Here is a 56,460-nt window from a genome sequence, read left to right on the forward strand (position 1 = left end):
CCCCCCCCCCCCCCCCCCCCCCCCCCCCCCCCCCCCCCCCCCCCCCCCCCCCCCCCCCCCCCCCCCCCCCCCCCCCCCCCCCCCCCCCCACCCCCTAGAGCCGCGCCACGAAGTCGGCGGCGGCCCGCCTCACGTCGGACTCCGTCCAGGACAGGCCCGGCTCGGTGATCTCCAGTTCCGTCACCGCCAGACCCGGCGGGCCGTCGGGGGACCACCGGCGGAAGAGGACCGTACCCGTCTCCTCCGCCAGCCGCAGGCCCGCCTCCGTCAGGCGGTCCGCCTCGTACGGCAGCCACACCTGGAACTGGTGCGTGTGCGGCTCCTCCGGGTGGATCCGGGCCCACGGGACCTCCGCCTCGTCGAACGCCGAGCGCAGCGCCCCCGCCACCATCCGCGCCTGGGCCACGTACGACGGCAGCCGGGGCAGTTCCCGTTCCAGTCCGGCCAGCGCGGACAGGGCCTGCGGGAACTGCCGGAAGATCTGGCCGCCGTACCGGTGGCGCCAGACGCGGGCCTCCTCCACGAACTCCCGCGACCCGGCCAGGCAGGCCCCGCTGAGGCCGCCCAGCGACTTGTAGAAGGAGACGTACACCGAATCCGCGAGCCCGGCGATCTCCGGCAGCGGGCGCCCGAAGCGGACGGTGGACTCCCACAGGCGGGCCCCGTCGAAGTGGACCACCGCCTCCCGCTCGCGGGCCGCCTCGACCAGCGCCCGCAGCTCCTCCCAGGTGGGCAGGAGGAAACCGGCGTCCCGCAGCGGCAGCTCCAGCATCAGCGTGCCGAAGGGCTCCCGGACCGCCGCGACCTCCGCGGGCGTCGGCTGGCGGGCCTCCGTCGTCGGGTGCACCACCCGCAGCCCGGAGACGGTCGACAGCGCGTCGCCCTCCCACCGCTCCGGATGGCTCATCGGGTGCAGGGCCACCACCGGGTTCCCGGTGCGGCCCGCCCAGCAGCGCAGCGCGATCTGCTGGGCCATCGTCCCGCTGGGGAAGAACGCCGCGTCCTGCGTGCCGAGCAGCTCCGCGACCCGGCGTTCCAGCGTCTCGACGACCCCGTCGCCGTACACGTCGGCCGGTCCGTCCATGGCGTACGGGGCTTCGGCGAGCGAGGCGAGCAGCTCCCCCACCGTGGGTTCGAGCAGGCTGCGCGACAGCCTGCGCTCCGCTCCGCGCCAGGCCGCCACCTGCCGCTTCGTACGTTCCGTGTCGTCACTGTCGTCGCTCATGGAGCCCGATCCTCACCCACGTCGTCGCCGTCCGGCCAATTGCCCCAGGAGCTAGCATGGCGGCGTATCGTCCGGTACCCCCCGCGGACTGGAACGGAAGGCCCTCCCCGCGTGAATCCCTCACAGCAGCCACGCCCTGCCCGGCTCGCCGTCGGCGTCGTCGGAGCCGGTCGGGTCGGTCCGGCGCTGGCGCGCGCGCTCCAGCAGGCCGGCCACCGGCCCGTCGCCGTCTCCGGAGTGTCCGACGCGTCCGTGCGCCGGGCCGCGCGGATGCTGCCCGACGTGCCGCTCGTGCCGCCCGCGCAGGTGCTGGAGCGGGCCGAGCTGGTGCTCCTCACCGTCCCCGACGACGTGCTGCCCTCCCTGGTGGAGGGCCTGGCCGAGACCGGCGCGATCCGGCCCGGCCAGCTCGTCGTGCACACCTCGGGCCGGTACGGGACCGCCGTGCTCGACCCGGCGCGCCGCGCGGGCGCCCTGCCGCTGGCCCTGCACCCCGCGATGACCTTCACCGGCACCGAGGTCGACGTGCAGCGCCTGGCCGGCTGCTCCTTCGGCGTCACCGCCCCCGAGGAGCTGCGGCTGGCCGCCGAGGCCCTGGTCATCGAGATGGGCGGGGAGCCCGAGTGGATCGCGGAGGAGAACCGTCCGCTCTACCACGCGGCCCTCGCCCTCGGCGCGAACCACCTGGTCACGCTGGTCGCCCAGTCGATGGAGCTGCTGGGCAAGGCCGGGGTCGAGCACCCCGACCGGATGCTCGGCCCGCTGCTCGGCGCGGCCCTCGACAACGCCCTGCGCTCCGGCGACGGCGCCCTGACCGGCCCGGTGGCCCGCGGAGACGCCGGTACGGTCGCCGCGCACGTCTCGGAGCTGCGCAGGCACGCGCCGGCCGCGGTCGCCGGGTACCTGGCGATGGCCCGCACCACCGCCGACCGGGCCCTCGCGCACGGTCTGCTCAAGCCCGAACTCGCCGAGGACCTGCTCGGCGTGCTCGCCGACACGGACGCCGACGGGGGCCACCAGTGACCCAGCTGCTGCACACCGCCGAGGAGCTGCACGGACTGGCGCGCGCCGGCCGGCGGGCCGTGGTGATGACCATGGGCGCCCTGCACGAGGGCCACGCCACCCTGATCCGTACCGCCCGCGAACAGGCCGGGCCGGGCGGCCAGGTCGTGGTCACCGTCTTCGTCAACCCGCTGCAGTTCGGGGCGAACGAGGACCTCGACCGCTATCCGCGCACCCTCGACGCCGATCTGCTGATCGCCGAAGGGGCGGGCGCCGACGCGGTGTTCGCCCCGGCCGTCGACGAGGTCTACCCCGGCGGCGACCCGCAGGTGCGGATCACCGCCGGGCCGATGGGCGAGCGCCTCGAAGGGGCCACCCGCCCCGGCCACTTCGACGGAATGCTGACCGTCGTCGCCAAGCTGCTCCACCTCACCCGCCCCGACCTGGCCCTCTTCGGCCAGAAGGACGCCCAGCAACTGGCGCTGATCCGGCGGATGGTGACCGACCTGAACTTCCCCGTCGAGGTGGCCGGCGTACCGACCGTCCGCGAGGAGGACGGGCTCGCCCTGTCGTCCCGCAACCGCTTCCTCTCCCCCGCCGAGCGGCACACCGCCCTGGCCCTGTCCCGCGCCCTGTTCGCCGGGCAGGACCGGCTCGCCGCGCAGGCGGCGCTGCGCGCCCGCGCCGAGGCCTCCCCGGCCAGCGACGAGCGGGCCACCGCCCTGGCCCGGCTGGGCGAGATCCGTGCCTCCGCCGACGCGCACGCCGTCTCGGCCGCGGGCGGCGGCCTGCCGGACGCCGTACGGGCCGCCGCGCTGCACGTCCTGGAGGAGGCGGGCCGCCACGAGCCGCCGCTCGACCTGGACTACCTGGCGCTGGTGGACCCGCAGGACTTCACCGAGGCCGGTCCCGGCTTCACCGGACAGGCCGTGCTGGCCGTCGCCGCGAAGGTGGGCGCGACCCGGCTGATCGACAACATCCCATTGGAATTCGGAGCACACTCGTGAGCACCCCAGGCAGAGGCCCCGCAGGCAGCGACGGCGCAGACACCGCCGCGGGCACCGGCATACGCCTGCACGCGCCCGCCCCCGGCTGGTCCCTCGACGCCGATGTCGTGGTCGTCGGTTCCGGTGTGGCGGGCCTGACCGCCGCGCTGCGCTGCGCCGCCGCGGGCCGCCGGACCGTCGTGGTCACCAAGGCCCGGCTCGACGACGGCTCCACCCGCTGGGCCCAGGGCGGCATCGCCGCGGCCCTCGGCGACGGCGACACCCCCGAGCAGCACCTCGACGACACCCTGGTCGCGGGCGCGGGCCTGTGCGACGAGGAGGCCGTACGGCTGCTCGTCACCGAAGGCCCGGACGCGGTACGGCGGTTGATGGCCACCGGCGCGGTCTTCGACACCTCCGCGGAGACCGGGGAGATAGAACTGACCCGCGAGGGCGGCCACCACCGGCGGCGCATCGCGCACGCGGGCGGCGACGCCACCGGCGCCGAGATCTCCCGGGCCCTCGTCGAGGCGGTCCAGGCCGCGGGCATCGAGACCGTCGAGAACGCCCTCGTACTGGACCTGCTGCACGACGGGCGGGGCCGTACGGCCGGAGTCACGCTGCACGTGATGGGCGAGGGCCAGCACGACGGCGTCGGCGCCGTCCACGCACCCGCCGTGATCCTCGCGACCGGCGGCATGGGCCAGGTCTTCTCGGCCACCACCAACCCGTCGGTGTCCACCGGTGACGGCGTGGCGCTCGCCCTGCGCGCCGGCGCCGAGGTCTCCGACCTGGAGTTCGTGCAGTTCCACCCGACGGTGCTGTTCCTCGGCCCGGACGCCGAGGGGCAGCAGCCACTGGTCTCGGAGGCGGTCCGCGGGGAGGGCGCGTACCTCGTCGACGCGGACGGCGTCCGCTTCATGGTCGGCCAGCACGAGCTCGCCGAACTGGCCCCGCGCGACATCGTCGCCAAGGGCATCATGCGCCGCATGCAGGAGCAGGGCGCGCAGCACATGTACCTGGACGCCCGGCACTTCGGCGCCGAGATGTGGGAGCAGCGCTTCCCGACGATCCTCGCCGCCTGCCGCTCGCACGGCATCGACCCGGTGACCGAGCCGATCCCGGTCGCGCCCGCCGCGCACTACGCGTCCGGCGGCGTACGGACCGACCTGCACGGCCGGACCACCGTCCGCGGCCTGTACGCCTGCGGTGAGGTCGCCTGCACCGGCGTGCACGGCGCGAACCGGCTCGCCTCCAACTCGCTGCTGGAGGGCCTGGTCTTCGCCGAGCGGATCGCCGACGACATCGCCGCGCGGCGCTTCGGCGGCAACGGCCCGGTCGTCCCGGTCCCGGCGACCGGCCCGCTGCAGCCCGCCGCGGCCCGCCACGAGATCCAGCGGATCATGACGGAGGGCGCGGGCGTGCTCCGCTCCGCCGCCTCGCTGGCCACGGCGGCCGAGGCCCTCGAAGCCCTGGACGCGACCGCCCTGAACGACCTCGAGGCCCACGGCAAGACCGCCGAGCCGGGCGTGGACACCTGGGAGGCCACGAACCTGCTGTGCGTGGCACGGGTCCTCGTCGCCGCCGCGCAGCGGCGCGAGGAGACCCGCGGCTGCCACTGGCGCGAGGACCACCCGGACCGCGACGATGCCGACTGGCGGCGTCATCTCGTCGTCCGGCTCTCGGCGACCGAGAAACGGGCCCTGGTCGTCGTACCCACCGACTCCGCGGACTTCCCGTCCGTGCACCCCCTGAGCACCCCGAGCCTGGAGCAGTGACCGTGAGCACCCCCGAACTTCCCCTGATCGACCAGAACGACGGCGGCTGCGGCGACGACTGCGCCTGCGGTGACGGCGAGGAGAGCGGCCTGGACCCGGCGCTGGCCCAGCTGCTGGCCGACGCGGGCCTGGACCCCATCGAGGTCGAGGACATCGCGCACATGGCGCTCTCCGAGGACCTGGACGGCGGCGTGGACGTCACCACCGTCGCCACGGTGCCCGAGGAGGCCGAGGCGATCGCCGACTTCGTCGCCCGCGAGAACGGCGTCGTGGCCGGTCTGCGGATCGCCGAGGCCGTGTTCTCCGTGGTGTGCACGGAGGCCTTCGAGGTGGAGCGCCACGCGGAGGACGGCGACACGGTCAAGGCCGGGGAGGTCCTGCTCTCCGTACGCTCGCGCACCCGCGACCTGCTCACGGCGGAGCGCAGCGCGCTGAACATCCTGTGCCGGCTGTCCGGCATCGCGACGGCCACCCGCCGCTGGGCGGACGTACTGGAGGGCACCGGGGCGAAGGTCCGCGACACCCGCAAGACCACCCCGGGCCTGCGCGCGCTGGAGAAGTACGCGGTGCGCTGCGGCGGCGGCGTCAACCACCGGATGTCGCTGTCGGACGCCGCGCTGGTCAAGGACAACCACGTGGTGGCGGCGGGCGGGGTCGCGGAGGCCTTCAAGGCCGTGCGGGATGCCTTCCCGGAGCTCCCGATCGAGGTCGAGGTCGACACCCTGGAGCAGATCGGCGAGGTCCTGGAGGCCGGCGCCGACCTGATCCTGCTGGACAACTTCACGGTCGCGCAGACCGCCGAGGCCGTGGCCCTGGTGGCCGGGCGCGCGGTGCTGGAGTCCTCGGGCCGCCTCTCCCTGGACACCGCCCGGGCGTACGCGGAGACCGGCGTGGACTACCTGGCCGTCGGCGGGCTGACCCACTCCTCGCCGATCCTGGACATCGGCCTCGATCTGCGCGAGGCGGTGTAACCCGTGCTCCTCACCATCGACGTAGGCAACACCCACACGGTCCTGGGCCTGTTCGACGGTGACGAGATCGTCGAGCACTGGCGCATCTCGACCGACCCGAGGCGCACGGCCGACGAGATGGCCGTGCTGATGCAGGGCCTGATGGGCATGCACCCGATGCTCGGCAACGAGCTGGGCGACGGCATCCACGGCATCGCGATCTGCTCGACGGTGCCGTCGGTCCTGCACGAGCTGCGCGAGGTCACCCGCCGCTACTACGGCGACGTCCCGGCGGTCCTCGTCGAACCCGGCATCAAGACGGGCGTCCCCATCCTCATGGACAACCCGAAGGAGGTCGGCGCGGACCGCATCATCAACGCGGTCGCGGCGGTCGAGCTCTACGGGGGCCCGGCGATCGTGGTCGACTTCGGTACGGCGACCACCTTCGACGCGGTGTCCGCGAAGGGCGAGTACGTGGGCGGGGTGATCTCCCCGGGCATCGAGATCTCGATGGAGGCGCTCGGCGTACGGGGCGCCCAGCTCCGCAAGATCGAGCTGGCCCGCCCGCGGAACGTGATCGGCAAGTCCACGGTCGAGGCGATGCAGTCGGGCGTGGTCTACGGGTTCGCGGGCCAGGTCGACGGGGTCGTGGCCCGGATGGCGAAGGAACTGGCCGGCCCGAACGGCGACCCGGACGACGTCCGCGTCATCGCGACGGGCGGCCTGGCGCCGATGGTGCTGGGCGAGTCCTCGGTGATCGACGACCACGAACCGTGGCTGACGCTGATCGGACTGCGACTGGTCTACGAACGCAACGCCCCGAACTTCGACTGACCCGGTTACCCGCTGGGGCTCCGCCCCAGACCCCGCTCCTCAAACGCCGGAGGGGCTGGCTTGTGCGGCGAGGCTGCGGCAAGGTCGCAGGGCTCGGGTAGCAACTGGGCCGGTTGGGCTGGGGTCGGGTGTGTGCCGGGGTGATCCCCGCAGGGCGCCGAACACAACAAGGCTCCGCTCTCCGACCCCCCGCCACGTTCGGCGCCCGAGGAGACACCCCGGCGCGCGCCCGACCCCGGCACAACCGGCCCCCACCCCGCCCGAGCGGCGCAGCCAACTGGCGCCCGGCCCGGGCCCGGCGCGGTCGCGGGGTCCACCAGCCGGTGGCGGTTCAGCACGCGCGCGGCCGGCTCAACATCCGCCGCAGGGCAGCGCGCCAGGGGTGGCCGGCCGGGCGGCCCTCCACCACGGCCTTGACCTGCTCGTACGACCGGATCTCGCGCAGGACGGCGACGTCGTCGCGGCCGGGCGGCGGGGGCATCGGCTCCCCGTGCTGGGAGGCCCGCCAGGTGTCTATGAGGTACTGCTCGATCGCGCTCATAGCTCTACCCTCACCCCGTCGGCGGCACCGCGCACGACAGTTGACGTTCCCCGTCAATCGACGGCTCCCCGCGGCCGCCCCACCGGCAAACGATCACTCGTCCGGCCGCCGCGCCGGACCGCCCGCGGCCACTCGTACGGCGGCGCCGGACGGTCCACCCGGCGCCACCCTCGGTGAGCGGGACGACAGAATGGCCTGATGAGCGTCACCATCGACATCGCCGGACTCCCCGCAGAGCGGATCACCTTCGCGCCCTCCCCGCTCGCGGAGCTCTGCATGGCGCTGCACGCGCTCTCCCAGCCCGCCCATCACCCCGCGCTCACCTCCTGGACCACGGCCACCGCCGCCTCGCTCGATCCGTGCCTCGCGGACCGGCTGCTGGAGGGCGAGTTCATGTGGCGGAGCTCCTTCTCCGACATCTTCATGGCCTTCGCCGGGATCACCGGCGGGACCGGGGTGCCCGCCGGGACCCTGGCCGAGGAGCTCGACGTACTCGACCGGCTGGACGACGAGCAGTTCGTGATGGCCGCCCTGGAGCACTGCTGGCTGGCGCTCTACAACGAGGGCGGCGGCCCGTCCCCGCTCACGAACCCGGCGGCCCGGGCCAAGGCGCTGGAGGTGGCCGCCGCCCGCGGCCCCCACCAGCTGGAGTTCTCCGTACGCCTGCTGGACGACACCGCCGGCGTACGGGTGTGGATGCGCCGGCTCCTGGAGGACTGCGACGAGGCCTTCTTCGCGGAGACCTGGAAGCGCGTGGAGCCGGGGCAGAGCGCCGACACCCGGCACAAGGCCGAACTGCTGCGCCGCAAGGGGCTGCCGGCCGCGCTAAGGGAGGTCTCGGCGGCGCTCAGCGTCGACGAGGGCCTCACCACCATCACCGTCGACAAGATGGTCCACGGGGCGACGACCGCGACCGACCCCCGAATAGGCGGCGGCCTCGTCTTCGTGCCGACCAACTTCGGCTGGCCGCACCTGCTCGTGGGGCACGCTCCGGGCTGGCGGCCGGTGGTCCACTATCCGCTCGGCACCCCCGAACCGGTCTCCGCGCCGGGCTCGGTGGAGCTGCTCCAGCGGCGGATGGAGGCACTGGCCCACCCCATGCGGATGCTGCTGTGCCGGAGTCTGGCGCGGGCCCCGTACACGACGAGCGAGCTGGCGACCGTGTACGGGATCACCGCGCCGGAGGTGTCACGGCATCTGGCCGTCCTGAAGAAGGCCGGCCTGATGCACACGCGACGGCAAGGCCGCTACGCCCAGCACCAGTTGGACCTGAGGGCGGTCGCCCGCATCGGATCCGACTTCATCGAGGGCGTCCTGCGCTAGGCGGAACCGGCGGACGGTTGGCCGGATTCGATCGGCGCAGAGTCACCGATATACGGAATTCATGAACCGAAAACAGCGAAAACTCTGGCCTTGATGGCCACTTGCTGTCTAACGTGCGCTCACTGTTTCCCCTCCTGACGCACACCGCTTCTGCGTTTCAGTCGCACCACGCACCACCACGCCGTGCCTTGCTGTGCCCTGCTGTGCCCAGTTTCGCCCGCCCTGCTCGCCTTTTGTCGTGGAAGGACCTTCATGCCCTCACGCCGTATAGCCGCAGCAACCGCCGCCCTCGCCGCAGCGGCCCTCGTCTCACCGCTGCTGCTCGCCGGACCGGCCGGAGCCACCGGGAGCCCGCAGAGCGACGCCGCCCGCGGTGACGCGCTCGCCAGGAAGCTGGTCAAGGACGCGACCGGAAAGGGCGCCTACAACCACCTCAAGGTGCTGCAGTCCCTGGCCGACTACAACAACGGCAACCGTGCGGCCGGCTCCAAGGGCCACGAGCAGTCGGCCAAGTACATCGAGGCCGTGATGAAGGCGGCCGGATACACGGTCACCCGCAACGAGTTCGACTTCGTCTACGTCGAGACCATCGAGGAGAAGCTGACGGTGGGCGGCGCGAACGAGCGCGACGTACCGATCCACCTGATGACCTACACGGCGAACTCCCCGGAGGGTGGTGTGACGGCCCCGGTCGCCGTCGCCCCGGTCGACGCGGACGGGACGAACGGCTGCGAGCCCGGCGACTTCGCCTCCGGCACCTTCACCGGCAAGATCGCCCTGGTCAAGCGCGGCGGCTGCACCTTCGCGGTGAAGCAGCAGAACGCGGCGGCCGCCGGCGCGGTCGGCGCGATCATCTACAACAACACCGCGGGCGCCCTGAACGGCACCCTCGGCGACCCGACGCTGGGCAAGGTCCCGACGGGCGGCATCACCCGGGAGGACGGCGAGAAGCTCGCCGCCGAGGCCGCCGCCGGCCCGGTCGAGGTCACCCTCGACATCCGCGAGCTGCGCGAGAACCGCAAGACGTTCAACGTGATCGCCGAGACCAAGGGCGGCGACGAGAACAACACCGTCTTCCTCGGCGCGCACCTCGACTCGGTCGCGGCCGGCCCGGGCATCAACGACAACGGCTCCGGCTCGGCGGGCATCCTCCAGGTCGCCCAGCGGCTCGCGAGCGAGCAGAAGAAGGTCAAGAACAAGGTCAAGTTCGCCTGGTGGTCGGCGGAGGAGTTCGGCCTGCTCGGCTCGGAGGCGTACGTCGCCGGGCTGACGGACGAGCAGAAGAAGCAGATCAAGCTCTACCTGAACTTCGACATGATCGCCTCGCCGAACTCCGCGTACTTCGTCTACGACGGCGACGACTCGGACGCCACCGGCGCGGGCCCCGGCCCGGCCGGCTCCGCCCAGCTGGAGAAGGGGATCACCGACTTCCTCGACTCCAAGAAGATCCCGCACGAGGGCACGGACTTCTCCGGCCGCTCGGACTACGGCCCGTTCATCGAGGTCGGCATCCCCTCCGGCGGCACCTTCACCGGCGCCGAGGGCATCAAGACCGCGGAGCAGGCCGCGAAGTTCGGCGGCCAGGCGGGCGTCGCCTACGACGTGAACTACCACGGCAAGGGTGACGACATCACGAACATCGACCAGAAGGCGCTCGACATCAACGTCGACGTCATCGCGGACGCGGTCGGCCACTACGCGCACGACCTGGCCCCGCTGTCGAAGCCGGTCGTCTCGACGCCGACCAACGGCTCGGGCAGCGGCGGCGGCCTCCACGAGGGCCACGACGAGGTCAACCAGTAACCGTCCCAACCCCGAACCGTCAGGCGCGGCTGATCACCGGCCGCGCCTGACGTCCGGCGCCGCCACTTCCGGCCCCGCCGGCGTTTGAGGTGGGAGGGTCCCCCGGACGGAGTCCGGGGGAGGGTCCGGGGCAGCGCCCCGGCAACGGCGCCGCAGGTCCGCCTCAGCCGCCCGCCCCACCCCACGCCCGGATCCCGACCGGCTGGCAGAGCCACAGGAAGTCGCCGAGCCCGCCGCGTGCGGTCAGCTCGGCGGCTTCCCCGGCAGCCGCCAGCCCCCGCACGTACGCCACCGGATCGGTCGAGGCCAGCCCCAGCGCGGGGCGGGCCCCCGAGACCCCGAGTCCCGTCAGCGCCTCGCGCTGGGTCAGCAGGACCGCACCCGGCGCCGCGCAGGAGTCCAGCGCCACGTGCGCGGTGACGTCGCAGCTGCCGTCCGGGACGGGCGGCACCTCCCGGCCCGCCCGGAAGCCGGTCAACGTGCCGTACGGCGGCCTCGCGTCCCGGGTGTGGCCGTAGTCCACCGCCACCGCCAGCCCCCGCTCCAGGCTCGCCACGGCCGCCGCCCAGGCCTCGTCGCGCGCCCGCCCGATCTCGGCCCGGCCGCCCTCCGCCCCGCCGGCGCCCGGCCACCACCGCTCCAGCCAGGCCCGGTCCGCGTCGTCGAGCGGGCCGCCGCGGCTCTCCGTACCGTCGGGGGCGACCAGGACGTAGCGCCCTTCCTCCGCGATCTCCAGCGGCACGTTGTCCAGCCACTCGTTGGCGAACAGCAGCCCCGTCGTCCCCTCGGGCGGTGCCGCGACCCAGCGGATCCGCGGGTCGAGCCCCGCGGGCCGCTCCGCCCGCTCCACGGCGTACGGACGCACCCGCGCGGCCGTCTCCGGCTCCAGCACGGCCAGCACCCCGGCCAGCAGCTCCCCGCGCCCGGCCCCCACGTCGACCAGGTCCAGCCCCTGCGGATGCCCGAGCTCCGCGTCCACCCACCGCAGCAGCCGGGCCACGGCTCCCGCGTACAGCGCGGAGGCGTGCACCGAGGTACGGAAGTGCCCGGCGGGCCCGGGCCCGCCGGGCCGCACGTAGAAGCCGCCGGGCCCGTACAGGGCGGCGTCCATCGCGTCCCGCCACCGGACCGGAGTCGGATGTCCACCCTGGGTGCTCACCCCACAAAGGCTAAGCTCAACTCCACCTTCGGGAGTACGCCCCCGAGGCCAGGTTCGAACCTCTGGTTGACTCCAGCACCTATCACCGTTCCCTACTCTGGGTTACGTGCAGCGCCTCTACGACTTCCTCCGCAGACACCCGACGGGCGTCGACAGCTTCTGGGCTGTCCTCCTCTTCGGGGTCTCGATGCTGAACGTCGTGGGCGAGCCCGACATCAGCCGGCCCCTGAAGTTCGCCGCCGTCCCGGTGGTGATCGCGCTGAGCACGGCCGTGGCCCTGCGCCGCAAGTGGACGCAGGCGATGTTCTGGCTCACCCTCGGGGCGGGCGTCTTCCAGCTCTCCGTGGGGATCATCGCGGGGATGTGGGACCTCGCCATGTTCGTGATCCTCTACACGGTCGCCGCGAGCGAGGTCCCGCGCTGGGTCTCCCGCACCGCGCTGGGCTGGGGGCTGGCAGCCGCGCCGCTCTACTTCGTCCGCTTCGGCGTGGACAAGGGCAGCAACGACGTCGACAACGTCCTCTTCGCCATCTTCATGATCATTCCGTTCGTGCTGGCCTGGGTGCTGGGCGACTCCCTGCGCACCCGCCGGGCCTACTACGCCCAGCTGATCGAGCGAAACTCGCGGCTGGAGAAGGAGCGCGAGGCCCAGGCCAAGGTGGCCGTGGCCGGCGAGCGCGCCCGGATCGCCCGCGAGCTGCACGACGTCGTCGCGCACAACGTCTCGGTGATGGTGGTCCAGGCGGACGGGGCGGCGTACGTCATGGACGTGGCCCCCGAGCAGGCCAAGGAGGCCCTCCAGACCATCTCCGGCACCGGCCGCCAGGCCCTCGCCGAGATGCGCCGGCTGCTGGGCGTCCTGCGCACCGGCGAGCCCCAGGAGTCCGAGGACTACGTGCCGCAGCCCGACGTCGAGCAGATCGAGGTCCTGGTCGAGCAGGTACGGGCGGCCGGGCTCGTGGTGGACTTCGAGGTCGAGGGCGCGCCGCGCCGGCTGCCCAGCGGGGTCGAGCTGACGGCGTACCGGATCGTGCAGGAGGCGCTGACCAACACCCGCAAGCACGGCGGCCCGGAGGCGAAGGCCAGCGTCCGGCTGGTCTACTTCGACGACGGGCTCGGCCTGCTGGTCGAGGACGACGGGCGGGGCGCGGCCCACGAAATGTACGAGGACGGCGGCGCGGACGGCGCCGGGCACGGACTGATCGGCATGCGCGAGCGGATCGGTATGGTCGGCGGGACCCTGGACGCGGGCCCGCGTCCGGGCGGCGGCTTCCGGATCAGCGCACTGCTTCCCCTGAAGAAGAGATGACGAGGACGAGGTAACTGATGTCCATCCGAGTGATGCTGGTCGACGACCAGGTGCTGCTGCGCACCGGCTTCCGGATGGTGCTCGCCGCCCAGCCGGACATGGAGGTCGTCGCCGAAGCGGGCGACGGCCTGGAGGCGCTGGAGGTGCTGCGGGCCACGAAGGTGGACGTGGTGCTGATGGACGTCCGCATGCCGAGGCTGGACGGTGTCGAGGCGACGCGGCGGATCTGCGAGCCGGAGGAGCACCCGAAGGTCATCATCCTGACCACCTTCGACCTGGACGAGTACGCCTTCTCGGGCCTGAAGGCCGGGGCGAGCGGCTTCATGCTGAAGGACGTCCCGCCGGCGGAACTGCTGGCGGCCATCCGCTCGGTGCACAGCGGGGACGCGGTGGTCGCCCCGTCCACGACGCGGCGGCTGCTGGACCGCTTCGCGCCGATGCTGCCGACGACCACGCAGGAGCCGCGCAACAAGGAGATCGAGCGGCTGACGGAGCGCGAGCGCGAGGTCATGCTGCTGGTGGCCCAGGGGCTGTCGAACGGGGAGATCGCGGCCCGGCTGGTCCTGTCGGAGGCGACCGTGAAGACCCACGTGGGCCGCATCCTGACGAAGCTGGGGCTGCGCGACCGCGTCCAGGTGGTGGTCCTGGCGTACGAGACGGGCCTGGTCCGCGCGGGCGGCGGCGCCGGCTAGCACCGCCTCCGGACGTCCCCCTCGGGTGGCCCGGCCCGAGGGGAACGCGTGTCCGCGATGTGCGGGCGGCTAGCGGATGACGAACTCGCAGCCCGAGCCGGCGGGGACGGTGTCGAGGGCCGCCTGGTCGGCCACGAGGATGTCGAAGCCCGCCCCGCAGGTGATGCGGTCGAAGCCGCCGTTCTTGCTGACGAGGGTGTCGTTGCCGCCGCCGCCCTCGAAGGTGGTGGTGCTGCCGGTGTTGGCGTTCCAGCCGTCGGAGTCGGTGAGGCGGTCGGCGGCGGTGCCTCCGATCAGCCGGTCCTCGCCCGATCCGCCGTCCATGTCGGACGGCACCGGGGTGTTGTTGGTGGCGACGTCGTTCCCGTTGCTCAGGGCGGCCTGGATGCGGGTCAGCCCGGTGAGCACACCGCAGCGGACGGCGTTGGGTCCCTGCTGGACGCAGCCGGGGCCGGCCGTGATCGTGGCCGTCGAGTCGGTGACGTTGACGACGCCGCCGCTTCCGATGCTGAAGGTCACGGTGTTCTGCTCGCCGGGCAGGGCCGCGAAGCGGACCTCGCCGCCCGACCGCATCACGAACGAGGGATCGGCGGCCGCGGGGCCCGCGAAGGCCATCGTCATCGCGAGCGCCGCCGCGGCGGGGGCGGCCAGGCGCGCCAGGCGCACGAGCCGTGAGGTGTTCGGGTTCATCAGTGCTGCCCCTTTGGGTTGCTGACGACGGATCAGGTCGAGGATCCGTCGCCCCCTTCGCTACCCGGAGTCACCGATAAGCTCTTCTTGTAATCACACAGTTACCTCGTGTGCCGCAGCCGACCCCTCGTCCGGCTCACGCGCCCGGCTCACGCGCCCGGCTGCGTCATCCAGCGGTCCGGGCGGGCCGAGGCGCGGGAGGTGCGGGCGCGGACGGCCTGGGCGGCCAGCAGGGCGGCGGCCTCGTCCGCGGCCCGCAGCCGGGCCGTCACCGTCCCGTTCGCGCCGGTGTCCACGTGGACGTCGGCGAGGCCGCGGGCGCGGGCCCACGGGCCCTGGCTGAGCCGGACGCTCTGCACCTTGGCGTGCGGGACGATCTCCGTACGGAGGCACAGGCGGCCGTGCCGGGCGGCGAAGACCTCCGGGGAGACGGCCAGCGCGTAGCCCTTCCACCACACCGGGACCACCCAGCGCGACCCGGCCCGCGGGGAGCCGGAGAAGGCCAGGGCCGCCAGATCCACCCCGGGCAGCACCCGGGCGATCACGGCGTACGCGGCGGCCCGCGAGGCCACCGGGACCAGGACCTCGTTCTTCGAGCCCGCCACGGCCAGCTCCACGCGGACCCGGTCGCGCCGCCGCCACAGCAGCGGCTCCACGATCCGTACGGTCTGCACGCGCCCCGGCGGCACGGTCTCGTGGGCCCGGTCCAGCATTCCGTGGTCCAGGCGCAGCCCGTCCGGGGACTCCGCGACCCGCCAGTCGTACTCCGCGAGGAAGCGGCCCGCGGTGCCCGCCCAGACCGCGCCGAGCAGCGGGAGCAGGGTGACGACGGCCGCCCACGGGCTGGAGCTGAACCACCACACGGCCACCGGCCCGACGATCCCGGCCGCGAGCGCGCCCAGGACGCCGAGGCTGAGCAGCAGCGACACGGCGAGCTCGCGCGGGCTCACGCGCAGCAGCTCCCGGTCGGGGGCCTCGCCCAGGCGCACCGCCTCCTCGGGGGCGAAGCCCGCCGCGCGGGCGAGGAGTTCGGCGCGCAGGGCGACGGCCTCCTTCTCGCCGAGGAAGGAGAGCTGGTCCTTGTCGTCGGTGCCGATGACGTCGAGGCGCAGGCTGGCGACGCCGGTCAGCCGGGCCAGCAGCGGGCGGGTGACGTCCACGGCCTGGAGGCGGTCGAGGCGGATGTGCGCGGTGCGGCGGAAGAGCAGCCCCGTACGGATGCGCAGTTCGGTGTCGGTCACGGCGTAGTGGGTGAACCACCAGCTCAGGAAGCCGTACCCGGCGAACACGAGGATGATGCCGGCCAGCGCGAGCAGCCGGAGCAGGACGGACAGGTCCGCCACCCATTTCTGGGCCTGGTCGCCCTGCTGGGCGACCACGCCGACGGTCGCGGCGATCGGCACCCAGGCGCGGCGCAGCGGCGTGAAGGGGTGCAGCCGCCGTCCGCCTGCGGCGGGCTCGGCGCCGGGGGCGGAGGCGGAGGCGGAGGCGGAGGCGGAAGCGGGGGTCAGCGGGTCGCCGCCCGCCGGACCGGCGGTCACAGGCCCGCCGACCTTGCCTCGCCGAGGGCGGTGAGGCGGTCGCGCAGCCGCTCCGCCTCGGCCGGCGCCAGGCCCGGGATCTTGGCGTCGGTGGCCGCCGCGGCCGTGTGCAGCTGGAGGGAGGCCAGCCCGAAGCGCCGCTCCAGCGGGCCCGAGGTGACCTCGACCAGCTGCATCCGCCCGTACGGGACCACGGTCTCCTCCCGCCACAGCACCCCGCGGCTGATCAGCAGGTCGTCCGCCCGCTCGGCGTACCGCCAGGACCGCCAGTTCCGGCCGAGCAGCACCCAGCCCCAGCCCAGGACCGCGAGCCACACCACCCCGAGGACCGCCCACCACGGGCCGGCCGTCAGTCCCAGTACGACGGCGGACACGACGGCGAACCCCGTCATCCAGATCACCAGAAGCAGCCGCCGCAGAGTGAGCAGCCCGCCCGGCAGCCCCACCCACACGGGCCCGCCCGTCTCACCCTCTGTCCCCGTATCCATCCACCAAGCGTAGGGCTGAGACAATGCCCGCATGACGGAGACCACGGTCGGCATCGGCGGAGCGGCGGAGAGCACCGACATGGTGCTCAACATCGGCCCCCAGCACCCTTCCACGCACGGCGTGCTGCGCCTGCGCCTCGTCCTGGACGGCGAGCGGATCGTCAGCGCCGAGCCCGTGGTCGGCTACATGCACCGCGGCGCCGAGAAACTCTTCGAGGCCCGCGACTACCGGCAGATCGTGATGCTCGCGAACCGCCACGACTGGCTGTCCGCGTTCTCCAACGAGCTCGGTGTGGTCATGGCCGTCGAGCGGATGCTCGGCATGGAGGTCCCCGAGCGGGCCGTGTGGATGCGGACCCTGCTCGCCGAGCTGAACCGGGTGCTGAACCACCTGATGTTCCTCGGCTCGTACCCCCTCGAACTGGGCGGAATCACCCCGATCTTCCACGCGTTCCGCGAGCGCGAGGAGCTCCAGGCCGTCATGGAGGAGATCTCCGGCGGCCGCATGCACTACATGTTCAACCGCGTCGGGGGCCTCAAGGAGGACCTCCCGGCCGGCTGGCTCGGCCGGGCCCGCGCCGCCATCGCCGACGTCAACACCCGCATGCATGTCTACGACGACCTGGTGCGCGGCAACGAGATCTTCCGCGCCCGCACGCGCGGCGTCGGCGTCCTGTCCGCCGAGGCGGTGCACGCGTACGGGGTCTCCGGCCCGATCGCCCGCGCCTCCGGCGTCGACTTCGACCTGCGCCGCGACGAGCCGTACCTGGCCTACGGCGAGCTGCAGGACGTCCTCAAGGTCGTCACCCGCACCGAGGGCGACTGCCTGGCCCGCTTCGAGTGCCTGCTGGACCAGACCCACAACGCGCTCGACCTGGCCGTGGCCTGCCTGGACCGGATGGCGGAGCTGCCGCCGGGGCCGGTCAACCAGCGGCTGCCCAAGGTGCTGAAGGCGCCCGAGGGGCACACGTACGCCTGGACCGAGAACCCGCTCGGCATCAACGGCTACTACCTCGTCTCGAAGGGCGAGAAGACCCCGTACCGGCTGAAGCTGCGCAGCGCCTCGTACAACAACATCCAGGCCCTGGCCGTACTGCTGCCGGGGCAGCTCGTCGCGGACATGGTGGCGATCCTCGGCTCGCTCTTCTTCGTGGTCGGGGACATCGACAAGTAGAGACCGCCCGAGCGGCCCTCCGACGGCAGACTGGAGGGGTCCCGTCCGACGAGGAGGCCGCCCGTGCCCGTCCCGATCATCATCGACTGCGATCCCGGGCACGACGACGCGCTGGCGATCATGCTGGCGGCGGCGAACCCGGCGGTCGACCTGCTCGCCATCACCACGGTCGCCGGCAACCAGACGCTGGAGAAGACCTCCCTCAACGCCCGCCGGGTGTGCACGGTCGCCGGGATCACGGACGTGCCCATCGCCGCCGGGTGCGACCGGCCGCTGCTCCAGCCGCTGGCCGTGGCGGACGACGTGCACGGCGAGTCCGGGCTGGACGGACCGCGGTTCCCCGAACCCACGGTCGACCTGGTCCCCGAGCACGCGGTCGACCTCATCCACCGGATCCTCCTGGACCACCCGGAGCCGGTCACCCTGGTCCCCACCGCCCCGCTGACCAACATCGCCCTGCTGCTGACCCGCTACCCCGACAGCGCCGCCCGCATCCGCGAGATCGTGCTGATGGGAGGCTCCACGGAGCGGGGCAACCGCACCCCGGCGTCCGAGTTCAACATCCACACCGACCCGGAGGCCGCGGACATCGTCTTCCGCAGCGGGGTCCCCGTGACCATGTGCGGGCTCAACGTCACCCACCAGGCGCTGGCCACGCCCGAGATCCTGGCGCGCTTCGAGGCCCTCGGAACCGAACTCGGCGACATCTGCGCCGGATTGCTGGCCTACTTCGCGTCGACGTACAGCCGGCTGTGGAACATGCCCCACCCCCCGCTGCACGACCCCGTCGCCGTGGCCCGCGTGATCGACCCGGCCGTCGTCGAGTGCGTGGCGGCGAACGTCACCGTGGAACTGCACGGCCGGTACACGCGCGGGGCCACCGTCGTGGACCTCCACCGGTACCTGGACCGGCCGGTCAACGCGCAGGTCGCCGTATCCCTCGACACCGAGCGTTTCTGGGACCAGATGGTCGACGCCGTCGCGGCCCTCGGCAGGACCGGCCCGTGAGCGTCCGGGGCGCCGCGGGCAATTCCCGGGGGCCGCGTCCGGCCGGCGCCTACGCTGACCGGATGATCTCTGACATATTCGACGGCTACCTGCGCCGGCTCGGCGTCATCGATCCCGGAGCCCCCAGTGCCGAAGGACTGTTCGCGCTCCAGCGCGCGCACCTGGAGCGCATCGCCTACGACAACATCGACATCCAGCTCGGCCGGCCGCCCGGCATCGACCCCGAGCTGTCGGCCCGCCGCTTCGCCGCCGGACGCGGCGGCTACTGCTACCACCTCAACGGCGGCCTCGCGCTCCTCCTGGAGACCCTCGGCTACGAGGTGACCCGGCACTCCGGCGGCGTGTGCGGCGACGCCGCCTCCCGCGAGGTCAGCGGCGGGCACCTCACCCTGACCGTCCGCGTCGACGGGACCGCGTACTGGGTGGACGCCGGGATCGGGGACGGCCCGTACGAGCCGCTGCCGCTGCGCGAGGACGCGTACGAGCAGGGCGGCCTGCGGTACCGGATGGAGCGGCTGGAGCCGCTCGCGGGCGAGGGCGCGGGCTGGAGCCTCCTCAGCCCCGACATGCACATGCCCCGGATGAACTTCCGGGACGCGCCGGCGGCGACGGCCGATTTCGAGGCCATGCACACCTGGCTGTCGACCGCCGAGGACTCGCCCTTCGTACGGACCTTCGCGCTGTTCCGCCGTGACGCGGAGGGCGCGGACGTGCTGCGCGGCCGGGTCCTGACCCGGCTGGACTCCGCGAAGGGGACCAGCGAGCGGGAACTGGCCGACGCGGACGAGCTCTTCGAGGTCATCGGGAGCGTCTTCGGGCGCGACCTGGACGACCTGACGGCCGCGGACCGGGCGGCGCTGTGGGCGCGGGTGCAGCGGGCCCACGAGGTCTGGCTCGCCGCCCGGCAGGGCTGATGTCGGCGGGGCAGGGCAGACTGGGCGCCATGTCCCACTCCCCCCGCCGGGCCTGCCCCTCCTGCGGCCGCGACTGCGCCGTCACCGCCGGCCGGATCGCCCGCCACGACCCCCCTGCCGGGCGCGGACGCGGCGACCTGGTGTCCTGCCCCGGATCCCGGGCCCGGGTGGTGCTCGGCGCCTCCGCGCCGGCGCTGGACGGCTTCGTGCTGCCCGAACACCCCGGACAGCTCCCGCTGTTCTGAGGCCCTGCCCCGGCCGGGAACCAGAATCCGGGAGCCGGGGACGACGGCGGGTGCTACGAGATCGCCGTGCGCAGCCGGACCACGTCGATCGGCTCGGTCTCGTCGTGGGCCGTCAGGTCGATGACCTGGCCCACCGCACGGGTCTCGGCGGTCGCCGGCTTGAACTCCGGACCCGGGGCGGCCTCGGCGGACTCCGCCTTGTGGACCGCGAGGGCCTCGGCGCCGACCACGTCGGCCAGGTCCTCGTTCTGGACCGCCTCGATCACCGCGCGGGCCTGCGCCGCGTTCTTGGTGCCGAAGAAGTCGAAGCCGCCCTCGACGCGCGAGGCCGTACGCCGCTGGGCCGCGTACGGGGCCACCGCCGCGGCCGGACGCCGCGCGGGGAGCGAGGAAGCGGGCACCGACGACGCGGGCACCGCGGGTGCGGGAAGCGAGCGCCCGGGAGCCGGGGCCGCCGCGGGCAGGGCCGCCTGCGTCTGCTTCCTGCGGGCCAGCGCCCCCAGGGCCGCGTGGGCCCGGGCGTAGCCGACCGTGGTGGGCGCGCCCGCCGAGGTGCGCTCCTCGGAGACGGCCGGAAGTTCCTTCGGCGCGGCGGCCGGAGCGGCGGAGGCCTCGATGGCCAGCAGCCGGCGGCCCTCCAGGGCGCTGGCGCGCTCGGTCTCGGCGGTCGCGTAACGCCGCAGCAGCGCCGCGTGCTCACCGCGCAGCCCGGCCAGTTCGACCCGCTTGGCGCGCAGCTTGGCGTCGAGCCGGCCGCGCAGCACGCGGGCCTCTTCGAGATCGGATTCGAGCTCGGCTATCCGCTCGTCCGTCCGCCACTCGTCCTTGACCCGCTCGCGCGCGAGCTCCGCGACGCGGCGGCCCGCCGAACGGTCCCAGGCGCGCATCACGACGGCGCCGCCCACCCCGGCGGCCGCGGTGACGGCCACGAGCAGCCTCAGCGTCAGGGGTTCCGCGAGCAGCCAGGCCGCTCCGGCACTGATGACGGACACACCTGCGACGGTCGTCGGCGTGAGCAGCCGGTGCAGGGGTTCGGGATTGCGGTGGCGTCCACGGGGCATGGCCCGAAATTTACAGGGCGTGGGGGTCCAGCGGGATACCCGCCCGGCAATCTCTTGCCGCTCTTCCCGGGCAGGTACTCCACATTCCTCCATCAACCCCCGTGACTTCTACTTCTTGAGAAGGCCCTTGGTGTCCAGGTAGGCCTTCGCGACGTCCGCCGGCTTGGCGCGCTCCGCGTCCACCTTCCGGTTCAGGTCGACCAGATCGGCCGTCGTGAGGACCTTGGTCAGCTTGTCGAGGGCGGCCGCGACCTCGGGGGCGCCGGCGTCCTTGGCGTTGACCACCGGGAGCACGTTGTCGGCGTTCTGGAGCTTCTTGTCGTCCTCCAGCAGGACCAGGCCGAAGCTGTCGAGCGTGGCGTCCGTGGTCGTGGTCAGCACGAGCTGGTCGGCGCCGTCCTTGACGGCCTGCTTGGCCTGCGGGGTGCCGACGCCCTTCGGGTCAATACCGGAAACCTGAATTCCGTATGTCTTCGTCAACCCCGGGGCGCAGAAGGGCCGTACGGAGCATTCGTCGCCCGCCGCGATCTTCACCTTCAGTCCGGACTTGCCAAGATCGGAAAGCGTCTTCAGGTTGTTCTTCTGGGCGAATTCCTTGGTCACCGCGAATGCGTTCTGGTCGACGGCCTCGCCCGCGGGCAGCGCCTTCAGCCCCAGCGGGGCCGCGAGCTTCTCCAGGGCCGCCACGGTCGCCGCGACGTCGCTCGACGCCACCGGCTTCTCCTCGGGCGCCTTCGGACCGTTCACCTTGGCGTTGAGGAACTCCGCGAGCGTGGCCGCGTACTCCGGGACGACGTCGATCTCGCCCTTCTCCAGCGAGGGCTCGTACAGCTCGCGGTTGTTGACCGTCTTGACGGACGTGCCGTAGCCCGCGTCCTTGAGGACCTGCGCGTACAGCTCGGCCAGCACGTTCGACTCGGTGAACCCGGCGGCGCCGATCACCAGGCTGCCCTTGCCCTCCGCGGCCGGGGCGGACGAACCGCCGTCCTTGCTCTTCTCCAGGCTGTCGCCGCCGCACGCGGCCAGCGACACCGTCAGGGCCAGGGCGCCCAGGGACCCGCCGAGGACGCGCGTGGTCTTGGTCATGGAGTTACTCCGTTTCGAGGCGATGGACAGGAATCAGCGGTGGCCCGCGGCCCGCGGCAACAGCCGGTCCGCCGCCACCAGCGCGCCCTCGACCAGCAGGGCGAGCGCCGCCACCAGCAGGGCGCCCGCGACGACCTGGGGGGTGTTGTACGTGTTGAAGCCGGCGGTGATGATCCGGCCGAGGCCGCCCTGGCCGACCATGGCGGCGATCGTGGCCGTGGCGATGACCTGCACCGCTCCCGAGCGCAGCCCGGTCATCACCAGTCCGCGCGCGAGCGGGAGTTCGACGCGCAGGAAGAGCTGGCCGCCGGACATGCCCATGCCCCGGGCGGCCTCCACCACCGAGCGGTCCACCTCGCGCACGCCGACGTAGGCGTTCGTCAGCAGCGGCGGGAGGGCGAACAGCACCAGGGCGGCGATCGTCGGCACATAGCCGGCGTTGCGCAGCGGGGAGACCATGAACAGCGCCAGCACCGCGAAGACCGGAACGGCCCGGCCGACGTTGGAGACGTTGATCGCGAGGGCGCCGCCCTTGCCGAGGTGGCCGAGGTACAGGCCGACCGGCAGCGCCAGCGCGCAGGCGATCGCCAGCGCGACCCCGCTCACGTAGACGTGCTCGCCGAGCCGGTGCCAGACGCCGTTTTCCCCCGACCAGTTGGCGCCGTTCACCAGCCAGTCCCAGGTCTCTCCCAGTACTCCCACGGCTCAGGCCCCCTTCCCCGAAGCCGCCGGCCGGGCTCCGGCCCGGGTCCACGGCGTGAGCAGCCGCTGTACGCCCAGCAGCAGCAGGTCCGCCACGAGCGCGAGCAGTACGCACAGCACCGAGGCGGTCAGCACCTGGGCCTTGAAGGAGCTGTTCACCGCCGGGGCGATGAGGTTGCCCAGGCCCCCCTTGCCGACGATGGAGCCGACGGTGGTCAGCGCGACCGTCGAGACCGTGGCGATCCGTACGCCGGCGAGCAGCGCGGGCAGCGCCAGCGGAAGTTCGACCTGCCACAGCAGCCGGCCCGGGCCGTACCCCATGCCGCGCGCGGCTTCCCGTACCTCCTCGGGCACGGCCTCCAGGCCGGCCAGCACGTTGCGCACCAGGATCGTCAGCGAATACAGCACCAGCCCGGTGACCACCAGCGCCGCCGAAAGCCCGAAGACCGGCAGCAGCAGGGAGAACATGGCCAGCGAGGGGATCGTGTAGAGCAGCGTGGTGAGGGCCAGCACGGGCGCCGCCCAGCGGCGGCTGCGGCGGGCCAGCAGGGCGAGCGGCACGGACACGGCTATGCCGATCAGGACGGACACGCCCGTGATCCAGAGGTGTTCGAGGGTGGCGTCCCTGAGCTCCTGGGAGCGGGAGGTGACGTAGTCCCAGCAGATCCAGTCATTGGCCACCAGGCAGTTCCGCCCCGCCATGCACCCCACCCCCCGTCATCGAACACACGCTTCCCGATCACATCCACGAGCGACCATAACCCGCACCACCCTCAATGGCCGGAATCCTTCGCACCGGAGCAACACGCCCTTCACATATCCGTACTGCCGGTGCGGAAGGATGGGGCCTGTGATCCGATTCGAGCATGTGACCAAGCGCTACCCCGACGGGACGACAGCCGTCGAGGACCTGTCCTTCGAGGTGGCGGAGGGGGAGCTGGTCACGCTCGTGGGACCGTCCGGCTGCGGCAAGACGACCACGATGAAGATGGTCAACCGGCTGATCGACCCGACCTCCGGCCGGATCCTGCTCGGCGGCGAGGACATCGCGGCCGCCGACCCGGTCGAGCTGCGCCGCCGCATCGGGTACGTCATCCAGCAGGTCGGGCTGTTCCCGCACAAGACGGTGCTGGAGAACACGGCGACCGTGCCGCAGCTGATCGGCACCCCGAAGGCCAGGGCCCGCGCCCGGGCGGCCGAGCTGCTCGAACTGGTGGGGCTGGATCCGGCCGTGTACGGGGGCCGGTACCCGGAGCAGCTGTCCGGCGGGCAGCGCCAGCGCGTCGGCGTGGCGCGCGCGCTCGCCGCCGATCCGCCGGTGCTGCTGATGGACGAGCCCTTCGGCGCGGTGGACCCCGTGGTGCGCGAACGGCTGCAGAACGAGTTCCTGACCCTGCAGAAGACGGTGCGCAAGACGATCCTGCTGGTCACGCACGACCTGGAGGAGGCCATCCGGCTCGGCGACCGCATAGCCGTCTACGGGACGGGCACCATCGAGCAGTTCGCCCGCCCCGCGGCGGTCCTCGGCTCGCCGGCCACCCCGTACGTGGCCTCCTTCGTCGGCTCCGACCGCGGCCTGAAGCGGCTCGCGGTCACCGCGGTCGAGGCGGCCGACCTGGCGGCCGCCGAGGGCAAGGCCCCGGCGGCGGCCGTGGAGCTGGGCGCGACGCTGCGCGAGGCGCTCGCGGCCCTGCTGCAGGAGGACTCGGGCCGGATCGGTGTCACGGACCCGGACTCCGGCGCCCTGGTCGGCGTACTGACCCCGGAGGGCGTGCACCGGGCGCTGCGCCGGGCCCAGTTGCAGGAGGCGTAGCGCGGAACGCGGAAGGGCCCGGCTCTTCCGAGCCGGGCCCTTCCGTCGTGCACGCGTCCACGGCCTCAGGCCTGGATGCGCCCGCTCATCCACACCAGCATCGGCGGGATCTCGCGGCGCCACGTGTTGAAGTTGTGGCCACCGCTGTCGAGGATGATCGAGGAGACCCGGTCCGGGCCCTGCACCTTCTTGATGAACTTCTTGGTGTCGCCGAGGTTCGGCTCGCCCTTCTCACTGCTCGTCACGAGGAAGGACGTACCGCTCGGCTTCTTGTTCCCGATGCTGTGCAGCACGTCCGCGCGCTTCTTCAGCTTCTCGTCCCCGTGGAACAGGTCGCCGGTCGTCGGGTCGTCCGGGGCGTCGTAGTACGCGGACAGACCGGCGGCGGCGCCGAACGTCTGCGGGTAGTGCGCGGCGATCTTCAGGGCGCAGTAGCCGCCCGTGGAGTTGCCGATGAAGCCCATGTTCTGGGGCTTCTTGCCGACCCGGAAGGTGTTCGTGATGGCCTGCGGGAGGTCCTCGCCGAAGAAGGTCTCGGTCTGCGGGCCGCCGGGTATGTCGACGCACTCGGTGTCACGCGGCGGCGCGATGGTCGGGCGCAGCATGACCAGGATCATCGGCTTCATCTTGCCCGACTTGGACAGGCTGAAGGCCTTCATCGGGTAGTCGAGCCCTTTGATCAGGTTCTCGGCGGTGCCCGGGTAGCCCGTCAGGACGATGGAGGCGGGGAAGTTCTGGTCCTTGTGCTGCGGCTGGAAGTATTCCGGCGGGAGCCAGACGTAGCCGGGACTCGTTATCTTCGACTTCTGCCCGGTTATGGCAACCTTCAGGATCTGACCGCCGACCTGGGGCTTGGCGCCACCGGGGACGTCCAGCTTCTGCTTGTCGACGACCTTGATGTCGTCGCTGCTCATCGAGTGGTCGACGACCTTGCCCATGGACGTCTCCTGGCCGAACAGGTCGGCCCAGGAACCGTAGAAGAGGAACGACTTGTTGGCCGCGAGACCCACTGCCGAGAACAGCGCCAGCTGCGTCGCCAGCAGGAGCCCGATCCGGCCGGCGACGGCGCGCCAGGTGCGGCCCGACAGCTTCGGCCACAGCCAGACCGTGGCCGCGAACAGCAGCACACCGGCCAGGATGGCCAACGCCAGAACCGTAGTACTCGTGAGACCCATGAGCAGTCAGTCGACTTTCTGGTGGCAGGACAGATTTTTCCGACGAAAGAGTGAACCCGCTCCTCGTCGATGTCGTCCTAAGGGACGCACCACAACACCGGAGGCTGTCGCGGCCTTCGGCCACATGATCTCTCGCGGAGCAACGGGAAGCGATGTCTAGCAGGATAGATGGCGATAAGTCGGGACAGGTTCCGAGCAGGGTCCGCCGAATCCTCCGAGGCCCACAGCCGGAGTCGGTGCCCGGCCTGGTAGGTACGGCCGTCATGATCGTCGGCCTTCTGGACATCGCGGCAGGAGTCTTCCCGCGCTTCCGGCACAGCAGGATCCACGCCGTGGCGGAGGTGCTGCCGGTCTTCGGCCCGTTCGCGGCCGCCCTCGCCATCAGCGCGGGCGTCCTGCTCCTGCTGCTCGCGCACGGCCTCAAGCGCCGCAAGCGCCGGGCCTGGCGGGCGGCGGTCGTCCTGCTGCCGGCCGGCGCGGCGGCGCAGTTCCTGTACCGGCACTCGATCCCCGGCGTGGTCATCGCGGCGGTGCTCTTCGCGTTGCTGCTGCGCCACCAGGGTGAATTCAAGGCACTGCCCGACCCGCGCAGCCGCTGGAAGGCACTCGCGAACTTCGTGCTGATGAGCGCCGGCTCCATCGGGCTCGGCCTGCTCATCGTCAACGTCCACCCGAACAAGGTCGTAGGCAACCCGGGCCTGTACGAGCAGGTCAAGCACGTGGTCGTCGGGCTCTTCGGCTTCGAGGGCCCCGTCGACTACGCCGGCCAGGTCTCCTGGACCGTCGGCTACTCCCTCGGCGCGCTCGGCATGCTGACCGCGCTCACCACCATGTACCTGGCCTTCCGCCCCGAGCACCCGGCCGCCCGGCTCACCGCCGACGACGAGGGCAAGCTGCGCGAGCTGCTCGCCAAGCACGGCGGCCGCGACTCGCTCGGCCACTTCGCGCTCCGCCGCGACAAGGCCGTCGTCTTCTCCCCCAGCGGCAAGGCCGCCGTCACCTACCGCGTCGTCTCCGGCGTGATGCTCGCCTCCGGCGACCCCATCGGCGACGTCGAGGCCTGGCCCGGCGCCATCGAGCGGTTCATGGACGAGGCCAAGGCCCACTCCTGGACCCCGGCCGTGATGGGCTGCAGCGAGACCGGCGGCGAGGTCTGGACCCGCGAGACCGGCCTGGACGCCCTGGAGCTGGGTGACGAGGCGATTGTCGATGTCAAAGACTTCTCCCTCTCGGGCCGCGCCATGCGCAATGTCCGCCAGATGGTGAAGCGCATCGAGCGCAACGGCTACACCACCAAGGTCCGCCGGGTCAGCGAGCTCACCGAAGCGGAGCTGGAGCAGGTGCGCGGCGCCGCCGAGGCCTGGCGCGGCACCGACACCGAGCGCGGCTTCTCGATGGCACTGGGCCGGGTCGGCGACCCGGGCGACGGCGACTGCTTCATCGCCACCGCGCACCGCGTCGAGGAGGACGACACCAGCCCCTTCGGCGACCTCAAGGCCGTCCTGCACTTCGTCCCGTGGGGCAAGGACGGCATGTCGCTGGAGCTGATGCGCCGCGACCGCGCCGCCGACCCCGGCATGAACGAGCTGCTGATCGTCGCCTCCCTGGAGGCCGCCCCCGGTCTGAAGATCGAGAAGGTCTCGCTGAACTTCGCGATGTTCCGCTCGGCCCTCGCCCGCGGCGAGAAGATCGGCGCCGGCCCGGTCCTGCGGATGTGGCGGGGCCTGCTGGTCTTCCTGTCCCGCTGGTTCCAGATCGAGTCGCTGTACAAGTTCAACGCGAAGTTCCGCCCCCGCTGGGAGCCCCGCTTCGTCGTCTTCCGCACCACCCGTGACCTGCCCCGCATCGGCTTCGCCGCGATGCAGGCCGAGGGCTTCGTGACGCTGGCCCTGCCGCGCCTCTTCGCGAGCCGCCGCCGCCCCAAGCCGGTCCGCACCTGCACGCACAACCACATGACGGCCGTCCCGAAGCAGACGGAACGCGAGGTTCAGGCGGCGTAGCGGCCCCGTACGCCCCCAGGGGCCCCGGCGGCCGCCAGACCGCCGGGGCCCCTGCCGTATCCAGGTCAGCCCTACCCTTGGACCTATGAACACGAAGCGCGGAGCCATCGGCAGGGGCCGGGTCACAGGTCTGCCGGAGTGGGACCGCTGCGCGGTCATGGGCGTCGTCAACGTCACGCCCGACTCCTTCTCCGACGGCGGCCGCTGGTTCGACACCACCGCGGCCGTCAAGCGCGGACTCGACCTCGTCAAGCAGGGCGCCGACCTCGTCGACGTCGGCGGCGAGTCCACCCGGCCCGGCGCCTCCCGCGTCGACGAGGACGAGGAGCTGCGCCGGGTCGTCCCCGTGGTGCGCGGCCTCGCCTCCGAGGGCGTCACCGTCTCCGTCGACACCATGCGCGCGGCCGTCGCCGCCCAGGCCGTCGCCGCGGGCGCCGTACTCGTCAACGACGTCAGCGGCGGACTCGCCGACCCCGGCATGATCCCGGCCGTCGCCGCCGCCGAGGTGCCCTTCGTGGTGATGCACTGGCGCGGCTTCAGCGCCGGCATGAACAGCCTCGCCGTCTACGAGGACGTGCTCGCCGAGGTCACCGCCGAGCTCCGGGACCGGATCGACGCCGTCGTGGCCGGCGGGATCGCCCCCGAGCGGCTCGTCGTCGACCCGGGCCTCGGCTTCGCCAAGAACGCCGAGCACGACCTGGCCCTGGTCGCCCACCTGCCCGAACTGCGCGCACTGGGCTTCCCGCTGCTGGTCGCCGCGTCGAGGAAGCGTTTCCTCGGCCGGGTCCTGGCCGGCGCGCGGGACGCGGCCCCGCCGCCCGCCCGCGAGCGCGACGCGGCGACGGCCGCCGTCTCGGCCATCGCCGCCCACCAGGGCGCCTGGGCCGTACGGGTCCACGAGGTGAGGGCGACCGCGGACGCGGTTCGGGTGGCCCGCGCCGTGGAAGGGGCACTCTGATCCTCAACGACCGACAAGGAGCACTGTGAGCAGAACCGACATCGAAGCGGTCGAAGAGGTCAATACGGCCTTCTACGAGGCAATGGAGCGGGGGGACTTCGACGCTCTGTCGGCGCTCTGGCTGGAGGACGAGATCTCCTGCGTGCACCCGGGCTGGCCCGTGCTCTCCGGCCGCGGCGAGGTGCTCCGCTCCTACGCCCTGATCATGTCCCACACGGACTACATCCAGTTCTTCCTCACCGACACCAAGGTGGCCGTGATAGGCGACACCGCCCTGGTGACGTGCACGGAGAACATCCTCAGCGGCGGACCCGCCGAGGACGGCGGGGAGCTCGGCCCGCTCGTCGGCCAGCTCGTCGTCGCCACGAATGTGTTCCGACGCACATCCGAGGGCTGGCGCCTCTGGTCCCACCACGGTTCTCCCGTCCTCACGGAGTCCGAGGACGAGGACGAGGACGACGCCTCCTGACCCCTACGGCGGGACCCGGAGTATTTCGCAGGTAAATTCGAAGACGGACGACGCCGACCGCACTCGGCGTAGGCCCATGGCCCCGGGGAGCCCCGGGACCGGAAGCACTACGAAAGCAGGAGTGATTCGCGTGGATCGTGTCGCGCTGCGCGGCCTCAAGGCTCGCGGGCACCACGGCGTCTTCCCCCGGGAGCGCGAGGAAGGCCAGACCTTCATCGTCGACCTGGTGCTGCATCTCGACACCCGCCCCGCGGCGGCCGGAGACGACCTGGCGAAGACCGTGCATTACGGGGTAGTCGCGGAGGAAGTCGTCGACGTGGTCCAGGGCGAGCCCGTGGACCTGATCGAGACCCTCGCCGAGCGGATCGCCCAGCAGTGCCTCAAGCACGAAGCGGTGGCGCAGGTGGAGGTCGTCGTCCACAAGCCGGACGCGCCCATCACCGTCCCCTTCGACGACGTGACCATCACGATCACCCGGAGCCGCGCATGAACAACGGACTGAACGCACAGAGCGACCCCACCGTCCAGCCGGTACCGGCCTCCGTCGTGGAGACGGTCGACGCCGCGGACGTCACCCTGTCCAACCCGAAATGGGCCGTCATCGCGCTCGGCGCGAACCTCGGCAACCGGCTGGAGACCCTCCAGGGCGCCATCGACGCCCTCGGCGACACCCCGGGCCTTCGGGTCAAGGCCGTCTCCCCCGTCTACGAGACCGAGCCGTGGGGCGTCGAGCCCGGCTCGCAGCCCTCGTACCTCAACGCGGTCGTCGCCGTGAAGACCACGCTGCCCCCGTCCTCGCTCCTGGAGCGCGGCCACGCCATCGAGGAGGCCTTCGACCGCGTCCGCGAGGAGCGCTGGGGGCCCCGCACGATCGACGTGGACATCGTCGCGTACGCCGACCGGGTCTCCGACGACCCCGTCCTCACCCTGCCGCACCCGCGCGCCCACCAGCGCGCCTTCGTGCTGGCCCCCTGGCACGACATCGACCCGGAGGCCCAGATCCCGGGCCGCGGCCCGGTCGCCGCGCTCCTGGCCGAAACCGGCCTGAGCGGCGTCACGCCGCGCCCGGACCTGGAACTCCACCTCCCGGAGTAGTCGTTACCCTGTGGACTGCCTGACGGATCAGCGCGGAAAGCGGGGAACGGGCAAGTGAAGCAACTGAGGCCGGCGGTCCTGGCGGGCATCTTCGTGGTCGCCGGGATCCTGTCCTGGGCGGGTGCCCGGCTGTGGAACGCCTACGGCACCCTGCCGGGCGTTCCGCTGGCCGCACCGATCGTTCTGGGCGTCATCGCGGCCGTGCTGCTGGCCACGGCCCTGTCCCTGCGCGCCCGGCTCAAGGCCCAGCGCGAGCGCCGGCCGGGAGCCAAGGGCGTGGAACCGCTGATGGCGGCCCGCGCGGTGGTCTTCGGCCAGGCCAGCGCGCTCGTGGCGGCGCTGGTGGCCGGCATGTACGGCGGGGTGGGCGTCTTCCTGCTGACCGACTCCCTGGACATCCCCGCCCGCCGCGACCAGGCCTGGTACGCCGGCGCCTCGGTCCTGGCGGGGGTGGCCGTCATCGCCGCCGCCCTCTTCCTGGAGCACGTACTCAAGCTCCCGGAGGACGACGACACCACCCCGGAGGCCCCGGCCCGCGCCTAGATCCCGGCCCGTGCCCAGGTCCCGGCCCGTGCCCAGGTCCCGGCCCGTGCCCAGGCGCCGTCCGGGCGATCCTCGCGGGCCAGGGGCATCGGCTCGCTCAGCGGGCCATGATCAGGCTCATGGCCTCGTTGCGGGTGGCGGGGTCGCGGAGCTGGCCGCGGACCGCCGAGGTGATGGTCTTCGCGCCGGGCTTGCGGACGCCGCGCATGGTCATGCACATGTGCTCGCACTCGATGACCACGATGACGCCGCGCGGCTCCAGGATCTCCATCAGGGAGTCCGCGATCTGTGTGGTCAGGCGCTCCTGCACCTGGGGGCGGCGGGCGAACACGTCCACCAGGCGGGCCAGCTTCGACAGGCCGGTGATCTTGCCGTCGGTGGACGGGATGTAGCCGACGTGCGCGACACCGTGGAAGGGCACCAGGTGGTGTTCACAGCTCGACATGACCTCGATGTCCTTCACGAGGACCATCTCGTCGTGGCCCAGGTCGAACGTCGTGGTCAGGACCTCTTCGGGCCGCTGGTACAGGCCGGCGAATATCTCCCGGTACGACCGCGCCACGCGCGCCGGGGTCTCCAGGAGACCCTCCCGGTCCGGGTCCTCGCCGACCGCGATCAGGAGCTCGCGAATCGCCGCCTCGGCACGCTTCTCGTCGAACTCGCCGATCGTGCCCTCGTCGCCGGTCAGGGTCACTGGGTCGGTCATCTCTTCCTCGTTCCTGTGTGCACAGCGCTCGCGGCCACCCAAGTATGACCAGATGAAAGTGCCGCGCCCCCCAGGCGAGAACCTGGGGGGCGCGGCTTCCATTCCGGGTGGATCAGGCCTCAGGGCGGTCCTCGGGGGCCACCTCGATGCCCTTCTCCGTCGAGACCGGCGAAACGGCGGTCGTCGCCGAGGTGCCGTTCGCCGAGTTCGTCAGCTGGAGCTCCTTGGGAGAGAGCACCGGCGGACGGGTGGAGGGGGTGCGGCGGGAGGAGCCGGTCCACGCGGGGCGGGCCGGACGCTTCACGATCGTCGAGAAGATCTCGGCGATCTGCTCCTTGTTCAGCGTCTCCTTCTCCAGCAGCGCGAGGACCAGGTTGTCGAGGACGTCACGGTTCTCGACGAGGATCTCCCAGGCCTCGTTGTGCGCGGTCTCGATGAGCTTCTTGACCTCTTCGTCGACCAGCGCCGCGACCTCTTCCGAGTAGTCCCGCGGGTGCGACATCTCGCGGCCCAGGAACGGCTCGGTGTTGTCGCCGCCGAACTTGATCGCACCGAGACGCTCGGTCATGCCGTACTGCGTGACCATGGCCCGCGCCGTGGCGGTGGCCTTCTCGATGTCGTTCGCCGCGCCCGTGGTCGGGTCGTGGAAGACCAGCTCCTCGGCCGCGCGCCCGCCCAGCATGTACGCCAGCTGGTCGAGCATCTCGTTGCGCGTGGTCGAGTACTTGTCCTCGTCGGGCAGGACCATGGTGTAGCCCAGGGCCCGGCCGCGGGACAGGATCGTGATCTTGTGGACCGGGTCGGAGTTCGGGGAGGCCGCCGCGACCAGGGCGTGTCCGCCCTCGTGGTACGCGGTGATCTTCTTTTCCCGGTCCGACATGATCCGGGTCCGCTTCTGCGGGCCCGCCACGACGCGGTCGATCGCCTCGTCCAGCGAGTGGTTGTCGATCAGCTTCTTGTCCGAGCGGGCCGTGAGCAGCGCGGCCTCGTTCAGGACGTTGGAGAGATCGGCACCGGTGAAGCCGGGCGTACGGCGGGCGACGGCGCCCAGGTCGACGTCCGGGGCGACCGGCTTGCCCTTCTGGTGGACCTTGAGGATCTCCAGACGGCCCTGCATGTCCGGACGGTCGACCGCGATCTGCCGGTCGAAACGGCCGGGGCGCAGCAGTGCCGGGTCGAGGATGTCGGGACGGTTCGTGGCGGCGATCAGGATGACGCCGCCCTTCACGTCGAAGCCGTCCATCTCGACCAGCAGCTGGTTGAGGGTCTGCTCGCGCTCGTCGTGACCGCCGCCGAGACCCGCACCGCGGTGCCGGCCGACGGCGTCGATCTCGTCGACGAAGACGATCGCCGGGGCGTTGGCCTTGGCCTGCTCGAACAGGTCACGGACACGCGAGGCACCGACACCGACGAACATCTCGACGAAGTCGGATCCGGAGATCGAGTAGAAGGGGACACCGGCCTCGCCCGCGACGGCGCGCGCGAGCAGGGTCTTTCCGGTGCCGGGCGGGCCGTACAGCAGCACGCCCTTGGGGATCTTGGCGCCGACGGCCTGGAACTTCGCCGGCTCCTGGAGGAACTCCTTGATCTCGTGGAGTTCCTCGACGGCCTCGTCCGAGCCCGCGACATCGGCGAACGTCGTCTTCGGGGTGTCCTTGGTGATGAGCTTGGCCTTGGACTTCCCGAAGTTCATGACCCGGGAGCCGCCGCCCTGCATCTGGTTCATCAGGAACAGGAAGACAACGACGATGAGGACGAAGGGCAGGAGCGAGAGGAGAACGCTCAGGAACGGGCTGGTCTTGTCCGGAGTGACGGAGTACCCGTCCGGGATCTGACCGGCGTCGTACTTGGTCTGGAGGCTCTGGGCGAGCTGGACGCCCTGATCCCCGATGTAGTTGGCCTGGAACTTGGTGCCGTCATGCTTGCCGAGCTTCTGGCCGTCGCGCAGCTCGATCTTGATCATCTGGCTGTCGCCGGTGGTCAGCTTCGCTGTCTCCACCTGGCCAGTGTTGATCGCCTTGATGACCTCGCTGGTGTCCACCGACTTGTAGCCGCCGCCGGAGCCGACGACATTCATCAACACGACCACGGCGAGGACGGCCAGCACGATCCACATGACCGGCCCACGGAAGTATCGCTTCACGTCCATCCATACGGGGTGCCAGGCACCCCGTCCCTCCTGCCCGTAGGTAAATGCTGCTGTGAGTAAAGACTGTTCTTCGGAATGTACCCCTGTATTGTCACCCGCGGCCCCGTGGGACGGCTGACAGACCCGCCTTCCCCTGCTCCAACGGCGGGAATCGCCCACAGGTTCCCCGGAGCCCGCGGTGCTTTCCCGCGAGGCCCCGGAGACCGGGAGCGGCCGGGAGCGGGATCAGCCGCCGTAGACGTGCGGGGCGAGCGTGCCGACGAACGGCAGGTTGCGGTACTTCTCCGCGTAGTCGAGGCCGTAGCCCACCACGAACTCGTTGGGGATGTCGAAGCCGACCCACTTCACGTCGATCGCGACCTTCGCGGCCTCGGGCTTGCGCAGCAGCGTGACGACCTCCAGGGAGGCCGGCTGGCGGGAGCCCAGGTTCGACAGCAGCCAGGAGAGCGTCAGACCGGAGTCGATGATGTCCTCGACGATCAGGACGTGCTTGTCCTTGATGTCGGTGTCCAGGTCCTTGAGGATCCGGACCACACCCGAGGACTGGGTCCCGGCGCCGTACGAGGACACCGCCATCCAGTCCATGGTGAGCGGGGTGGACAAGGCGCGCGCCAGGTCCGCCATCACCATCACGGCACCCTTGAGCACACCGACGATGAGCAGGTCCTTGCCCGCGTACTCCGCGTCGATCTTCGCGGCCAGCTCGGCCAGCTTCGCGTCGATCTCTTCCTTGGTGATGAGCACCGACTGGAGGTCGTTGCCCATGTCCTTCTCGTCCACCCGCATCACTTTCGTTGTCGGCCGGGGCTCCGGGGGTGTCCCCGGAGGACTCAGCCGTGTTTCAGCACCAATCAGCCCTGCCGGATGACAAGTCTGCCACCCTGCCGCTGGGCCTCGACCCGGCCGGGCAGGTTGATGGCACCCTGGCCGCGCCATCCGGTGATGAGCCGGTCGACTTCCTCGATGTGGCGGGCGAAGAGGGAACCCGCGGGAGAGCCGGCGGCGACCACGGCCCTGCGCAGCACCCGGCGGCGGACGGCCGGGGGCAGGGCGTACAGCTTGGCGCACTCCAGGCGGCCGTCCGCGTCCCGGACGCCGGTCTCGGCCTCGGCGGCCCAGGCGTCGAGCGCGTCGGCGTCGTCGCGGGAGAGCTGGGCGGTGCGGGCCAGTGCCTCGACGACCCCCTTGCCCAGCGCCTTCTCCAGGGCGGGCAGTCCCTCGTGGCGCAGCCGGGAGCGGGTGTAGGCGGGGTCGATGTTGTGCGGGTCGTCCCAGACGGCGAGGGACTGGACCATGCAGGCCTTGCGGGCGGTCTGCCGGTCGACCTGGAGGAAGGGGCGGCGGTAGCGGTGGCTGCGGCCCGAGACACCGGGACCGCCCGAGACCTCGGGCATGCCGGACAGCGAGCGGATCCCGGAGCCGCGGGCGAGGCCCAGCAGGACGGTTTCGGCTTGATCGTCCCGAGTGTGGCCCAGGAGCACGGCGGCGGCCCCGAGGCGGTCTGCGGCCTCGTCCAGGGCCCCGTAGCGGGCGTCGCGGGCGGCGGCCTCGGGTCCGCCGTCCCGGCCGACGCGCACGGCGACGGACTCCACCGGGTCGAGGCGGAGTGCGGTCATGCGGGTGACGACCTCGGCGGCGCGCAGGTCGGAGCCGGCCTGGAGCCCGTGGTCGACGGTGATGCCGCCGGCCCGGATTCCGAGTTTGGGGGCCTCGAAGGCGAGGGCCGAGGCGAGCGCCATGGAGTCGGCGCCGCCGGAGCACGCGACGAGGACGAGTGGCCGGGTGCCCGCTGCGGTGCGAGGGTCGGCGGGGGTGTCGGTGAGATCGGGGAGATCGGTGAGGACGTCGTGGAGTACGCGGCGGACCGCCAGGCGTATCGCCGCGACCGCAGGATGGGGACCCATGTCCGGTGCCCTTCGATGGAGTTCGGATGCCTCGGAGGCGTTGGGGGTGTGGTGCGCTGGGGGTGGTGCCCGGTACCCCCGCCGGGCGGGGGCTGTCACTCAGGGATGTCACTCAGAGTGCGTCGATGGTGACAGAACCGAGCCGTTCCCCGAGCATCGCACGCCCTTCCACGGCCCACGGTCCCTCGGACGGGTGACGCTGCTTCCCCCAGTGAGACAGGTTTAGGCCTGCCCGGCACGTGTGGGGCGAGTGAAGCCGCCCCTACACGTGCCGGACAGGCCTGAGCCCCTTCAGTCACCTCATTCGCTTCCTTCGCTCCCCTTGCGGTGGACTCGGGCCACCCACTCGGCGGGCTTGGCGATCTCGGCCTTCGTCGGCAAGGTGTTCGGGGAGGTCCAGACCCGATTGAAGCCGTCCATGCCGACCTGGCCGACGACGGCGCGCACGAAGCGCTCGCCGTCGCGGTACTGGCGCAGCTTGGCGTCGAGGCCGAGGAGCTTGCGCAGGGCGGAGTCGAGGCGGCCGGCCCCGCTGGCCCTGCGCTGCTGGAACTTCTCGCGGATCTCGGCGACCGAGGGCACCACCTGCGGGCCGACGCCGTCCATGACGAAGTCGGCGTGGCCCTCCAGGAGGGACATGACGGCGGTGAGCCGGGCCAGGATCTCGCGCTGCTCGGGGGTCTGCACGAGCTCGACGAGGGAGCGGCCCTCGTCGCCGTGCTCGGCGTCGGGGCGGGCTCCCGCGAAGGACTGGGCGGCCTCCCGGATGCGCTCCAGCACGGTCGCCGGGTCCACCTCGGTGGCGCCCAGGAACGTCTGGATTTCGCCTTCGAGGTGCTCCCGCAGCCACGGGACGGCCGTGAACTGTGTACGGTGCGTCTCCTCGTGCAGGCAGACCCACAGCCGGAAGTCGTGCGGGTTCACCTCCAGCTCGCGCTCGACGTGCACGATGTTGGGGGCGACGAGCAGCAGCCGGCCGCCACCGGCCGAGGCCGGCAGGTCGCGCGAGGCCGGGGCGAAGGTCTCGTACTGGCCGAGGACCCTGGAGGCCAGGAAGCTCAGCAGCATGCCCAGCTCGACGCCGGTGACCTTGCCGCCGACCGCGCCGAGCACGGCTCCGCCGGGGGCGCCCGCGCGGCGCTCCTGCATCTTGCCGAGGAGCGGCTGGAGCAGCTCGCGGAACCCGGCGACGTTGGCCTTGACCCAGCCGGCCCGGTCGACGACCAGGACGGGGGTGTCGGGGACGGCGGACCCTTCCGGGATCATCCTGGTGAACTCGCGCACGTGCCGTTCCGAGATCCTGGCGTGCCCGCGCAGCTCCGCGACGACCGCCCGTGCCTCGTCCCGGGTGACCTCCGGCCCGGGACGCACCAAGCGGGTCGCGGTCGCGACCGCGAGGTTCCAGTCGACCATCTCCGCACCACTGATGCTCGTCATGCGTCAACCGTACGTGGGCGGGGCGCCCTGCGGACCCCCTCAGGCCCGGCCCGGACGGACCTACGACGTGGCCGCGACGGCTGCGGCCAGCTTGTCGAGGGCCTTCTCCGCGCCCTCGGGGCCGGGGCTGTTCGCGGTCAGGAAGGCGAAGGCGAGCAGGCGGCCGGAGGAGTCGACGACGGTCCCGGAGAGGGAGTTCACGCCGGTCAGGGTGCCGGTCTTGGCGCGGAGCAGGCCGGCGGCCGGTGAGGTGCCCGCGTTGCGGCCGCGCAGGGTCCCGGTGAAGCCGGCGACGGGCAGTCCGGTCAGGACCGGCCGCAGCTCCGGGCGCTGCGGGTCGGCGGCCTTGGCGAGGAGGCCGGTCAGCAGGCCGGCGCTGACCTTGTCGGCGCGGTTCAGGCCGCTGCCGTCGGCGAAGCGGGAGCCCGCGGTGTCGACCCCGAGGGCGGCGAGCCTGGCGGCGACGGCCTTCTCGGCGCCCTCGAAGCTGGCGGGCTGCCCGGAGGCGAGGGCGGTCTGGCGGGCGAGGGCCTCGGCGATGTCGTTGTCGCTGTTGGTCAGCATCCGCTCGACGAGCCCGGCCACCGGGGTGGACAGGGTGGTGGCGAGCGGCTGGGCGGACTGGGCCGTACCGGCAGCGGCGGCCTTCGTCTTGGCGGGCTCGCCGGTGACCTTGATGCCGCGCTCGGTGAGCAGCGTCCTGAAGGCGCGGGCGGCGTCCCTGGACGGGTCCTCGGCCCGGTCCACGGGCCCGGAGGTCGAGTCGTCGGGGCGGCCCTCGTCGGCCGTCAGGGCGGTCACGAGAGCGATGTTGGGGTTGACGCCGATCGGGTGGCGGGCGGGGCCGGTGTAGAGGCTGTCGTCGTAGCCGAGGGTCACGGTGTCGGTTCCGGCGGCCTTGAGCGCCTGCGCGGTGTCGGCGGCGAGCGCGACGAGGCTGCCGCCGGATCCGGCGGGGCTCTTCTTCTTCGCGGTGAGGGAGGGGTCGCCGCCGCCGACCAGGACGATCTGTCCGGGGGCCGCGCCGGGCACGACGGTGGTCCTGATCCGGTGCTCGGGCCCGAGCACGGCCAGCGCGGCGGCGGCGGTGACGATCTTGACGGTGGAGGCGGGGGTCATGGCGTCCCGCGCCCCGGACTCGTAGAGCACCTGCCCGGTGGCGGTGTCGACGACGGAGGCGGTACGGACGGTGCCGAGCGCGGGGTCGGCGAGCAGCGGCTTGAGGGCGGCGGCGAGCTTCCCGGACGCGGCGGGGGCGGCCGCCTGCCCCTGCGGGATGCCGGGGCCGATCGCGCCGAGCACCCCGGGGGCGCTGGGCGCGGCCTCCGGCAGCAGCCCGGAGCCGGGCCCGCGGCCGTGATCTGCGCCACCCGTAAGGCCCCAGGAGGCGGCCCTGTCCCGCTCGGCCTTACGCTGGCCGGAGTCCCACGGACCGGCGGCGGCCACCGCTGCCACCGACAGGGCGAGGCCGGCGACGGCCGCACCCGCGATGAGCTGCCACGACTTGACCAATGGCACCTCGGACCAGCCCCTTTCGCGATCACACATATGCGTGAGGGACACTTAACCACTGCGTCTTGCCGCGAGCATGGCACCCCACCCGGCTGGAGCGGGGCGGTCGCGCACGCAGGTGAATCAAACGCAGTCTCGAAGCAATGAAGCTGATCATGGAGGAGCAGGACGTGGAGTTCGACGTCACCATCGAGATCCCCAAGGGTTCGCGGAACAAGTACGAGGTGGACCACGAGACCGGCCGGATCCGTCTGGACCGTCGCCTCTTCACCTCGACCAGCTACCCGGCCGACTACGGCTTCGTCGAGAACACCCTCGGCGAGGACGGCGACCCGCTGGACGCGCTGGTCATCCTGGACGAGCCGACCTTCCCCGGCTGCCTGATCAAGTGCCGCGCCATCGGCATGTTCCGCATGACGGACGAGGCGGGCGGCGACGACAAGCTGCTCTGCGTGCCGGCCTCGGACCCGCGTGTCGAGCACCTGCGCGACATCCACCACGTCTCCGAGTTCGACCGCCTGGAGATCCAGCACTTCTTCGAGGTCTACAAGGACCTGGAGCCGGGCAAGTCGGTCGAGGGCGCGAACTGGGTCGGCCGCACCGAGGCCGAGGCCGAGATCGAGGCCTCGTACAAGCGCCTCGAGGCGCAGGGTGGTCACCACTGAGCTCGCGCTCGGCGGTAACGGGCCGGGGGACTCCCCCGCGCCCCTTGTGACATGGCGGGCGGCACCCCTGGCGGGGTGCCGCCCGCTGTCGCGTTTCCGGGCAGGTGCGACCTGGCTTCGCCAGGGAGCGAAGGGTTCCGCATACTGATACGGCAGGTGATCACGGACTGGAGGACGCGTGGCGGAGGCCGACGGGGCAGAGGACAGGAAGCCCCAGTCCGACGAGGCGCACAGCGCCTTCACGCCGCCGCCCGGGATGGAGCCGGAGGCCCTCGACGACGACCAGCCCACCTCGGAGTTCGCCCGTCCGGCCGGCGCCGAGCCGGTGCAGCCCGAGCCCGAGGGTTCGGCCTTCGCCACCCCGGCCACCTACAGCGCCGCGCACTCCCCGCCCGCCTACACCCCCGGCCAGGACTTCCACGTCGTCCAGCTGAAGGAATCCCCCTGGCAGGACCGCATGCGCACGATGCTGCGCATGCCGGTCGACGTGCGTCCCGTACCGGACCTCGTGCAGCGGCCGAGCGAGGCCGGGCCCGCCGTGGGCCGCGTGCTCGACCTGACCCTGCGCATCGGCGAACTGCTGCTCGCGGGCGGCGAGGGCGCCGAGGACGTGGAGGCCGCCATGTTCGCGGTGACCCGCTCCTACGGGCTGGACCGCTGCGAGCCCACCGTCACCTTCACCTTGCTGTCGATCACCCACCAGCCCTCGCTGGTGGACCACCCGGTCTCGGCGAACCGGACCGTGCGCCGCCGCGGCACCGACTACAACCGGCTCTCGGCCGTCTACCGGCTCGTCGACGACATCAGCGCCCCGGAGATCGACATCTCGCTGGAGGAGGCCTACCGGCGCCTCGCCGAGATCCGCCGCAACCGCCACCCGTACCCCGGCTGGATGCTCACTTGCGCCGCCGGGCTGCTCGCCGGCGCCGCCTCCACCCTGGTCGGCGGCGGGGTGCTGGTGTTCATCGCGGCGGCGCTCGGCGCGATCCTCGGCGACCGGCTGGCCTGGCTGTGCGCCGGCCGCGGGCTGCCGGAGTTCTACCAGTTCGTGGTCGCGGCCATGCCGCCGGCCGCGATCGGGGTGGCGCTGAACATGACCGCGATCGACGTCAAGGCGTCCGCGGTGATCACCGGCGGACTCTTCGCGCTGCTGCCCGGGCGGGCCCTGGTCGCGGCCGTGCAGGACGGCCTGACCGGCTTCTACATCACCGCCTCCGCCCGGCTGCTGGAGGTCATGTACCTCTTCATCGGCATCATCATGGGCGTGCTGGTCGTGCTCTACGTCGGCCTGCAGTTCGACGCCTCGCCCCGGCCGGAGGAGGTCCTGGAGATCCAGCAGCGGCCGCTGATCCAGATCGCGGCCTCGATGGTGCTGGTCTTCACCTTCGCGATCCTGCTCCAGCAGGAACGTTCCACCGTTCTGATCGTGACCCTCAACGGCGGGGTCGCCTGGGTCACCTTCGGCGCCCTGCACTACGCGGGCGAGATCCCGCCCGTGCCGTCCACCGCCATCGCCGCCGGGCTGGTCGGCCTCTTCGGGCAGCTCTTCTCCCGCTACCGGTTCGCTTCCGCCCTGCCGTACACGACCGCGGCCATCGGGCCGCTGCTGCCCGGCTCGGCGACGTACTACGGGCTGCTGCTGATCGCCGAGAACCGGCTGAACGAGGGGCTGGGCTCCCTGGTGAACGCGGCGGCCATCGCGCTGGCCATCGCCATCGGGGTCAACCTGGGGTCGGAGACGTCCCGGCTGTTCATGCGGATCCCGGGGGCCGCGAGCGCCGCGAAGCGCCGTGCGGCGAAGCGGACCCGAGGCTTCTAGCCCGGCTGGGTACACGTACGCCCCACCGGCACTTGCGTGCCTGTGGGGGCGTACGTGACGGCTCACCGATCGGGGCGGCGGGGCCGGAGCGGGCTAGCGCTTCGCGTGGCGGCCGCGGGTGCCCGGGGCCTGGGGGCCCGAGCCGTCGACGGCGGCGGCCTCGGCGTGCGGCTCGGCGCCGCCGTTCGCCTTGTTCTCCTTGCGGGCCTTGAGCACCTCGAAGATCACCGGGATGACCGAGATCAGGACGATGGCCACCAGGATCGGCTCGACGTTCGTCTTGATGAACTCGATCTGGCCGAGCCAGTACCCCGCCATCGTGACACCCGCGCCCCAGCCGATGCCGCCGATGACGTTGTACGTCAGGAAGGTGCGGTACTTCATCGAGCCGGCGCCGGCGACCATCGGCGCGAAGGTACGGATGATCGGCACGAAACGGGCGAGCACGATGGCCTTCGGGCCGTGCCGGTCCATGAACTCGTGCGCCTTGTCGAGGTTCTCCCGCTTGAAGAGCTTGGACTTCGGCCGGTTGAAGATCTTCGGCCCGAAGAACTTGCCGATCATGTAGCCGACCTGGTCACCGATGATCGCGGCGGCCACGATCAGGGTGCAGACCAGCCACAGCGGCTGCTTGATGTACTGCCCGTCCGCGACCAGCAGGCCCGCCGTGAACAGCAGGGAGTCGCCGGGCAGGAACGCGAAGAGTCCCGACTCGGCGAAGACGATGACCAGGATGCCGATCAGGCCGAAGTGCGAGATCAGGTAGTCCGGGGACAGCCACTCAGGGCCGAGCGCAATCGTGTACACGGGTTCCGGACTCTCCTGGATCGGGGGGCGTGCCGGGGGCAGCAGGCGGTTGCGGGCAAGGTAAAGGCAGTCTCAATTATCAACGCACACGACCCCCTCCCGGTTCCAGGTACCGGAGGGGGTCGGATGCGTGACCTTTCACCTACACCTTGCGCACCGCGTTGGCCAGGATCGCGTCCCGCAGGTGCTCGGCGAGACCCGGCTTCATGGAGTCGTAGAACTCCTTGAACCGCTCGTCCGCCACGTACATCTCACCGAGCCCCGTGTGGATCTCGTACGAGCAGTCGTAGTACCAGGTGCTGATGTGCCGGCGGTGCTCCTCGGCCAGGTCCATCGCCGCCCCGCCGTCAGCGGGCTCGCCGGCGTCCATCAGGGCCGCGTACCGGACGCTCCACTCGGCGACCTCGTCCTGGATCCGCCGCCAGTCCTCCTTGGTGTAGGTGGCGACCCGCCGCTGCGACTCCGCGTAGGCCTCGGTGCCGCCCCAGCGCTGCTCCGCCTCCTCGGCGTACTGCTCGGGGTCCTTGTCCCCGAAGACCTCGAACCGCTCCTCGGGCGTGAGGTTGATGCCCATCTTCTTCGCCTCCATGGCGTGCTCAACGGCCTTGGCCATCTGCTGGAGCCGGGCGATCCGGTCGGTCAGCAGGGCGTGCTGCCGGCGCAGATGCTCCCGCGGATCCGATTCCGGGTCGTCCAGCAGGACCGCGACCTCGTCGAGGGGGAAGCCGAGCTCCCGGTAGAACAGGATCCGCTGCAGCCGGTCCAGGTCGGCGTCGTCGTACCGCCGGTGACCCGCGTGGCTGCGGCCGCTCGGGGAGAGCAGACCGATCTCGTCGTAGTGGTGCAGGGTGCGCACCGTGACTCCGGCGAATCCGGCGACCTGGCCCACGGAGTAGCCCATCGTCCCGTCCTCTCCTCTGGTTGGGTACGCCCTTCACTGTGGGCCCTCACGTGGCGTGAGGTGCAAGTCCCCGCCCCGGGCCTACCGGCTCAGGCCGCGGAACCGCGCCACCGCCAGCGGGAAGAAGACCGCCAGCAGCAGGACCGGCCAGCCGACGGCGAGCAGGGCGGCGTGGTCGGAGGCCCAGGACGGGGAGGACGCCGCCGGGTTGCCGAACAGGTCGCGGACGGCGGTGGCCGTCGCCGACATCGGGTTCCATTCCACCACCGTCCCCAGCCAGCCCGGCATGGCCTCCGGCGTGGCGAAGGCGTTGGAGAGGAAGCCCACCGGCCACACCAGGATCTGGACCGCCTGCACCATCTCCGGCCGGCCCGCGACCATGCCCAGGAAGATCCCGATCCACAGCATCGCGAAGCGCAGGAGCAGGAGCAGGACGAAGGCCAGCAGCGCGGCCGCGGGCGAGCCGTGCCAGCGCCAGCCGAGCAGCAGGCCGACGCCCGCCAGGACCGCGAGTCCCACGGCCGACTGGAGCATGTCCGCCGCGCTGCGGCCGACCAGTACCGCCGCGGAGGACATCGGCATGGCGCGGAACCGGTCGATCACCCCCTTGCCCAGGTCCTGGGTGACCGCCGTCATCGTCGCCTCCAGCCCGAAGGCCATGGTCAGCGCGAGCATGCCGGGCACGAGGAACTCGACGTACTCGCCGTCGATGCCGCGTCCGCCGCCGACCAGGAAGCCGAACATCAGCAGCAGCATCACGGGGAAGACGAGTCCGACGACCATCTGCACCGGCTGCCGCGCCCAGTGGGCGAGCTCGCGCCGGGTCATCGTCCAGGAGTCCACGGCCACCCAGCCCGCCGCGGCCATCGTGTGCTGCGTCATGCGGCCACCTCCGTGGTGTTCGTACGGTCCGTCAGGTGCAGGAAGACCTCGTCGAGCGTGGGCCGCCGGACCGAGAGGTCCGCCGCCTCGATGCCCGCCCCCTCCAGCGCGCGCAGGGTCAGGGCCAGGCCCGCCATGCGGTCCTCCACCGGAAAGCCCAGGGTGAGGGAGTCCGGGTCCACGGCCGGGTCCGGCAGCAGCGCCGCCGCCTGCGCGAGCCGCGCCGCGTCCCGCAGGACGACGACGATCCGGTCCGGTCCGACGCGGGACTTCAGCTCGTCGGCCGTGCCCTCGGCCGCCACCCGCCCGGCGTCGATGAGCGTGATGCGGTCGGCCAGCTGGTCGGCCTCCTCCAGGTACTGCGTGGTCAGCAGGACGGTCGTGCCGCCGCCCACGAGGGAGCGGACCGCGCTCCACACCTCGGCACGGCCGCGCGGGTCGAGCCCGGTGGTCGGCTCGTCGAGGAAGAGCACCTCGGGGTCGGTGATCAGGGACGCCGCGAGGTCGAGCCGGCGCCGCATGCCGCCGCTGTACTGCTTCACCGGCTTGCGGCCGGTGTCCGCGAGGCCGAAGCGGTCCAGCAGCGCGTCGGCCCGCGGCCCGGCCCGGCGCGCGCCCAGGTGGTGGAGGCGGCCGAACATCTCCAGGTTCTGCCGCCCGGACAGTTCCTCGTCGAGCGCCGCGTGCTGGCCGAGCAGGCCGATCCGGGCGCGGACGGCCGCCGGGTCCTTCCGTACGTCGTGCCCCGCCACCCGGACCACGCCCTCGTCGTGCCGGAGCAGGGTGCTCATGATGCGGACCGCCGTGGTCTTCCCGGCCCCGTTGGGGCCGAGCACGGCGTGCACCGTGCCGCGTGTCACCTCCAGGTTCAGCCCGGCCAGGGCGGGCCGGTCCGCGTACCGCTTGTGGACACCTTCGACGAAGATCGCCAACGCGCTTCCAACTCCTCACGCTCAGCTCATTAGTCAAATTTGATTAGCAGAGCGCCAAGGTACTGCCCGGAATCGGGCTAGTCAAACTTGATTAGCGGCGCCTTACGCGTACGGGTTCTCCTGGCCGTCCGCCAGGACCCCGAGGAAGGGGTCGCCGCCCTCGCCCGCGAAGGAGTACGCGCCCGCCTCGATCCGCGCGATCAGCCCACGGGTCCACTCCGCCTCGGCGTCCGCGGAATGGACCCAGCGGTGCATGATCTCGCCGATGTGCCCCAGCGCCTGGGGGCCCTCCTCGGGCGTGTAGTAGTCCGTCACCGACGTCCGCCAGGCCGCCAGCTTCGCCAGCCGCTCCCCCAGCAGGGTCAGGACCTCGGCCCGGGGCAGGTCGACCATGAAGCCGATCGCCGCCGAGAGGAGGTCCGTCTTCTGGTCGAACGCCGCCAGGGCCTCGCGGAGCAGCTTGAAGTACTCCTCGCGGCCCGCGTCCGTCACCTCGTACTCCGTGCGCGGCGGACCGCCCGCGGCGCTCGGCGCCACCTCGTGGGCGTGCAGGACGCCCTGCTTCGCCATCTGCTTGAGCGCGTGATAGATCGAGCCGGGCTTGGTGTTGGACCACTCGTGGGCGCCCCAGTACTCCAGGTCGTTGCGCACCTGGTACCCGTGCGCCCGCCCGTGCTGGCGGACCGCGCCGAGGACGAGAAGCCTGATCGCTGACATGCGGCCAGGCTAGTGGCCGGGCCCTCAGCCCATGGCGCGGGTGCCGTCCAGGGACTCCCGGATGATGTCCGCGTGGCCCGCGTGCCGGGCGAACTCCTCCACCAGGTGCAGGAGCATCCAGCGCATCGAGACCTTGCCGTCCTTGGGGAACCAGGGCGCCGGCGGGAGCGGGAAGGTGTCGTCGAGGCTGGGCACGGCCGCGATGAAGGCCTCCGTCTCCTTCACCACCCCGTCCCAGAAATCGAGTACGTCCGGGATGGACTCGCCCTCGACCAGGTGGAAGGCCTCGCCCCAGCTCTCTTCGTCGCGCTGCCGTGTGTTCGGGACCTGCTGGGCCATCCGCAGCCAGGACAGCTCGCATTCCGCCGCGTGCTTGAGCAGCCCCGACAGGGAGAGCTCGCTGACGCTGGGTCGGCTCGCCGCCTGCTTCTCGGTCAGTCCCTGCGCCGCCTCGCGCAGCGCGACCCGCTGGGACTCGACGAAGGAGAGGAGCGTGCCGCGCTCGTCGCCGAGCACCTCGGTGGAAATCTGAGCCATGACCGGACCGCCTCTTCGTGTGGAGTGCCGGGGGCTTTCCCCCCGACACCTCACACGCTACGGAGCCTTCAGGTCAGCTCCTGTCCTAGATGGCGCCTCAGTTCGGGGAAATCTCCCCGTCCGGCCGAATCGCGGGCAGCGCGCCGGCGGGCTGCGGGAGCAGGGCCTTGGAGAGGTCCTGCCTGCCCGTCGGGTCCAGCCCGTACATCGCCTCGTAGATGCTGCGGACCGCCGGTCCCGACGCACCCGATCCGGTGCCGCCCTGGGAGATCGTCATGACGATCGCGTAATCCTCGGTGTAGGAGGCGAACCACGAGGTGGTCTGCTTGCCCTGGACCTCGGCCGTGCCCGTCTTGGCGTGCATCGGGATCTGCTTCTGCGGCCAGCCGCCGAAGCGCCAGGCGGCGCTGCCGTTGGTGGCCACGCCGGCGAGGGCCTCGTCGATGTCGTCGCGGGTCTTGCGGTCCATCGGCAGCTTGCCCTGCTCCTTCGGCGCGATCTCCTGGACCGACTTGCCGTCGGCGCTGACGATCGCCTTGCCGACGCTGGGCTGGTGGAGGGTGCCGCCGTTGGCGATGGCCGCGTAGACGGAGGCCATCTGGACCGGGGTGACGAGGGTGTCGCCCTGACCGATCGAGTAGTTGATGGCGTCGCCCTCGCGCATCTGGTTGCCCTGCCGGCAGTTCTCGTAGGCGATCTTCTCGGCGAAGCTGCCGTTCTTCTTGCCGTCCCGGCACCAGGCGTCCTTGTTCGCCTCGAAGAAGTCCTGCTTCCACTTGCGGTCGGGGACCCGGCCGGGCACCTCGTTCGGCAGGTCGATGCCGGTGCGCTTGCCCAGCCCGAACTCGTGCGCCGTCTTGAGGAACCAGTCGTTCGGGTCCTTCTTCGGCTTGATGCCGCCGTCCTTCTTCCACTCCTGGTCCGCGAGGGCGTAATAGACCGTGTCGCAGGAGACCTCAAGGGCCCGGCCGATGGTGATGTCACCGTGGCCCTGCGACTCGAAGTTCGTGAAGGTCTGGCTGCCGACCGAGTAGGAGCTGGGGCAGGGGTAGCGTTTGTCGAACGGGTACCCGGCGTTGACCGCGGCGGTCGAGGTGACCACCTTGAAGATGGAGCCCGGCGCCGCCTGGCCCTGGATGGCCCGGTTCAGCAGCGGATAGTTGGACTCCTTGTCGGTGAGGCCGGCGTAGTCCTTGGCGGAGATCCCGCCCACCCAGGCGTTCGGGTCGTAGGTCGGGTTCGAGGCCATCGCGACGATGCGGCCCGTCTTGGTCTCCATCACCACGACGGCGCCCGAGTCGGCCTCGTAGTTCCTGCGGGTGTTCTTGTCGTACGTCTTGCGGGCTTCGACCATCGCGTGGTTCAGCTCGCGCTCGGCCACCGCCTGCACCCGCGAGTCGATCGAGGTCACGATGTTCGAGCCGGGCTGCGCCGGATCGGTCTCGCCCTGCCCGATGACCCGGCCGAGGTTGTCCACCTCGTAACGGGTGATGCCCGCCTTCCCGCGCAGCTCCTTGTCGTACGTGCGCTCCAGGCCGGAGCGGCCCACCTGGTCGGAGCGCAGGTACGGCGAGTCCGACTTCTTGGCCTTGGCGATCTCCTCGTCGGTGACCGGCGAGAGGTAGCCCAGCACTTGGGAGGTGTTGGCCTCGTCCGGGGCCGCGTAGCGCCGCAGGGCGGTCGCCTCGGCGGTGATGCCCGGGAAGTCCTCGGGGTGCTCGCGGATCTGCAGGGCCTGTTCGGTGGTCGCCTCGTCACTGACCGGGATCGGCTGGTACGGGGACCCGTTCCAGCAGGGCTGCTTCGTCTTGGAGTCGCACAGCCGGACCTTGTCGATGACCTCCTGGGCGTCCACGCCGAGGACCCCGGCGAGCCGGGTCAGCACGGACTTGCCCTTGTCCTTCATGGCCAGCAGCTCGGTGCGGCTGGCGGAGACCACGAGGTGGGTGGCGTTGTCGGCGAGCGGGACCCCGCGCGAGTCGAGGATCGAGCCGCGCACGGCGGGCTGGACCACCTGCTGGACGTGGTTGTTCTTCGCCTCGTCCGTGTACTCCTGGCCATTGCGTATCTGGAGGTACCAGAGCCGGCCGCCCAGGGTGAGCAGCAGCGAGAAGACCACGATCTGGATGACGACGAGCCGGTTCTGGACCCGAGGGGTCCGGCCGGTCTCCGGTATGTTGCTCAACGCTGATCTCCCCCGGACGCATGCCGTACGCCCGGCTGAGTCTAGAACGGGAAGCGGCTCCGCCCGTGCTGCACAGAGATCCACTTTTGGGTGGTGAAGGCCTCGACCGTGGCCTCGCCGTTGAGTCTGCCCAGGCCGGAGGCTTTCTCACCGCCGAATGCGGCCAGCGGTTCGTCCCCGATCGTGGAGTCGTTGACGTGCATCATGCCCGTCTCGATGCGCTGCGCGAAGCGGACGCCCCGCTCCACGTCCCGGGTGTGGACGGCGCCGCTCAGGCCGTACGGGGTCGCGTTGGTCAGCCGTACGGCCTCGTCCTCGCCGTCGAAGACCACGAGCAGGGCCACCGGACCGAAGATCTCCTGCCCCAGCAGCGGGGAGTCCTCGGGGAGCCCGGCGAGCACCGTCGGTTCGACGAGGTTGCCGCGCGTAGACCCCCGGACGAGCGCCTGCGCGCCGGATTCCACGGCCTGGTCCACGAGCGCGGTCAGGGCATCGGCCTGGAAGGAGTTGATCAGCGGGCCGATGTGGGTGTCGGCCTCGTGCGGGTCGCCGGTCTTCAGACCGCGCACGCGGGCGACGAACTTCTCCGTGAACTCCTCGGCCACGGAGGCGTCGACGAGGATGCGGTTGGCGGCCATGCAGACCTGGCCCTGGTAGACGAAGCGGCTGAAGACGGCCGCGTCCACCGCGTAGTCGAGGTCGGCGTCGTCGAGGACGACCAGCGCGCTGTTGCCGCTGAGTTCCAGGACCGTGCGCTTGAAGTGGCGGGCGGCGACCGCCCCGACGTGCCGGCCGACGCGGTCCGACCCCGCGAAGGAGATGACCTTGGGGACGGGGTGGGTCAGGAGCGCGTCGCCTATCTCGGCTATGTCGGTGACCAGGACGTTCAGCAGGCCGGCCGGCAGTCCCGCTTCCTCGAAGATCTTGGCTATGAGCCCGCCGCCGACGACCGGGGCGTTCTGGTTCGGCTTGATGACGACCGCGTTGCCCAGCGCCAGCGCCGGGGCGATCGACTTCAGCGTCACCAGGAAGGGGAAGTTGAAGGGGCTGATCACGGTGACGACGCCGACGGGGAGCCGCTGGACGCGGTTCTCCTTGCCCTCGACCGGCGAGGCGAGGATCCTGCCCTCGGGCCGGACGGCCAGCTGGATCGACTCGCGGATGAACTCCTTGGCGAGGTAGACCTCGTACTCGGCCTTGGGACGGGTCCCGCCGAGCTCGTCGATCATCGCCTCGACGATCTCCTTCTCGCGCTCCTCGGTGATCCGAAGGGCACGCTCCAGGACCGCGCGTCTGATGTACGGGCTCGTGGCCGCCCACTCCGACTGGGCGCGCTCGGCGCCGCGGTAGGCCTGGTCCACCTGCTCGACGGTGGCCACGGTGATGGCCGCGAGCTTCTCCCCGTTGTACGGGTTGACGTCGATGATGTCCCACGAACCGGTGCCGGCCAGCCATTCGCCGTCGATGTACTGGTGAGCCAGGTCGCTGAATATGGACATGCCATCCCTTACTGCGAGCGCGCACCCGTGCGCTGCACCGGAGACCGATCGGTCATCATGCACTGATCAGACGTCATACTACGTGCGAATCAAGACAGTTGGAGCAGGCCACGGAGAAGATCCCTGGTCCGGTCGGGGTCGGGGCAGTCGGCCTGGAGCCGCTCCATCGCCCGCCCGTACTGGCCCACTTCCTCGTCTTTGTCCAGGTAGAGGGCGCTGGTGAGCTGTTCCAGATAGACGATGTCCTGGAGGTCCGACTCGGGGAAGCGCAGCAGGGTGAAGGCTCCGCTCTCGCCCGCGTGTCCGCCGAAGGAGAAGGGCATCACCTGGAGCTGCACGTTGGGCCGCTGGGAGACCTCGATGAGGTGCTCCAGCTGGCCGCGCATGACGTCGCGGTCGCCGTACGGGCGGCGCAGCGCGGCCTCGTCCAGGACGGCGTGGAAGACCGGGGCGTTCTCGGAGACGAGGACCTTCTGCCGCTCCAGGCGCAGGGCCACGCGGCGGTCGATCTCGGCGGCGGTGGCACCCGGCATGCCGCGGCTGACGACGGCGTGGGCGTAGGCCTCCGTCTGCAGCAGGCCGTGGACGAACTGGACTTCGTAGATCCGGATGAGCGAGGCGGCGCCCTCCAGGCCGATGTACGTCTGGAACCAGCCCGGCAGCACGTCGCCGTAACTGTGCCACCAGCCCGTCGCGTTGGCCTCGCGCACCAATCCCAGCAGGGAATCGCGCTCCGCGGTGTCCGTGACCCCGTAGAGCGTCAGGAGGTCCTCTACGTCCCTTGCCTTGAAGCTCACCCTTCCCAACTCCAAGCGGCTGATCTTCGATTCGGATGCGCGGATCGAGTAGCCGGCCGCCTCACGGGTGATGCCGCGGGATTCTCGGAGTCGCCTGAGCTGGGAGCCCAGGAGGATGCGGCGCACCACAGAACCGCTTGCTTCTGCGGTCACTAGTACTGCCCTCCCCATCGCATTGGCGTGCGCGTGGTGTGCGCGTGCGTCGCGGGGCCCCCGTACCCCAGGGCCCGCAGTCTGCCACCAAAACGCATCGGCCCGTACTCGTTCTGTAACGGAATCCCGCCTCCGGGAGAAGAAGTCCGTAAGTATGCGTAGGAAGAAATGAGCAAGAACCGTCACGGGAGTGGACAGGTCCGGCGCGTGCACGTGCATCTGCCCTTGCATCCGGCACGCGCATTCGGAACGATGGTCCCCGCGCACCTGCGTGCTCTTCGCGCCGGCGCCGGACCCACCCCGCAGTTCTCTTTGGACAAAGCCGCCGCTTCGTCCGCGAATCCCGGGAGTGCCTCGCATGGGGACGAATGGATCGACCATGCTCGAGCCGTTACGGCAGGGGCTTCCCCCGGTCGACCCCACGGCTGTCTCCGGGTCCGCCTCCTGCGCTCTGCCCGCACGGTTCGACGCGGTGCGGGGCGCGCGCACTTTCACCCGGTCGACGCTCTCCCAGTGGGACCTCGACGACCGCTTCGACGATGTGGCCCTCGTCGTCTCCGAACTCGTCACCAACGCGTTGCGCCATGCCCTGCCGGACGACGCGCGGGGCGCGGACGCCGAGCCGGAGCCGCCGGTACGGCTGCACCTGATGCGGTGGAGCACCCGGCTGGTGTGCGCGGTGCGCGACCCCAGCGAGGACCGGCCCGGCGGGGCCTTCTCACCGGAGCGCACGGAGGAGAACTTCGACCTGGAGTCCGGGCGCGGGCTGTTCCTGGTGGACTCGTACAGCGACAGCTGGGGCTGGCACCCGCTCGCGGGGCGGCTCACCGGCAAGGTGGTCTGGGCACTCTTTTTGCTCCAGGACTGACGCGCCGGCGCGAGTGGCCCCCGGCGCGGCACACGGCGCGGACACAAGACAACTGGCCGGGATCGATCATTGCGATCGGTCCCGGCCAGTGCACGTGCATGGCTTGATGAATGCGCTGTTCCGTCAGCCGATCAAGTGATCGAACTCGCCGTCCTTGACGCCCAGGAGCAGGGCCTGTATCTCGGCCGGCGTGTAGACGAGCGCCGGTCCGTCCGGAAAGCGCGAATTGCGCATGGCGACGTCGCCGCCCGGCAGCTTCGCGAACTCCACGCAGGAACCCTGCGAGTTGCTGTGTCTGCTCTTCTGCCACGTCAGCTCAAACAAGGAAGCGAGTTCTGCAGCTGCCATCCCGTTGTACGCGTGGTCCACAGGAAGCCCCCGATAGTGCAGATGTCAACTCCTCCGGATCATAGCTGTGTTCAATGGCTCCTGCACGGGCAGATGCACGTGCACGCGGGGTGGTCCGTTGATCACAGACAGGTCCTGGTCGCCCGGTGCAGCGCCTCCCGGGCGAGCCGGCGTGCGGCCCGCAGGGGCGCGCCGGTGAGGAGGTCCGCCGTGTCGGGGGACTTGAGGACCGCCGGCGACGGCGCGGGCAGGCGCACCGGTCCCCCGTGCCGGATCGCGTGCGCGGCCGCGTCCAGGACCGACCCGGCGGCGGCGAGCAGTTCCCGTACGCGGTCCCGGCCGGGGCCCTCGGCGGGCGCCCCGACGGCCGGATCGGCTGGGGGGGGCGGAGGACGACCCGAGGCCCTGACGGCTACCGGGGCAGCGGCTTGCGCCTGCCGCCCATGTGGGCGCGGTCGGCGGCGGCCGTGCCGTCCTCCCAGCCCGCGTGGTCGGTGGCGCCCCGCAGCCGGGTGGTCGTGGTGCGGGGGAACATCTCGTCCGCCCGCGAGGTGACGGCGACGTCCCGCGCCACGAGAGCAGGCAGGTTGTCCGGGGCCTCGCTCGCCGCGTGTTCGGCCGTCTCGGCGAGCCGGTGGCCGAGCCGGCTGGCGTAGGCGAGCAGGAAGGACTGCCGGAAGGTCTTCGTCCGCTTGCGCCCGCCCGAGCGCTGCGCGGCCTCGGCGCGGGTCATCGCCGCCGTGCCCTGGACGAGCAGCGAGGTGTAGAGCAGCTCGACCGCCTCCAGGTCGCTCTCGAAGCCGACCACCGTGGAGAACTCGAAGCCGCTGTTCCAGACCGCCCGGCAGCGGTTGGCGGTGGCCACCGCGTCGAGCAGCACCGCCTTCGCCTCCTCGTACGGCGGCTCCACGCCGATCCGGCAGGCCCCGGGCACCTGCGCCGGTCCCTTGCCGCTCGCCGCGAGCAGCGCCTCGTCGACGGTGTGCCGGGCCATCAGCTCCTGGGCCTTGGCGCTGAGCGCCTCCGCCTCCTCCGGGAAGGTGGTCGCCTCCGCCTTGGCGAGCAGCGCCCGGATCCGGCCCAGCATGCGCGGCTCGATGTGCGCGTGCTCCAGGGCGTCGGCGGCCGGGTCCCCGGGAACCGGACCCACCGGTTCGATGGAGGGCAGCCGGATCAGCAGCCGCAGCACCTCCAGGAAGGCGGTGGCCAGCGTGAACCGGTCCGCCCGTTCCCGCTGCGCGAGCTGGTCGGCGTACGCGTCGTCGCCCGTCCACCACACCTCGGCGTCGGTCCACCGTTCGGGCAGCCGCGCGTAGCGGCGCGCCTCGGCGGCGATCAGGTCCCCGGTGATCCGCAGGTGCCGCTCGTCGAGGTCCCGCCGGACCAGCCGCAGCACGTCCGCCGGCTGCCACCCCCGCTCCCAGCCCTGCCGTACGTACGCCTCCCCGCGCGCCAGCAGCTCCCGCCCGACCCCGCCCCACTGCCCCTGATCGGCGACGAGCAACGAAGCCCCGGTGTCCAGCCCGGCATCATCCTGGGCATAGAGGGCGGCGGCAAAGGCCCGATCAACGGTCGCGGCAAGGTCTCTCACACCTCCCAGCTTGGCATGAGCGTTCGAGGCGCCAAGCCACGCTCTCCCCACCACTCACGCCCGCCGCGCCACTCCGCCGGCACAGACCCAGCCCCGCCGGCACAGACCCAGCCCCGCCGGCGTTTGAGGCGCGGGGGTCCGGGGGCAGCGCCCCCGGCAACGGCGCCGCACCCGCCCGGCCCGGCAGCCCCGGCCCGGCAGCCCCGGCCCGGCGGGACCACCCCTGTCAGACCCCGGTGGGACACTCGCACCCATGAGCGACCGCGACCCCACCCCCCGCTGGGCCCTCGCCGAGGACGCCGACGGCTGGTGGCACGCGGCCCCCGTACCCCCCTCGGAGGGGCCCCGGCTCCGCGTCCGCGACCCCGCCGACGCGGTCCGCGCCGCCCCGCCCGGCACCCGCTGGGTCTGGCGGTCCACCGCCGCCGTGTACCCCCGCCTGCTCGCGGCCGGCGCCCGCGTCGAGCGCTGCCACGACATCGAGGACGCCGAGCTGCTGCTCCTCGGCCACGAGGGCCGCTTCGGCGAGCCCCGCTCGGCGGCCGCCGCCTGGGCCCGCCTCACCAACGCCCCCGTACCGCCCGATCCACGCCCGCGCGCCGCCGAGCCCCGCGCCCAGGACTCCCTCTTCGACCCGCAGCCGACCCCCGTTCCCCTGGACGCCCTCCTCGCCGTCCACGCCGACCAGGCGAAACGGCTCGACGCCACCGCCCACCCCGACCGGATGCGGCTGCTCACCGCCGCCGAGTCCGCGGCCTTCCTCGTCGCCGCCGAGATGAACCGCGCGGGCCTGCCCTGGCGGGCCGACGTGCACCGCGCCCTGCTGACCGAACTGCTCGGCGAGCGGTACGCGGGCGGCGGGGAGCCCCGGCGCCTCGCCGAGCTGGCCGACCGCGTCTCGGCCGCCTTCGGCAGGCGGGTGCGCCCCGACCTGCCGGCCGACGTCATCAAGGCCTTCGCCGAGGCCGGGATCAAGCTCAAGTCCACCCGCCGGTGGGAGATCCAGGAGCTGGACCATCCCGCCGTGGAGCCGTTGATCGCGTACAAGAAGCTGTACCGGATCTACACCGCCCACGGCTGGAGCTGGCTCGCGGACTGGGTGCACGACGGCCGCTTCCGCCCGGAGTTCATCCCCGGCGGCACCCTGACCGGTCGCTGGGTCACCAACGGCGGCGGCGCCCTGCAGATCCCCAAGGTGATCCGCCGGGCCGTGATCGCCGACCCCGGCTGGCGGCTCGTCGTGGCCGACGCCGACCAGATGGAACCGCGCGTGCTCGCCGCGATCTCCCGCGACCCCGCCTTCATGGAGGTGGCGGGGCGGCCGGAGGACCTCTACACCGCCGTCTCCCGGCAGGGCTTCTCCGGCGACCGGGACAAGGCCAAGATCGCCGTCCTCGGCGCCGTCTACGGCCAGACCTCCGGGGACGGCCTGAAGAACCTGGCCGCGCTCCGCCGCCGTTTCCCCCGGGCCGTCGCGTACGTGGACGACGCCGCGAAGGCGGGCGAGGGGGGCCGGCTCGTACGGACCTGGCTCGGCCGCACCTGTCCGCCGCCCGCCTCCGCCCGCGACGACGACGGGGACGGAGGCGGCGACCCGGCCGGGGGCGAGGCCGGGATCCCCCAGGACGGGGACAGCGACAGCTGGACCCCGAGCCACGCCTCCACCAACACCCGGGCCCGCGGCCGGTTCACCCGTAACTTCGTGGTCCAGGGCAGTGCCGCCGACTGGGCGCTGCTGCTGCTCGCGGCCCTGCGGCAGGCGACCGCCGGGATGCGTGCCGAGCTGGTGTTCTTCCAGCACGACGAGGTGATCGTGCACTGCCCGGCCGAGGAGGCCGAGGCCGTCGTGGAGGCGATCCGCGCCGCCGGCGACCGGGCCGGCCGGATCGCCTTCGGCGACACCCCGGTCCGGTTCCCGTTCACCACGGCGGTCGTGGAGTGCTACGCCGACGCCAAATAGCCGCGGGCCTGGGCGGCCGGGTGATGAAACCGCGGCCTAGTTCCGGGTCCGGTTCCACCCCGGTGCGAGCGCGAGCGCCTTCAGCTGGTCCAGCGTCAGCGCGGGTTCCTTGCGGGAGGACGTGCCGCTCTGGTCGGCGGTGTTGAAGGCGGAGACCACCACCCGCAGCCCGTCCATGCGGATCGTGTCCACCTTCCACTCGATCACGCCCCTGCCCTTCTCGCCGGGGCCCTGCGTGACCCGTACCAGGGTGCCGTCCGCCAGCGGGGGCAGATTGGGGCCCGCGAAGCCGGAGTTGGCGGAGTCGCCCCGGTTCTCGCCCACGTTGAGCTGGACCAGGGACTTGCCCTTGCCGTCGTCGAACACGACGTAGCCGTAACGGCCCTCCCCGCCCTTGGAGATGACCGGGATCTCGATCCCCGCCCCGGACAGCAGGTCTTCCAGTGCCTCCACGGCCTGCCGGTCCCGCAGCGCGGTCGGCGACCCGGTCCCGGCCTCCGCCCCCGCCCCCGTCCCCGCCCCCGTCCCGGCCTCCGACCCCGGCTGTACCTCCGGTTCGGCCGCCGGCAGGTCGTTCAGCGCCGGGTACCACAGCTCCGAGGTGACCACGGACTTCAACTGGTCGATCGGCAGGGGCGGGTTGCTCCGGGAGACGGCCGCACCCTTCTCGGCGGGGGCGTTCCACTCGTTCGCCTCGACCATGAAGCCCTGCGGGGTCACGCGCACGGCCCGCCAGACCTTGGTGTCCTCCCGCCGGTCCGTGTACTCGTACCCCTTGTGGAGCATCACCGTCGAGCCGTCCGCCAGCTGCTCGGTCCGGCAGTAGTCGTACTGCTCCAGGTTCTTGTCCCCGCACTGGGTCCCCCCGCGGGCCTGGCTGCCGTCCGGGTCCACCCGGCTGAGGCTGATGCTGACGGCCGCCTTGCCCTTGCCGTCGTCGTACACGCCGGAGGCCGCCGGCACCTGATCCTCAGTCCCGCGCCCCTCCGGCCCGGTCAACCGGCCGCCGGGCAGGAGCGCCCGCAGGTTCGCGATCATCTGCTCGGCCGTGACGGTGCCGGAGCCGGCCCGCGGACCCTTGTCGTCGCCCGTCGGGGACGGCGGCGCCGCCACGTGGACCGCGGTGGCGCCTCCGGTGCCGTCGAGCAGGCCGCCGGAGTAGGCGCCCGCCGCCGCGATCAGGGCCAGGGCCACCACCGATCCGCCGGCCACGGCGGTCCGGCGGCGCACCAGCAGCCGTCGGCCGCGCCGCTCGCCGGCTTCCACGAGGGCGTCCCGGTCGACTGTGAAACCGTCCCCCGCACGCCGGAGGGCTACGCCGAGTTCATCTTCGAAGGGCATGGGGAAGTAGACCTTCCGTTTCAAGGGTGGGGTGAGGAAAGAGAAGGGAACGCGACCCGGGAACGCGACCCGGGGACCCGGTCCGGCCGGGCCCGGCCGGACCGGCGCCCTCAGAGGTCCGCGAACGCGGTGAGGCTCCCGCCCAGTTGCTCCCGCAGTCGGGCAAGCGCCCGCGAGGTCCGGGTA

The 56,460-nt window shown here is 72.0% G+C and carries 54 protein-coding genes and 1 pseudogene (1 of these 55 only partly in view); 24 read left to right on the top strand and 31 right to left on the bottom strand.

The annotated features are described in order from the left end of the window. Positions 1-94 precede the first annotated feature (94 nt). The gene (locus ACZ4VT_RS16150) at positions 95-1,225 is read right to left on the bottom strand and encodes a threonine aldolase family protein (protein WP_467950089.1); all 1,131 of its coding nucleotides are present in this window, start codon (positions 1,223-1,225) and stop codon (positions 95-97) included. Positions 1,226-1,336: 111 nt separating this feature from the next. On the opposite strand from ACZ4VT_RS16150, the gene ACZ4VT_RS16155 reads away from it, so the two are divergent. From ACZ4VT_RS16155 to ACZ4VT_RS16175, 5 genes are read left to right on the top strand one after another with little or no spacing between them, the layout of a single operon-like run. Next, positions 1,337-2,248 carry a Rossmann-like and DUF2520 domain-containing protein gene (locus ACZ4VT_RS16155; RefSeq protein ID WP_362801363.1) on the top strand — a complete coding sequence of 304 codons (912 nt, stop codon included), beginning with the start codon at positions 1,337-1,339 and terminating at the stop codon, positions 2,246-2,248. Continuing rightward, positions 2,245-3,234: a pantoate--beta-alanine ligase gene (panC, locus tag ACZ4VT_RS16160; RefSeq protein WP_467950091.1), complete on the top strand. Its 990-nt coding sequence runs from the start codon at positions 2,245-2,247 to the stop codon at positions 3,232-3,234. Before ACZ4VT_RS16155 ends, panC begins: the two co-directional genes overlap by 4 nt. After that, positions 3,231-4,991 carry an L-aspartate oxidase gene (locus ACZ4VT_RS16165; protein WP_467950093.1) on the top strand — a complete coding sequence of 587 codons (1,761 nt, stop codon included), beginning with the start codon at positions 3,231-3,233 and terminating at the stop codon, positions 4,989-4,991. Before panC ends, ACZ4VT_RS16165 begins: the two co-directional genes overlap by 4 nt. 2 nt (positions 4,992-4,993) lie before the next feature. Further along, on the top strand, positions 4,994-5,962 hold the full coding sequence (gene nadC / locus ACZ4VT_RS16170; RefSeq protein ID WP_467950327.1) for a carboxylating nicotinate-nucleotide diphosphorylase: 969 nt from the start codon (positions 4,994-4,996) through the stop codon (positions 5,960-5,962). A 3-nt stretch (positions 5,963-5,965) separates the two neighbouring features. Continuing rightward, positions 5,966-6,775, top strand: coding sequence for a type III pantothenate kinase (locus ACZ4VT_RS16175; RefSeq protein ID WP_467950095.1), 810 nt, complete (start codon positions 5,966-5,968; stop codon positions 6,773-6,775). 331 nt (positions 6,776-7,106) lie between these two features. Here the strand turns inward: ACZ4VT_RS16175 and ACZ4VT_RS16180 are convergent, their stop codons facing one another. Then, positions 7,107-7,316, bottom strand: a complete 210-nt coding sequence (locus ACZ4VT_RS16180; RefSeq protein WP_467950097.1) for a hypothetical protein — start codon at positions 7,314-7,316, stop codon at positions 7,107-7,109. A gap of 198 nt (positions 7,317-7,514) precedes the next feature. On the opposite strand from ACZ4VT_RS16180, the gene ACZ4VT_RS16185 reads away from it, so the two are divergent. Both ACZ4VT_RS16185 and ACZ4VT_RS16190 read left to right on the top strand, forming a co-directional pair. Then, complete coding sequence (locus ACZ4VT_RS16185; RefSeq protein ID WP_467950098.1) at positions 7,515-8,639, top strand: DUF5937 family protein; 1,125 nt, start codon at positions 7,515-7,517, stop codon at positions 8,637-8,639. Positions 8,640-8,891: 252 nt separating this feature from the next. Next, a complete protein-coding gene (locus ACZ4VT_RS16190; RefSeq protein ID WP_467950100.1) occupies positions 8,892-10,442 on the top strand; it encodes a M28 family metallopeptidase in 1,551 nt (516 codons plus the stop codon). Between the two features lie 163 nt (positions 10,443-10,605). Here ACZ4VT_RS16190 and ACZ4VT_RS16195 read toward each other — a convergent pair whose 3' ends face one another. Continuing rightward, positions 10,606-11,553: an SAM-dependent methyltransferase gene (locus ACZ4VT_RS16195; RefSeq protein ID WP_467950329.1), complete on the bottom strand. Its 948-nt coding sequence runs from the start codon at positions 11,551-11,553 to the stop codon at positions 10,606-10,608. Between the two features lie 154 nt (positions 11,554-11,707). Between ACZ4VT_RS16195 and ACZ4VT_RS16200 the strand changes: the two genes are divergently transcribed. Continuing rightward, positions 11,708-12,910: a sensor histidine kinase gene (locus ACZ4VT_RS16200; RefSeq protein WP_467950101.1), complete on the top strand. Its 1,203-nt coding sequence runs from the start codon at positions 11,708-11,710 to the stop codon at positions 12,908-12,910. Positions 12,911-12,927: 17 nt separating this feature from the next. After that, positions 12,928-13,602, top strand: coding sequence for a response regulator (locus ACZ4VT_RS16205; protein WP_467950102.1), 675 nt, complete (start codon positions 12,928-12,930; stop codon positions 13,600-13,602). A gap of 69 nt (positions 13,603-13,671) precedes the next feature. Here the strand turns inward: ACZ4VT_RS16205 and ACZ4VT_RS16210 are convergent, their stop codons facing one another. The 3 genes from ACZ4VT_RS16210 to ACZ4VT_RS16220 form a co-directional block, all read right to left on the bottom strand. Then, entirely contained in the window at positions 13,672-14,292 is a 621-nt protein-coding gene (locus ACZ4VT_RS16210; RefSeq protein WP_467950104.1) for a hypothetical protein, read from the bottom strand. Between the two features lie 149 nt (positions 14,293-14,441). Further along, the gene (locus ACZ4VT_RS16215; protein WP_467950106.1) at positions 14,442-15,833 is read right to left on the bottom strand and encodes a PH domain-containing protein; all 1,392 of its coding nucleotides are present in this window, start codon (positions 15,831-15,833) and stop codon (positions 14,442-14,444) included. Further along, positions 15,830-16,321 (bottom strand): PH domain-containing protein, encoded by a 492-nt coding sequence (locus ACZ4VT_RS16220; RefSeq protein WP_467950108.1) that lies wholly within the window; start codon positions 16,319-16,321, stop codon positions 15,830-15,832. The genes ACZ4VT_RS16215 and ACZ4VT_RS16220 overlap by 4 nt, the downstream gene beginning before the upstream one ends. Before the next feature lie 31 nt (positions 16,322-16,352). Here ACZ4VT_RS16220 and ACZ4VT_RS16225 point away from each other — a divergent pair, with 31 nt between their 5' ends. The 4 genes from ACZ4VT_RS16225 (at position 16,353) to ACZ4VT_RS16240 (ending at position 19,662) form a co-directional block, all read left to right on the top strand. Next, on the top strand, positions 16,353-17,495 hold the full coding sequence (locus ACZ4VT_RS16225) for an NADH-quinone oxidoreductase subunit D (RefSeq protein WP_390785311.1): 1,143 nt from the start codon (positions 16,353-16,355) through the stop codon (positions 17,493-17,495). A 63-nt stretch (positions 17,496-17,558) separates the two neighbouring features. Continuing rightward, entirely contained in the window at positions 17,559-18,503 is a 945-nt protein-coding gene (locus ACZ4VT_RS16230; RefSeq protein WP_467950110.1) for a nucleoside hydrolase, read from the top strand. A gap of 62 nt (positions 18,504-18,565) precedes the next feature. After that, complete coding sequence (locus tag ACZ4VT_RS16235) at positions 18,566-19,417, top strand: arylamine N-acetyltransferase family protein (RefSeq protein ID WP_467950112.1); 852 nt, start codon at positions 18,566-18,568, stop codon at positions 19,415-19,417. A gap of 29 nt (positions 19,418-19,446) precedes the next feature. Next, positions 19,447-19,662, top strand: a complete 216-nt coding sequence (locus tag ACZ4VT_RS16240; RefSeq protein WP_467950114.1) for a hypothetical protein — start codon at positions 19,447-19,449, stop codon at positions 19,660-19,662. A gap of 53 nt (positions 19,663-19,715) precedes the next feature. On the opposite strand, the gene ACZ4VT_RS16245 is transcribed toward ACZ4VT_RS16240, so the two are convergent. The 4 genes from ACZ4VT_RS16245 to ACZ4VT_RS16260 all read right to left on the bottom strand — a co-directional run bounded on the left by ACZ4VT_RS16245 (position 19,716) and on the right by ACZ4VT_RS16260 (position 23,213). Then, positions 19,716-20,723 carry a hypothetical protein gene (locus ACZ4VT_RS16245; protein WP_467950116.1) on the bottom strand — a complete coding sequence of 336 codons (1,008 nt, stop codon included), beginning with the start codon at positions 20,721-20,723 and terminating at the stop codon, positions 19,716-19,718. 108 nt (positions 20,724-20,831) lie between these two features. Beyond that, entirely contained in the window at positions 20,832-21,809 is a 978-nt protein-coding gene (locus ACZ4VT_RS16250) for an ABC transporter substrate-binding protein (protein WP_467950117.1), read from the bottom strand. A gap of 33 nt (positions 21,810-21,842) precedes the next feature. Further along, positions 21,843-22,511: an ABC transporter permease gene (locus ACZ4VT_RS16255; protein ID WP_467950119.1), complete on the bottom strand. Its 669-nt coding sequence runs from the start codon at positions 22,509-22,511 to the stop codon at positions 21,843-21,845. A 3-nt stretch (positions 22,512-22,514) separates the two neighbouring features. Next, complete coding sequence (locus tag ACZ4VT_RS16260) at positions 22,515-23,213, bottom strand: ABC transporter permease (protein ID WP_467950120.1); 699 nt, start codon at positions 23,211-23,213, stop codon at positions 22,515-22,517. Between the two features lie 148 nt (positions 23,214-23,361). Here ACZ4VT_RS16260 and ACZ4VT_RS16265 point away from each other — a divergent pair, with 148 nt between their 5' ends. Continuing rightward, on the top strand, positions 23,362-24,324 hold the full coding sequence (locus tag ACZ4VT_RS16265; protein WP_467950122.1) for an ABC transporter ATP-binding protein: 963 nt from the start codon (positions 23,362-23,364) through the stop codon (positions 24,322-24,324). A 65-nt stretch (positions 24,325-24,389) separates the two neighbouring features. Here ACZ4VT_RS16265 and ACZ4VT_RS16270 read toward each other — a convergent pair whose 3' ends face one another. Continuing rightward, entirely contained in the window at positions 24,390-25,499 is a 1,110-nt protein-coding gene (locus ACZ4VT_RS16270) for an alpha/beta hydrolase (RefSeq protein ID WP_467950124.1), read from the bottom strand. Between the two features lie 152 nt (positions 25,500-25,651). On the opposite strand from ACZ4VT_RS16270, the gene ACZ4VT_RS16275 reads away from it, so the two are divergent. The 6 genes from ACZ4VT_RS16275 to ACZ4VT_RS16300 all read left to right on the top strand — a co-directional run bounded on the left by ACZ4VT_RS16275 (position 25,652) and on the right by ACZ4VT_RS16300 (position 30,564). After that, a complete protein-coding gene (locus tag ACZ4VT_RS16275) occupies positions 25,652-27,499 on the top strand; it encodes a phosphatidylglycerol lysyltransferase domain-containing protein (RefSeq protein ID WP_467950125.1) in 1,848 nt (615 codons plus the stop codon). Positions 27,500-27,584: 85 nt separating this feature from the next. Further along, positions 27,585-28,457, top strand: a complete 873-nt coding sequence (folP, locus tag ACZ4VT_RS16280) for a dihydropteroate synthase (protein ID WP_467950127.1) — start codon at positions 27,585-27,587, stop codon at positions 28,455-28,457. Between the two features lie 82 nt (positions 28,458-28,539). Further along, positions 28,540-28,926, top strand: coding sequence for a nuclear transport factor 2 family protein (locus ACZ4VT_RS16285; protein ID WP_051837907.1), 387 nt, complete (start codon positions 28,540-28,542; stop codon positions 28,924-28,926). Positions 28,927-29,056: 130 nt separating this feature from the next. After that, positions 29,057-29,416, top strand: a complete 360-nt coding sequence (gene folB / locus ACZ4VT_RS16290; protein ID WP_030010912.1) for a dihydroneopterin aldolase — start codon at positions 29,057-29,059, stop codon at positions 29,414-29,416. Next, entirely contained in the window at positions 29,413-30,021 is a 609-nt protein-coding gene (folK, locus tag ACZ4VT_RS16295; protein ID WP_351587399.1) for a 2-amino-4-hydroxy-6-hydroxymethyldihydropteridine diphosphokinase, read from the top strand. The genes folB and folK overlap by 4 nt, the downstream gene beginning before the upstream one ends. A 54-nt stretch (positions 30,022-30,075) precedes the next feature. Then, positions 30,076-30,564, top strand: coding sequence for a DUF3180 domain-containing protein (locus ACZ4VT_RS16300; protein WP_467950130.1), 489 nt, complete (start codon positions 30,076-30,078; stop codon positions 30,562-30,564). 97 nt (positions 30,565-30,661) lie between these two features. On the opposite strand, the gene folE is transcribed toward ACZ4VT_RS16300, so the two are convergent. The 6 genes from folE to dacB all read right to left on the bottom strand — a co-directional run bounded on the left by folE (position 30,662) and on the right by dacB (position 38,308). Continuing rightward, entirely contained in the window at positions 30,662-31,270 is a 609-nt protein-coding gene (folE, locus tag ACZ4VT_RS16305; RefSeq protein ID WP_467950132.1) for a GTP cyclohydrolase I FolE, read from the bottom strand. 112 nt (positions 31,271-31,382) lie between these two features. After that, on the bottom strand, positions 31,383-33,419 hold the full coding sequence (gene ftsH, locus ACZ4VT_RS16310) for an ATP-dependent zinc metalloprotease FtsH (protein WP_376619280.1): 2,037 nt from the start codon (positions 33,417-33,419) through the stop codon (positions 31,383-31,385). A gap of 225 nt (positions 33,420-33,644) precedes the next feature. Beyond that, a complete protein-coding gene (hpt, locus tag ACZ4VT_RS16315; protein WP_030010907.1) occupies positions 33,645-34,205 on the bottom strand; it encodes a hypoxanthine phosphoribosyltransferase in 561 nt (186 codons plus the stop codon). A gap of 65 nt (positions 34,206-34,270) precedes the next feature. Further along, entirely contained in the window at positions 34,271-35,323 is a 1,053-nt protein-coding gene (gene tilS, locus ACZ4VT_RS16320; protein ID WP_467950137.1) for a tRNA lysidine(34) synthetase TilS, read from the bottom strand. 300 nt (positions 35,324-35,623) lie between these two features. Next, positions 35,624-36,760, bottom strand: a complete 1,137-nt coding sequence (locus ACZ4VT_RS16325; protein ID WP_467950141.1) for a zinc-dependent metalloprotease — start codon at positions 36,758-36,760, stop codon at positions 35,624-35,626. Between the two features lie 60 nt (positions 36,761-36,820). Next, on the bottom strand, positions 36,821-38,308 hold the full coding sequence (dacB, locus tag ACZ4VT_RS16330; RefSeq protein WP_467950144.1) for a D-alanyl-D-alanine carboxypeptidase/D-alanyl-D-alanine endopeptidase: 1,488 nt from the start codon (positions 38,306-38,308) through the stop codon (positions 36,821-36,823). Between the two features lie 134 nt (positions 38,309-38,442). Here dacB and ACZ4VT_RS16335 point away from each other — a divergent pair, with 134 nt between their 5' ends. After that, positions 38,443-38,937: an inorganic diphosphatase gene (locus tag ACZ4VT_RS16335; protein WP_008742522.1), complete on the top strand. Its 495-nt coding sequence runs from the start codon at positions 38,443-38,445 to the stop codon at positions 38,935-38,937. A gap of 178 nt (positions 38,938-39,115) precedes the next feature. Continuing rightward, positions 39,116-40,756, top strand: coding sequence for a threonine/serine exporter family protein (locus tag ACZ4VT_RS16340; RefSeq protein ID WP_467950146.1), 1,641 nt, complete (start codon positions 39,116-39,118; stop codon positions 40,754-40,756). Between the two features lie 93 nt (positions 40,757-40,849). On the opposite strand, the gene ACZ4VT_RS16345 is transcribed toward ACZ4VT_RS16340, so the two are convergent. The 9 genes and pseudogenes from ACZ4VT_RS16345 to ACZ4VT_RS16385 all read right to left on the bottom strand — a co-directional run bounded on the left by ACZ4VT_RS16345 (position 40,850) and on the right by ACZ4VT_RS16385 (position 50,184). Further along, complete coding sequence (locus ACZ4VT_RS16345) at positions 40,850-41,563, bottom strand: DedA family protein (protein WP_467950148.1); 714 nt, start codon at positions 41,561-41,563, stop codon at positions 40,850-40,852. A 142-nt stretch (positions 41,564-41,705) separates the two neighbouring features. After that, positions 41,706-42,464 carry a MerR family transcriptional regulator gene (locus ACZ4VT_RS16350; RefSeq protein WP_467950150.1) on the bottom strand — a complete coding sequence of 253 codons (759 nt, stop codon included), beginning with the start codon at positions 42,462-42,464 and terminating at the stop codon, positions 41,706-41,708. Positions 42,465-42,545: 81 nt separating this feature from the next. After that, entirely contained in the window at positions 42,546-43,346 is an 801-nt protein-coding gene (locus ACZ4VT_RS16355; RefSeq protein ID WP_362801288.1) for an ABC transporter permease, read from the bottom strand. Next, on the bottom strand, positions 43,343-44,278 hold the full coding sequence (locus tag ACZ4VT_RS16360) for an ATP-binding cassette domain-containing protein (protein WP_362801285.1): 936 nt from the start codon (positions 44,276-44,278) through the stop codon (positions 43,343-43,345). Before ACZ4VT_RS16360 ends, ACZ4VT_RS16355 begins: the two co-directional genes overlap by 4 nt. 102 nt (positions 44,279-44,380) lie before the next feature. Continuing rightward, on the bottom strand, positions 44,381-44,995 hold the full coding sequence (locus ACZ4VT_RS16365) for a PadR family transcriptional regulator (protein ID WP_467950153.1): 615 nt from the start codon (positions 44,993-44,995) through the stop codon (positions 44,381-44,383). Positions 44,996-45,019: 24 nt separating this feature from the next. Then, positions 45,020-45,532, bottom strand: coding sequence for a DinB family protein (locus ACZ4VT_RS16370; RefSeq protein ID WP_467950155.1), 513 nt, complete (start codon positions 45,530-45,532; stop codon positions 45,020-45,022). 109 nt (positions 45,533-45,641) lie between these two features. Beyond that, a pseudogene (gene mrdA, locus ACZ4VT_RS16375) lies at positions 45,642-47,717 on the bottom strand (penicillin-binding protein 2); the annotation flags it as partial. Positions 47,718-47,758: 41 nt separating this feature from the next. Then, a complete protein-coding gene (locus tag ACZ4VT_RS16380) occupies positions 47,759-49,216 on the bottom strand; it encodes an aldehyde dehydrogenase family protein (RefSeq protein WP_362801276.1) in 1,458 nt (485 codons plus the stop codon). Positions 49,217-49,305: 89 nt separating this feature from the next. Next, positions 49,306-50,184: a helix-turn-helix domain-containing protein gene (locus ACZ4VT_RS16385; RefSeq protein WP_467950157.1), complete on the bottom strand. Its 879-nt coding sequence runs from the start codon at positions 50,182-50,184 to the stop codon at positions 49,306-49,308. A 340-nt stretch (positions 50,185-50,524) separates the two neighbouring features. Here ACZ4VT_RS16385 and ACZ4VT_RS16390 point away from each other — a divergent pair, with 340 nt between their 5' ends. After that, entirely contained in the window at positions 50,525-51,034 is a 510-nt protein-coding gene (locus ACZ4VT_RS16390) for an ATP-binding protein (RefSeq protein WP_467950158.1), read from the top strand. Between the two features lie 123 nt (positions 51,035-51,157). Here ACZ4VT_RS16390 and ACZ4VT_RS16395 read toward each other — a convergent pair whose 3' ends face one another. The 3 genes from ACZ4VT_RS16395 to ACZ4VT_RS16405 form a co-directional block, all read right to left on the bottom strand. Continuing rightward, entirely contained in the window at positions 51,158-51,403 is a 246-nt protein-coding gene (locus ACZ4VT_RS16395; RefSeq protein WP_350989850.1) for a DUF397 domain-containing protein, read from the bottom strand. A gap of 101 nt (positions 51,404-51,504) precedes the next feature. Beyond that, entirely contained in the window at positions 51,505-51,639 is a 135-nt protein-coding gene (locus ACZ4VT_RS16400) for a hypothetical protein (protein WP_467950160.1), read from the bottom strand. Positions 51,640-51,794: 155 nt separating this feature from the next. Beyond that, the gene (locus tag ACZ4VT_RS16405; RefSeq protein WP_362801266.1) at positions 51,795-52,973 is read right to left on the bottom strand and encodes a DUF2786 domain-containing protein; all 1,179 of its coding nucleotides are present in this window, start codon (positions 52,971-52,973) and stop codon (positions 51,795-51,797) included. A gap of 253 nt (positions 52,974-53,226) precedes the next feature. Here ACZ4VT_RS16405 and ACZ4VT_RS16410 point away from each other — a divergent pair, with 253 nt between their 5' ends. Beyond that, complete coding sequence (locus tag ACZ4VT_RS16410; protein WP_467950162.1) at positions 53,227-54,933, top strand: bifunctional 3'-5' exonuclease/DNA polymerase; 1,707 nt, start codon at positions 53,227-53,229, stop codon at positions 54,931-54,933. 36 nt (positions 54,934-54,969) lie between these two features. On the opposite strand, the gene ACZ4VT_RS16415 is transcribed toward ACZ4VT_RS16410, so the two are convergent. Both ACZ4VT_RS16415 and ACZ4VT_RS16420 read right to left on the bottom strand, forming a co-directional pair. Further along, on the bottom strand, positions 54,970-56,274 hold the full coding sequence (locus tag ACZ4VT_RS16415; RefSeq protein ID WP_467950163.1) for a hypothetical protein: 1,305 nt from the start codon (positions 56,272-56,274) through the stop codon (positions 54,970-54,972). 110 nt (positions 56,275-56,384) lie between these two features. Beyond that, positions 56,385-56,460, bottom strand: the end of a protein-coding gene (locus ACZ4VT_RS16420) for a SigE family RNA polymerase sigma factor (protein ID WP_467950165.1). It continues 449 nt past the right edge of the window; only the last 76 of its 525 coding nucleotides appear in the window; its start codon lies off the right edge, out of view; its stop codon occupies positions 56,385-56,387.

Source organism: Streptomyces sp. NPDC029164, from assembly GCF_055563995.1.

Coding starts and splice junctions, on each gene's coding strand:
- ACZ4VT_RS16245 (WP_467950116.1), bottom strand. CDS start 20,723: ATGCCCCGTGGACGCCACCGCAATCCCGAACCCCTGCACCGGCTGCTC.
- ACZ4VT_RS16415 (WP_467950163.1), bottom strand. CDS start 56,274: ATGCCCTTCGAAGATGAACTCGGCGTAGCCCTCCGGCGTGCGGGGGAC.
- ACZ4VT_RS16210 (WP_467950104.1), bottom strand. CDS start 14,292: ATGAACCCGAACACCTCACGGCTCGTGCGCCTGGCGCGCCTGGCCGCC.
- ACZ4VT_RS16350 (WP_467950150.1), bottom strand. CDS start 42,464: ATGGGCTACTCCGTGGGCCAGGTCGCCGGATTCGCCGGAGTCACGGTG.
- folK (WP_351587399.1), top strand. CDS start 29,413: ATGAACAACGGACTGAACGCACAGAGCGACCCCACCGTCCAGCCGGTA.
- ACZ4VT_RS16275 (WP_467950125.1), top strand. CDS start 25,652: ATGTCTAGCAGGATAGATGGCGATAAGTCGGGACAGGTTCCGAGCAGG.
- folP (WP_467950127.1), top strand. CDS start 27,585: ATGAACACGAAGCGCGGAGCCATCGGCAGGGGCCGGGTCACAGGTCTG.
- folE (WP_467950132.1), bottom strand. CDS start 31,270: ATGACCGACCCAGTGACCCTGACCGGCGACGAGGGCACGATCGGCGAG.
- ACZ4VT_RS16150 (WP_467950089.1), bottom strand. CDS start 1,225: ATGAGCGACGACAGTGACGACACGGAACGTACGAAGCGGCAGGTGGCG.
- ACZ4VT_RS16260 (WP_467950120.1), bottom strand. CDS start 23,213: ATGGCGGGGCGGAACTGCCTGGTGGCCAATGACTGGATCTGCTGGGAC.
- ACZ4VT_RS16195 (WP_467950329.1), bottom strand. CDS start 11,553: ATGGACGCCGCCCTGTACGGGCCCGGCGGCTTCTACGTGCGGCCCGGC.
- ACZ4VT_RS16370 (WP_467950155.1), bottom strand. CDS start 45,532: ATGGCTCAGATTTCCACCGAGGTGCTCGGCGACGAGCGCGGCACGCTC.
- ACZ4VT_RS16180 (WP_467950097.1), bottom strand. CDS start 7,316: ATGAGCGCGATCGAGCAGTACCTCATAGACACCTGGCGGGCCTCCCAG.
- ACZ4VT_RS16410 (WP_467950162.1), top strand. CDS start 53,227: ATGAGCGACCGCGACCCCACCCCCCGCTGGGCCCTCGCCGAGGACGCC.
- ACZ4VT_RS16325 (WP_467950141.1), bottom strand. CDS start 36,760: ATGACGAGCATCAGTGGTGCGGAGATGGTCGACTGGAACCTCGCGGTC.
- ftsH (WP_376619280.1), bottom strand. CDS start 33,419: ATGGACGTGAAGCGATACTTCCGTGGGCCGGTCATGTGGATCGTGCTG.
- ACZ4VT_RS16240 (WP_467950114.1), top strand. CDS start 19,447: ATGTCCCACTCCCCCCGCCGGGCCTGCCCCTCCTGCGGCCGCGACTGC.
- ACZ4VT_RS16185 (WP_467950098.1), top strand. CDS start 7,515: ATGAGCGTCACCATCGACATCGCCGGACTCCCCGCAGAGCGGATCACC.
- ACZ4VT_RS16380 (WP_362801276.1), bottom strand. CDS start 49,216: ATGTCCATATTCAGCGACCTGGCTCACCAGTACATCGACGGCGAATGG.
- ACZ4VT_RS16220 (WP_467950108.1), bottom strand. CDS start 16,321: ATGGATACGGGGACAGAGGGTGAGACGGGCGGGCCCGTGTGGGTGGGG.
- ACZ4VT_RS16225 (WP_390785311.1), top strand. CDS start 16,353: ATGACGGAGACCACGGTCGGCATCGGCGGAGCGGCGGAGAGCACCGAC.
- ACZ4VT_RS16355 (WP_362801288.1), bottom strand. CDS start 43,346: ATGACGCAGCACACGATGGCCGCGGCGGGCTGGGTGGCCGTGGACTCC.
- ACZ4VT_RS16235 (WP_467950112.1), top strand. CDS start 18,566: ATGATCTCTGACATATTCGACGGCTACCTGCGCCGGCTCGGCGTCATC.
- ACZ4VT_RS16250 (WP_467950117.1), bottom strand. CDS start 21,809: ATGACCAAGACCACGCGCGTCCTCGGCGGGTCCCTGGGCGCCCTGGCC.
- tilS (WP_467950137.1), bottom strand. CDS start 35,323: ATGGGTCCCCATCCTGCGGTCGCGGCGATACGCCTGGCGGTCCGCCGC.
- hpt (WP_030010907.1), bottom strand. CDS start 34,205: ATGCGGGTGGACGAGAAGGACATGGGCAACGACCTCCAGTCGGTGCTC.
- ACZ4VT_RS16390 (WP_467950158.1), top strand. CDS start 50,525: ATGGGGACGAATGGATCGACCATGCTCGAGCCGTTACGGCAGGGGCTT.
- dacB (WP_467950144.1), bottom strand. CDS start 38,308: ATGTGTGATCGCGAAAGGGGCTGGTCCGAGGTGCCATTGGTCAAGTCG.
- ACZ4VT_RS16270 (WP_467950124.1), bottom strand. CDS start 25,499: ATGGGTCTCACGAGTACTACGGTTCTGGCGTTGGCCATCCTGGCCGGT.
- ACZ4VT_RS16190 (WP_467950100.1), top strand. CDS start 8,892: ATGCCCTCACGCCGTATAGCCGCAGCAACCGCCGCCCTCGCCGCAGCG.
- ACZ4VT_RS16365 (WP_467950153.1), bottom strand. CDS start 44,995: ATGTCAGCGATCAGGCTTCTCGTCCTCGGCGCGGTCCGCCAGCACGGG.
- ACZ4VT_RS16205 (WP_467950102.1), top strand. CDS start 12,928: ATGTCCATCCGAGTGATGCTGGTCGACGACCAGGTGCTGCTGCGCACC.
- ACZ4VT_RS16285 (WP_051837907.1), top strand. CDS start 28,540: ATGGAGCGGGGGGACTTCGACGCTCTGTCGGCGCTCTGGCTGGAGGAC.
- ACZ4VT_RS16385 (WP_467950157.1), bottom strand. CDS start 50,184: ATGGGGAGGGCAGTACTAGTGACCGCAGAAGCAAGCGGTTCTGTGGTG.